The sequence below is a fragment of the Bacillus sp. OV166 genome, assembly GCF_900177675.1.
Taxonomy (GTDB): Bacteria; Bacillota; Bacilli; order Bacillales; family Cytobacillaceae; genus Neobacillus.
This window is the reverse complement of the sequence record NZ_FXWM01000001.1, coordinates 2,408,159-2,465,829: the sequence shown is the minus strand read 5'-3', so window position 1 is coordinate 2,465,829 and position 57,671 is coordinate 2,408,159. Positions and strand designations below refer to the sequence as shown.

The following is a 57,671-nucleotide window of genomic DNA, read 5'->3' as shown; positions in this document are numbered from 1 at the left end:
ACATTAATCTCCATCCATAATCCTCTAAAAGAAACATTGAAAATAATGCACCAAGGACTCCTCCAATTGGATAACCAGTATACATAATGGCATAAAGTTTTGATCGATGTTGTACTGGAGAATACTCGATTGTTAAAGCGGACGCTGTAGGTATTACTCCCCCTAGTCCAAGACCACCTAATAAACGAAACAATCCAAACATTTCAGGAGAAGTAGATAATGCCACAAGACACATCGATATCGAAAATACAGCTATACAAAAGATCAATGTCAATTTTCGGCCAATCATATCGGTAATTGTCCCTACACAAATGGCACCGATCAGCATTCCCATTAAAGCATAGCTTCCGATCGCTCCTGCCTGTGCAGGAGTCATACTCCAGTCTTTGTATTCCATTAATGATGGTAAAACAGCCCCATAAATCCCCAAATCATAACCATCTGCTAACATCGCAAACCAGCACAACACAACAACAAGTAATGTTGCTTTCGGCATACTCTTTAATGAAAGATTAGTAGTATTTTGCTCAATCATTCTCTTTTTCGATAAATCTTGAGCTGCTACTGATTGTACTTCCTGGTTCATCCAATCATCCCCTTTTAGAATTTGCTCCAATAGTCACTATTGTTATTTCTTTACGTGTACAATCTCTGCCCCTCCTTTCTTTTGGCTGAATATTTCGAATTCATGACCCAATATTGATTTTATATCCTGAATCTTTTACACTGTTGTTAAGTTGTTAACATAAATAACCTATTTTTACGTTGAAATGTAAGCGTTGCCAAAAAATTACCTCTAGAGTCACCAATTAAGAACAAAGCATTTTGATTAATTTACATATTTCCTAGATTTACAGTTTTATTGTTTTTTTCATCCATTTCACTTAGGAGTTGATTAGTTGGCAATCTTGTTTGACAGTGATATTAATTGGGAATCATGTTTGCAGTTTGGTACTAGACAATTCTTCAAGGAGAAATCATCTATTTACCAGCAAGGGACGCTCGGGGATGGATTTTATTATATCCAAAAGGGATTAATTAAAGTAACGACTACCACTTCGATTGGAAAAGATCGAATGTTAAACATCGCTATTCCAGGGCAGCTATTAGGAGTTCAAGCGATGGACCGACAGCCACATTTTACTACCGCTACGGCAGTAAATGACTCTATTCTCTATTTTTTCTCATGTGAAAATTTTCAAAAATTAATTAAAGCCCAACCTTCTATCCTTAACATTTTTATCAAAACCGTTATTCATAAAATGCACATATTAGCTGATAAAATTTATTTGGACTCTCTCACACCAGAACAGCAACTGTCGGTGATACTACTAAATATTTGTTACGAATTTAAAAATTATGAAGTTCCTCTCACACAACAAGACCTTACAAAATGCACAGGCTTAACGAGAATCACCTTATATAAGATTATAAAACAATGGAAAGCTGAAGAAATTATTGAGATTCGTGGTAAGAAGTTTTTAATAAAGAAACCTGATGAATTAAAAAAGCTTCTTGGTAAGGTGAAAATATGAAAAATCTTCGATATTCGTGGAGCCCATTTTTAAAATATGGAAAAAAACTAGAGATTGAGGAAAATTCAGTTGTATACCATCAGGGAAGTGAAGGCAAGGGTTTTTTCTACTTATCTAAGGGTGGGATAAAGATAACCCTTCTCTCACAAGAAGGTGTGGAACGGACGGTGAATTATGTACCAGAAGGAATGCTATTTGGGGAGCACGGTGTGAAAAATGAACCCTATTTAACCTCAGCCACCTCGAGTAGTTCATCTGAGATCTATTTTTTTTCTGATGAGGCTTTATTCATGATTTGTGAGGAACAACCTGAGGCAGCGTGTATTTTCACCAACTCACTAATCTATAAATTTAGGATTCTTGCAGAAATTATTTCCTTTCTTAATTCGCCTATTGAGCAGCAAATGGCCCACTTCCTTTTAAAGTTAGTAAGCGAAAATGGTAATTTTTCAATCGACCAATCTTCTTTTGCCCGTTACATAGGGACCTCTAGGATTACGGTAAATAAAATACTGAATAAATGGAAAAGCCAACAATGGATCCAAATATCAACCCGTACAATTGACATCTTAGATATTTATCAATTAAAAGCAATCCGAGACTCTGGTGCAATCGACATTTCGAACTTGGATGTATTAATGTTATCTCTATAGATGAAAGAAGCAGGCGCCATAAAGGTTTCCTGCTTCTGTTCCACTAATCTACACAGTATTAAAATAAAATAGTCGACAAATATACAACCGTAGTCACAGTAATCATGCTTAGTAATGTAGACAATAAGACCACTTGTGCTGCATATTCTGGGTGATTTCCGTATTCTAAAGCGAAAAGAGCACTGTTTCTTGAAGTTGGGAACGAGCTTGCTATAAATAAAGCCTGTGCCGTCGTTCCATCCAATTTTAAAAGTAATATAATGATCATCGCGATGGAGGGAGAAAGTATTAAACGGCCAAAGAGACTTAGAATAAGTGAGATGGAGAATCGATTTATTTTTAAAAAAGCACTTTGTGCACCGAGCGTAACCAGTGCCACAGCCACAAAGGCATTTGAAATATTTTCAATCGGAGTCCACAAGTATTTTGGTATTTTGATAGAAAGTGAATTAAAAACCAAGCCTAACAAAAAGGCATAAACAACTGGATTTTTCATAAATACTTTCATTGCTAGTAAACCTTTGTAATTTACTCTTATTGAATTAAACAACCCATATGTATTGGTAAGAAGATTTTGATAAATCATAACCACCACTTGGATGGATAAACCAAGTGGATTATGCTGAAATACAAGTTGACTTACAGGTAACCCAAAATTCCCAGAATTGTTTAGTATCACACTGTTTTTGAAGGTCGAAGATAGTCTATTATCAAATTTGGCTAATCGAGATATGATGGTACTGAAGAAAATAAGACAAAGACTTTGGATTACTAAAAAAGTAAGAATATTTAAGACTGTTTCTCCCTCCATTTTAGTCTGATAAATGTTGACAAAACTTACAGCAGGCATGAGCAAATAGTTATTTAATTTTGATAATGTATTCATATCAAATGTAATTTTTCGATGTAAAAACGCACCAATTCCAATAAGACAAAAAACAGGTAAAATGACATTTAATATGATAAGAAGTAAAACACTCAAAAATTTCCCTCCAATTAAAACCTAATGCAGCGGGACTGCTATACTGCAGCATATTGATACATAAGAAACCTCCTTGCTTAGTTGGAGTTTCCCACAAAGCAAAGAGGTTACACAGTTTGTTTAATAGTACCTATATACTTGAAAGTTTAAGATATTTTAGTATCGTTATAATAAATAACCTCTGAGAGAATCTTACAACCTTTTACTTTATTAAAAGCTTCTAAAGCTTCTTTTTCTGTATTATATTCAAACAACGCAGGGATTTTTCCTTCTGAATAGACAGTGAGTATCCACATAATCATTCATCTCCAGTCAAATTATTAAATGATTTTCATGAGAATTCAGCAAATTTTAATTAAAAGGGAAAAATGGACAAAATTATAGCAACAAAAATCATAGCCGCTGTGGATCCACAGGCCCATTTTAAGAATGCTCTCTGCAGGTCTCCGAAATCTTCTCCAACCATACCGACTAATAAGTAAGTCGAAGGTACGAGTGGACTTAATAAATGTACAGGCATCCCCATGAGTGACGCTCGTCCAATTGCAGCCGGATCAATTCCATATACACTTCCTGCCTTGGCAAGTAATGGCAAAACTCCGTAGTAAAATGCATCGTTGGACATAAAAAATGTTAAAGGTGCACTGATAATCGCAGTAATCATAGCAAAATGGGAGCCCAAAGCATCTGGAATATGAGAGATCATCGTAGTTGCCATTGCATCAACCATTTTCGTTCCAGAAAGAATACCTGTAAAAATACCTGCAGCAAAAACCATTGACACAACTGATAGTGCATTATCAGCATAGTGCATAATCCGTTCTTTTTGTTCATTTAGATTTGGATAATTGATGGTGATCGCAATTGCAAATCCAATCATAAATAATACCGTTGTAGGCAGCATTTCTTGGATTAGTGCAACTAAAAGCAGAATAGTTAGCAGATAGTTTACAAGAATTAATTTGGGACGTTTAAGGAAAGCAGCCTCAGATGTAGCTGCCATCAAAGACAATGTGCTATAATCAATTTCCATAACACCTATCCGTTTACGCTCTTTTCTACCAAGACAGTAGGCCATAAATAATACAAACAACACTCCCCCCACCATACTAGGAATTACGGGAGTAAAAATATCTCCCATCTCTAGATGTAATGCTGTCATTGCTCTAGCTGTTGGTCCTCCCCAAGGAAGAAGGTTCATAACACCTGAAGATGATACAGCGATTCCTGCAAGTACCAATGGTTTCATGCCAATACGTTTATACAAAGGAAGCATGGCAGAAATGGTGATCATATATGTAGTTGTTCCGTCACCATCAAGGGAGATTATTAACGCAAGAACTGCTGTTCCAATCGCTATTTTTACGGGATCCCCTTTAACTACCTTCAAAATCGTTGAAATGATAGGATCAAAAACCCCTGCATCTATCATGATTCCAAAGAAGAGAATCGCAAATAGAATCATGATTCCTGTTGGTGCCACGCTTTTTATACCTTCAAGCGCCATTGGTCCCATTTCTTTTCCGAATCCGCCTATCAATGCAAATACAGCAGGTATCACCATTAGAGCAATCATTGCGGATAAGCGTTTTGTCATAATTAATACCATAAAAATAATAATCATTAAAAATCCTAAAGTTGCCAGCATCTCTTCCACCCCTTTTGTTAGTAAATTAATAATAATCTAAATATTCTAAGGTGAAAACGTTTCCAAAATAAAGTTATTATCGTACATTAATCTATATTTTGTTCATATTGTTCACGGTAGAATCCTATCTGACTACTGGAGTTTCCTTAAATGGTTTGTACATAAAAAAAGGATGCCTTTAGGCACCCTTACTAAACAGGATAATATTTTCTTTCCGGCCTCCCGACAATACCATAAACCACTTCCGCTTTTGCTTCCTTAATGGAGGATAGATATTCTAAATATCGACGTGCAGTAATTCGGGATGCTCCAATTTCCTTTCCCACTTCTTCAGCTGAAAGGCCTTGGTTATTAATCAGAAGCGCATTTTTCACCTTTCCAAGTGTGATTTCATCAATTCCTTTAGGTAATCCCGTGCCCCTTCCCACCTTTTCAATCTTTTTATTTCCGAACAGGAGGTCTACATAATTCTGGTCTACATCTTGTTGGGAAGTTAGGAGGGAGTGCTTTTTTATATATTCTAAAATGACTTCGTCAAATCTTTCTCTATTTACAGGTTTAATCAAATAATTTTCTACTCCGTAGCTTAATGCTTTTTCTAGAAAAACTTTATCTGTCGCTGCTGTGATCATAATAATACTAACCCTTGGAAAACGATCTCGGATAATTGGAAGGAGATCGGATCCCAGCATATCAGGCATATACACATCCAGAATCAATAAATCAGGGGTTTTATCCATTAGAATTTGAAGTGTCTGATCACCATTCAATGATTTACCAACAACATCTATTTCATTAAACTTTGTTAAAAATTTTTCATGTATATCGGCAACTCGAAAATCATCTTCAGCAATGGCTACTTTTATCCTACTCAAGTGTTTGTCTCCTCTCGTATTCCTTTGGAAGGTAAACTGTAAAGACAGTCCCACTTTCCGGGGTACTTTGCACCTCAATCATCCCATTCATTTCTAACACTGCCTCCTCAGCATTCGATAGGCCAAATCCCCTTGGCTCATCTCCTTTTTTAGAAGTATAGCCCCTGTCAAATAGAAGCGGAATTTCTTTTTCAGTAAGTCCCTTCCCATTATCAGCAATCTCAAAAATGATATCGCTGCCTATATCAGTAACGAAAAATTTCACTGTCGGAGAATCGAAACCATAGACAGCTTCGAAGGCATTGTCTATTAAGTTTCCAAGAATCACTATTAGATTGGATAGCTTAAAATGGGATGGAAGTGCCTCTAATTGACTGTCCGATACAACCTCAAACTTTACTTTCTTTTCTGAGGCTTTTCCCAGTTTCCCTAAAAGGATGGCCTGTACTTTTGTATCTTTAATATGGTTAAAAACAATAGAATTCTGAAATTGCAATACCTGTGTTTCCGTTTGAATCATATCTATAGCTTGTTCATATTCCCCGAGCTGTAACAGGCCTGATAAGACATATAATTTATTTGTAAACTCATGTGTTTGTGCACGAAGATCTTCCGAATATCTTTTTACTTCCGATATGGTGTTGACCATTTGCTCTATTTCTGTTTTATCACGAAAAGAAGCAACCACTCTACTTACCCCATTCTCATCAAAGAGTGGCGTACAATTGACGATAACTGTTTTATCTTTCCAGACCATTTCTTTATCTGCTTGTGGATTTCCAGACTTTAAAACTTCATATAAATAGTCAGAAGGAAACAGCCCATCTACTTTTAAATTACGGACTGTGCCATTAATATGTAAAAGTCTCTTTGCAGGTTGGTTCATCATCGTGATAAATCCATGTTTATCTATGGCTAATATCCCTTCTTTCACTCCATGAAGCACTGCATTTTTTTCTTTATATAATGCAGCAATTTCATAGGGTTCGAGACCCATCGTGTCTTTGCGGATATTCCGCCCGAGCAGAATACTGCCTAAAAGAGAAATCAAAAGCGCGAACAGGGAAACAAGAAGTACCTTGGTAACATTATTCATAATTTGTTGATGGACATCTTCAAGAAGAAATCCAACCGAAACGATTCCAATCACTTCTCCCTCTTTATTCATAATAGGAGATTTTCCTCTTATAGATGGCCCGAGTGAACCCTTTGCCTTGGATACATAATATTCTCCATTTTTAAGTGCTCTTTGGTTATCTCCCCCCTTCATCTTCTTCCCAATCAAAGATGTTTGAGGATGCGAATATCTTGTACCCTCTTTGTTTCCTATGACAACAAATTCTGCACCAGTTTCTTTGCGAATCTTTTCAGCTAGCGGTTGAATGGTTTTAGAAGGATCACTTGTTTGAAACGCAGCGATAATGTTCGGTATGAATGATACCGTTTTTGAAATTTCCAATGCCAACCTGCCCTTGTTTTCCTCTATTTCTTTACTTTCCATATAGCTGAAAAATGTTGTCAGCAGCAGGATCAACAATAATCCCAGTAATAGAACCAGCCCAAATATTTTTGTATGTAGGGATATTTTTTTATTTTTCAGGCAGCATACCTCCTGTTAAACTCAATGGGATAAATACAAGACCATTATATCTTTTATATTAGAAGATTTCTTTATGGAAGCCCTGCCATTTAAAAAAAAAGAAACTATCACACGATAGTTTCAGAAATATTATTATGTTAAGGTTTTTATTTCTTCTTTTTCAGGTTGTCCTCAGCTCGCTTCATATTTTCTGCAACTCTAAATTTGACAATCTCGCTTATTAATATATAAGGAAGCGGCTTTTCTATCGGAAATTGCACTGAACCTTTAGCACCTTTGTATTGCGATAATTCATCCTTAAATGCAGCAATTCCACTCGAAGTTGGGTAAAAACCGATATGATTTTTATACGCTGCGAAATGCACCAGATTTCCACGTAAAGCAAACGTAGGCATTTGATAACTAATCTTTTCTTCTGCATCCGGGGCCGATTCTTTTATTACTTTTCTTAACGTATTAAGTTTTTCCTGAACATCCGGGGGAAATTGTTGGATGTATTCATCAATTGAATTAAAAGTTAATTTGTTTCCTTCCATGATATCTCCTTAATGTTTCTTTCTTATTTTAAAATGTGATTACGAAGCGGCACTAGCATAGATTCCTCTATGCCTTCAAGTACAAGACTGGCAGTCTTCTCAGCACCAGCCTCCTGAAAATGAGTGTTATCATGAACACCATTCGGATAATTCTTGTTCTCTTCAGCATCCAGCCAGAGGAAAACATCCTTTGTTCTTTCTGGTCCAAGCTCTTGGAACAATGCCTTGCTTTTGGCAGTAAGGTCAATGACAGGTACATTTTCTTCCATTCCAAGCTCCTTCATGGCAATAGGATACTCCCCGTGTGTATCACGCGCTCTTCCTTCTTCAGAAAAACTCCGGCGTTCAACAGGTGTCACTAGAACAGGAATGGCTTGTTTAGCGCGGGCACCGTCAATATATTGTTTTAAATAGCTTTTATAGGTAGAATAGGGCTCCGTATAACGGGTTGGATCCTCTTTTTTTTCATCATTATGACCAAATTGAATAAACAGGTAATCACCCTTCTCAATCTGATCTAAGATTGATTTGAGTCTCCCTTCATCAATAAAACTTTTTGAACTCCTGCCAGATGAGGCCTCATTTTTTACGACAATCTTATCATCGAAATACCGATTTAAGACCTGTCCCCAGCCTGCCCTGGGTGCTAACGAGCAGGAATAGTCAGAAACGGTTGAATCTCCGGCCAGATAAACGGTTATTCGGTTTTTGTGGTTTTTTTCGTTTTTTGCAGCTGTACCAAAATAATTTCCAAAAATCAAGGTGAGAACTAATAGGAACAAGGATACCCGTAGCATTTTTCCCTTAAGCTTTCGCCGCATGATGTTCCTCCTAGATGCTATTTACTTTAGAGTTTAATAATATTAGTTAGAATTTACTTTATGAGAAAAAAGTCCTCTTATCATTCTTCCTTCTTTATTAATTATTATTTAATTTTTCTTCTTTATAATACTTTTAGCAAGGACAAAAAAAGTCGCCAATAGGGTAATTGACGACAAAAGATATGAAAAAAAGATCGGTAAGGGGTTAAATCCTTCGAGTCTATTTCAATTTGATACTATTTCTAAAATAATCATAATCGGTTTTAATGAAATGAAAGGCTGTTGCATTACCGCCGTGATCTGGGTGAGTTATTTTTAATAATTGTTTATATCTGGTTAAAACTTCTTTATCGCTCGCCATTTTTGAAAGACCTAATTTTTGCCGATAATCATTCGTGTTAGGTGAAGAAGGGGGAACGTCATGTGTCTTATCAGTATCTCTTTTGTTTCCTTTAAAAAGTTCTTCTTTAAATTTTAACAATTCATTAGTTAAATCAATATTTTCTTTAAGTAATTTCTTGGTTTCCTTTTGTAATTCACTTTTCTCATTCTTTAGGTTGGCAATTTCTTTATGTAAAATATCTCTTTGCTTAATTAAATTGGTTATGGACGTCTTATGTAGATGTTCAATTCCTTTTATATGTTCATCCTGTGCTTTTATTCTTATTTTCAATTGGTGGACGACCTTATCCTGATCTGACGGATTAATAATTAATCCCTTTGAATCTGTTTCATTTTGCTGGTTTTTTGTTTTATGATTTCCAGTCCCCACGGTTTGAATCTTACCTTCACGCAGCAAGCGACGAACAATTTGAAATGCGATGCTATCTGTTACACCTGCATCCTTTAACATGTTAAAAACTTGATCTGTATTATCAATTATGTATCCTCTATCCCGTTGTCCTGTTCCCTCGTAGTTAATCTTTCTTTCACGGAGCCACCGTCTAACCGTTTGAATACTAGTATCTTCTGTGACGCCTGCTTCCATTAACAAATCAAAAGCTTGATCCGTGTTCACGATCTTCCTTCTTTCCTTGCATTTATTATTTATACTATAGGAGTAAATATATAAAGTGAATGGATAAAAAAGACTATAATAGAAGTCCTCTAGAGAATTGAATTTGAGTGAGCAAGGACGCTTTCAGTACCAATTTCCTAGTTGAATTTTGGAGATGTTTATTCTAATAAAGGAAGTAATTGATCCATACAAACAGCCATTCGTAGCAACGAGACCGTTTAAATAATTAAACGGTCTTCATTCTACTTTTTCGTTATCAGTTGTTAAATCCCAGGAAATGGGGGTTTCGATGATCTTCTTTACTTCTTTACAATCATTTGTTTTTCCAAGTGCCCACATAAGCTTAGAAACAATAGCTTCGGTGTTCATATCACCTGATAGTGTGACATTATATTGTGCTGCCTTCCTTCCAACCTCATAGAGATAAAGGTCTTCCCCTTCCTCTAAGCATTGAGTAGTAATGATAACGGTTATACCAGCTTCAGTTAATTCTTTAATCTTAGGTAATAAGTTACGGTCCTCAAATGGCAGTCCCCCATTACCAAAACTTTCAATAATGACGCCTCGATAGCAAGCTTTCACAAAGTCAAATACTTCAGGCTTTGTTCCTGGAAACAATTTCAAAACAAATACATCAGGAGAAATACGTGTATCTACACTTAATTCTTGATGCATCTTCTCCGGTTTGAAATAGTATTTAACAATGTCCCCAGTTATATAAGCAACATAAGGATGGTTAATACTTTCAAAAGCGTCATAACTTTTCGTTCTAATTTTGACTGCACGGGTTCCAATTATAACTCGTCCATCAAAGACAACAAAAACCCCACCAATATCTTCACAAGCAAATCGAATCGAATCCGCAACATTTTTTACGGCATCAGTTCGACTAAAGCTAATTGGAACTTGGGATCCAGTTACAACAACCGGTTTTTGTAACCCTTGCAGCATATAGGATAAAGCTGAGGAAGTATAAGCTAGTGAATCAGTACCATGAGTAATGACAAATCCATCATACATAGTGTAATTATCGGCAATTGCATTTGCCATCATTACCCAATGTTCTGGTTGCATATTTGTACTATCTCTATTCATAAGAATTTTGCACGTTACCTCTATTGATTCAGATACATTCAGACAATATCGGAGTAATTCATCAGGAGACATTCCAGGAACTAGACCTTCATTGCCCTCCACCGATGCGATTGTTCCCCCTGTTGCAAGTAATAATATTTTTTTCATCCTTTCCCCCCCTTTTACTTTATATCTAAACGTACGCGTTTTGCGAATGAATATAACTGATTATAAAGCTATTAATGTATTAAAATCAATCATTGTTTTCATATCGCGTATATATTTCTTTTTAAACGATTTTTTCTATGATATAATCAAGCAAAAAAACATGGGGGAAGGGAACGAGAGTGTTAAAACGATTAGTAGACCTTAGAAAACATAAAAAGTGGTCAATGCAGGAAACAGCCGATCAGCTGGGCATTGCCAAAAGTACCTATGCAGGCTATGAATCCGGGTATAGAGAGCCTTCTTTACATGCTTTATCTCTTATGGCCGAATTATTTGATACAACAGTTGATTTTCTCTTAAATCGAGTTGACGAAGAAAAAATAAAGTTTGAATTAAACTGCGTATTACAGTCGGGTAACAGTTCAATTTATCTCGATGGTACTCCATTAACTGAAGAAGAACTTTGTGATTTTATTGCCTTTACCAGGACAAAACGTCAAGTAAAACAAACAATGGTTTAAACATCTTCTAAAAATAACAATATGACAAACTATTAATGATTACGGTTAACTATATAATTTAATAAATGCTTCAGAAAAGTGATATTGCGTGGCATCTCTTGCAACGCTTCCATTGCTAGACAGTATTGTTCCCACATCTCTTTTCTAGCACCATCCTGACCTAGAATTGACACAAAAGTAGAACTGTTGTTTTCAGCATCTTTGCCAATCGGTTTTCCGAGTAAGATCAGATCTCCTTCCACATCAAGCAAGTCATCTTTTATCTGAAACGCAATACCAGCATGTTGGGCGAATTTTTTCAAAGCTTCAATTTCGATTTCATTTGCATGGGCGAGGATTGCAGGCATGATTAGGGAAGCTTCAAATGCTATTCCAGTTTTATAAAAACACATCAAATTCAATTGTTCCAGTGTTAATTGTTTCCCTTTAGAATCCAAATCCATCGCCTGTCCCTTACACATAACAGCTGTCATTTGAGCTGAGTATTTAATCAGGTTAAGCACCGATTTCGAATCGAATTGATCAAGAGATGCTTGTTCTTCAATTGCCTTTTGGGTCAGAAACAGTCCAGTTAATTCTGCTATGGCAATGTTATAAACCGAATGTATTGCTTGACGCCCCCGACGGGTAGAGGAATTATCCTGTGATGGCAGATCATCGAAGATTAAGGATGCCGTATGCATGTATTCTAATGATCGCAGAAGTGGTACGATGTCCGAACTATTTAATCCATATTCGTTAACGCCCATGACCCAGGTCATTATTGGCCTCAATCGCTTCCCGTCACCTTCCAGACTGTAATTTGCAGCATCAATTATTGGCTCAACTTCTTCAATTTTAGGGATATTTAAGACGTTGTTGATCTGATTACGGACAGTTTTAGTCGTTTCTAAAAAGTCTTCCTGCTCCTTCCGTTCATTTTTCAAAATGGTAATCATATGATCCCGAAGTAGTTTATCAAAGAAATCTACATCATCTGCTTTACGAACCATATTTTGAATCACACGATTAAACTTTGGAACTCCTGAAAAAAATAATTTCATAACTTCGTTGTATTTTTCAGTTCCCATTCGTTCTTTAAATCTCTTAAGACCATTTATAGCACGATCAAGAATCACCTCGCAGGCCTTGTGATCTGAGTGATATACCTTATGGATCAAATTAGAAATGACCGTCCAGTATAATTCAAAAGGATTGATAAGATCGAATCGCTTTTCATGATACTTCAGATAATAGGTATAGGGGGTTACCCGGTCTTCTTTCAAGTCTTCATACATATCTGCAAAATCATCCGCAAGCTGGTTGTATATGCCATAATAGAATGTTCGGGTGTCAAAGCCTTCATCCTCCGGAGCACTGATAACTGAACGGACAATCAATCGGGAAGAAGAGGATTTTAAAATGACCGGAATGTATAACTCTTCATTCGTGTAATTTGCGTTGGATAGATCCTTTACACGGTCCACTTCCTGTGAATTAAAAAACACATAGGCCTGCTCGAAAAATTTTTTGTTAGTCTCTGGACGCAAATGAGATTTAATATACTCAAAGGCATCGCGGAGTTCTGAATGAATAAATCGGATCAGGTTTACGTTATTCCCCGTCCACTCACCCAATTCCGGCACAGTTCCTGTGATAAGGGTGGTACGAATTAAATCGGAATATTGTTTTTCCTCATTGGCAGATAAGACTTTGGCATCGAGAAGATCGTCAATAAATGGATAGGTCAAACCATAGCAATAGCCTAGCCTAATAGCATCATCAAGGTTCTGCCTTCGTTCTTCAGGCGAAACCTCATCGCCCATCTCTTCCACCTCATGCATAATTACACCAGCAATAATTTTAATGAGCTTTCGCTGAGCATTCTCAGCATCCATTCCCATTGGAATATTGGAGGATACAGTCTTTAATTTGTTTAGTAACCAGATCATCGTGGATTCGATGCCTTCCTTCTGGGCGATTCGATACAACCCGGCCATGCTAAACGTCTCAGAATTGGCACTTAGGTTTGTTTCGGTAGACTGAATTAGGTGATTTTTTAAACTGTCAACAACACGCCGTACCCTATTCTGTGTCTCAGCTGAGTCCAAGGCTTTGCCTAGGTCCCGCATGAAAATATAGGAGATACTACGATCCAAGTAATTATCAAGTTTGCCGGTGTAATCGAGCCATTGGATATACTTGTGATACCCTTGAGTATTAGGTTTTCCTTTTCCACGCGAAAAAAAAGATAGGATTGAATGCTGATGAATATGGTTGTGTTTCCAGGATTGGATATCTTTTGTTAGGACAGGAACAAAGGTCTTTTGCATGACCTGTTTATTAAGTGATTTAAAATAATGAGCAGCCTTCTGCTCAGCTAGCTGATAACATGCATTGGCATTTTTTATTAACTCCTCATCCATACTGTACATTACCTCTTCTTAAGGTTGTCTTATACATGTTTTGCAATATAATTCAAATTCTTTTTTTATTTTTACCAATCCAACTATTCCCATTATATTTAAAGTTGAATGGTTTAACAATGCAGTATGTAAATATATTAAAAACGTATATCCTTTTATGAATGAATTTTCATTTAGGAAGCAAAGCGCAATTCTCTAAACTATTAATCCTTCTTGTGGCTTTAACATTTTACCCTGCATTTTTAATCAAAAAAATAGGTTCCTAAGCATATTAGGAACCCCACTCTTCTTTCTAATAATTATTTTTTATTAGGTTAACTTGCTGTAATGATAATCCCATACCTTCTGAATGTTTCTAGGCTGCCAAATGAATTGTGCCATACTGCTTATTTCCCCTTCTTCTAATGAGTGAGAATACCCTATTTGGCTGGCCATGTATTGACGGTATGCATTTTCTTCCAAAAACACGCTGCGAGTAAATGTTTCAACGATTGTTTCACCCGTAATTACAGCCCCATGCGCCTTTAACAGCGCTACATGATGATTCCCCAGTTTGCCGGCTAGCTCGTTCGCAATGTCAAAATTGCTAATGGAGAACGATTTAGGAAAGATTGGGATCGTCCCTAACACGGCACCCTGGATTATGACTGGCCTCAATGGGATTTTAGCGATTGTAAACAGTGTGGACCACTGTGGGTGGGTATGTGCAATCGCCTTTACATCTTTTCTATACTTATAAATCTGGGTATGTAGGGGATATTCATTTGGTGGCCTCTCGACTCCTTCAACAACTTCCCCATGCAAATCAATCGTAATGATGTCTTCGTCGGTGAGAGAACTCCTGCTTGCAGTAGCCGAATTGATTAAAATGTAGTCCGTTTCGGGAAGTCGGACACTGAAATGGCCATTAAAATCCATATGCTTTGCCTTTTCCATCATCCGGATGGTATCAGCCAACTGTCGCTTTAATGAATAAATAGAATGATCCACCAAAGTTTCTTCCTCCTATCTTCCTATATTATTAACTGATAGCAATAATGCCTGCCCCCGTCATCGCGAGAACTGACGCTAAAACGACAGTCCTTGTAATTCCCTCGTTGGTCTTGAATATTAGAGATGACAAAAGCAAAGTGAAAATAACGTCAGTTGATCCGATTACAGCAACCTGAGAAACCCCGCTGAACGTTAAAGCGAAAAAATATAGGATTTGGCCCAGAGAGGTTGCAATTCCTGCACCAAAAAGCCAAGGCCGGAAAGTTGTAAAAGTCAATTTAATAGATTGTCTGTTTCTTTTTTTAAACAAGGATAAAAAAAGGAATATTAGGATACCGACAGCTGCTCCGATCATCGTCCCCATAAAAGGGTCTGGAATCTCCGCCAGACCTTCTTTTCTGACCACATATCCAATAGAATAAGCTAACGCGGATATCACTCCATACATATATCCTAAACTAGCAACTAGTTGAATCCCCTTTACCCATATATTTCTCTTGTCTTCTCCTTCAATAAGGGAGCCTACTTTTTTATTCGTTTGCGTTGTTGCCGCAATCTCCTTTTTTGCTCTAGTATAATCAGTAAAAGATTCAAACATCAAAACAGTCGAAGCGCCAAAGATAAATACCATCCCGATTACCGTTAATAAATTTATTGGCTCATGAAGAAACAGTACGCCTATCAGGACGGTAAAGAGTGGATTTAATCGTTTTATCGCGGAAGCCCTTACTGAACCTAAGTGCTGGATAGATGTAAACAACAACATCCGCCCGATAAATGCTGTTAGTATTCCGGCTAAGACAAACCACCAGAATCCCTTAGTGGTTAAAGGGACCCACCCCTGGAACAGTCCACTTCCAACAGTGAAGATTCCTGCAAGGACGAAGGTAATAAGGACCGATAAAAAAGTCCCGTTGTCCACAGATTGGGGAGTTGACCCTTTCTTGACCATCACGTTTGCGCACCCAAAAAACACAGCAGCCAACAAGGCTAATACTACTCCGATCATTCCCCCTACCAAACTTGAATGATATTTGCAGATTCCACTGCTGCCCACAGTGTCTTGACGTCAAAACCATCGCGCTCGGCGTCTGCCCATTGATCATCGACAGGTCGCAAGCCAATGACTACTGGAATTTCTTTTTCGCGAAGCAGCCTTGCATATTCCTGTCCCTCGCTACTGAATCCAAGAATGGCAATCGTTTTCCCGTAAAAATAATCTGGTATTTTAATTTGACTAGATGATTGCATTTAAAATTACCTCCCTGTTAAGATATTTTACATTTGATCCAATGGTTGTGAGCTTTACTTATTGACTAAAATCAGCGATTCGGAAGTAAACATAAGCTTTACTCAGGATAAAAGCTTTCATCTACTAAATCTTCTAAACTCACTTCTTTTTTAGACATACCAGTTTCTTTTACCGTGTTGATTGCCCAGTCCACTCCATCAAGATTTATCCTTCCTTGGTCCGCCAAAGCTGGCAAGACAAAATCAAAAGATTTTTCTGCATCGGATTGGGTCATCTCTAATTCTTCTATAATTATTTTTATCACTTCATCCCTATTAGCAGGATCTTTTACATACTTCAACGCTTCATTATTTGCAGCCATGTATGCATGGAGAACCTCGGGCTGTTTTTTTATAAGGTCACCGTTCGCAACAATCATATTATGGTTGTATGTTGTCAATTCATCTCGCATCCGGTATTGTTTAAGTCCCATTTCATCCGCTCTTATATCAGTAGGTGGACTTAATATCGTCAAAGCAGCTTGACCTTGCTGAACTGCTTGCAGTCGTTCGGCGTTATCTCCGGCATTGATGATTCTTACGTCCTTGTTTGGCTCGAGCCCATGATTCCTAAGCCAGTATTCTAGTTGAATATTTGTCCCGTTACCGGTCACCATACCTGCGGCCGATTTCCCTTTTAACTCCTTTAGGTCTCTGATACTCTTATCTACATAGATTGTATACATCGATTGGTTATCAAATGTCCCGATTATTTTCGTGTTGGCTCCTGCAGCTACACCGGTAATAACCGACTCAGGTAAAGAGGAAATGATTTGGAAGTCTCCTGTCTGCAAACCTCTTAGGGCCAAGACTCCCCCTTGAACATACGTTAACTTGACATCCAAATTGTGTTTTTGATAATAACCCTTTTTTAAAGCTACATAAATGGATATATAGCTCATATTCCTCTTTGAAGGTAATCCCATCTTTACTTCGGTCATTTTTTTCGGCATTTTCTTGACCACTGAAGTGCTTCCCTTCGTTTGAGCTTGTTTAGCTTTTGGTTCCTGGGTACAGCCTACCAGACTTAAGACGAAAACAATTAAAACTAGAGCTTTCAATAGTAGTCGACCTTTTATAAGTTCCATGAGTATACCCCCGTTAATTTAACTTTTCCATGCTTATTCATTCTTTAAGTGTATGTTGATTACTTAGGCTGTCAAAGGAGAGGCACCCTTAATCCTTTAGAACTAGCTTCATAGAATAGAGGAACTATTAGTGCACAAGGTTAATCCGGTCTTTCGTCATTGGATGGTTTACACGTGAACCGATGAAACGTTTTCTTCCATCCAACGAGTCACTTGTGCCAGTTGAAGAACGTCACCATATTTCATTTGAATGTCCATCAAGCTGACCTTATGAGAGATCTGACTCCGATCTCCCACACACTCTTCAGGAACAATGACTTTATAATTGTAGGAAAAGGCATCCACCACACTGGCTCTTACACATCCACTGGTAGTCAAGCCGGTAATGAATAAGGAATCTACACCGTGGAAGATGAGCATATCAACCAAGCTTGTTCCAAAAAAAGCGCTTGGTCTTCTTTTCTGAAGAACTACCTCGTTTTTGAGAGGTGTGAGGTCTTCCACAATGGTATTCTCTTTTTCAGATTTTTCCTCGCCGCCTTTCCATAGCCCGATTCCTGCCTTATGCGGTTCTGAGAAAGGTTTTGTGAAAAAGATGGGTATTTCTTTCTTTCTAGCTTTCTTCAACAGAAGTGACGTAGCCTTTACTGCAGGATATCCTGTTGCTGAGTTCCCTAGTCGGAAACTGCTGTCGGTGAATCCATAAGTCATATCCACGATTAAGAGAGCAGGCTTTTTACCAAATCCCCTTGTTTTCCCCATATTTGATTTCAAAAACCTCTTCTTGTCTTCCTCATTTAATACATCATCCCAAACCGCCACAGAATTCACCTCTATTTAAAAAATTTGATTTTCACATACCTGCTATTAATAATTGCGTTCTTTAGGTGTTTCTAAAAGATAGGACCCTGCGAATCTAATATTCGCAAAGGCCCTAAATCCTCCTGTTGTTTTATTTTCACAAACATGCAAGTAAAATTTTAAGGAGTCCTAACGTCAAAAGAGACTCTCATTTTAATATTTAGCAGTCATGTTTTCGTTTAAGCCCTCTCTCCAATCGACGCCTTTTGGAAGGAATGCATCACAAGCCCTTGCTGCACGATAGGTTTCTGGATCAGTTCCTTTAAGCCGTTTCCCATTTTCAATAAATCTTGTTGCTTCCAGCAGCATGTGCCTCGCAGCAATAATCGCTAAATCTGCCGTTCCCAACCGTTCCTTGGTTCGATCAGGGAACGGTTTTTCCATCGTTTCCTGGAGTGCATAATCCTGTGTGTTAATCCCGGAAATCCCTGTAAAGGTCTTTGTGCGTTGTACCTCACGATCGATTAAGAAATCATTCGAAGGATTGCGCTTTAAGCGATACCCTGGAAGGACATCATCAGGTCCCCTGCCGAATAGGATCTCTTGTTGTAATGAAAATTCTGGATCTAATGGAATTGATGGCTCAGACGTATATTTAAAGTTCCAGACACAGACATTCTCATCATCTACTGGTACCCAAATATGCCCTCTAATTGTCGGATATTCTTCCTGGCTTCCATCATGCCATTTCATCATTTGCCCTCGCATCTGTTGGGCCGGCATGATGAACTGATAGGCACGAATATAATTGCCATCCTCTTTAAGGTCGCGAATGCCGACATACCTGAATCCATAATCTGTTTTATCTACTTCTAACTTAGGATTGGTCGCACGGCTGCGCATAGACGTTTTATCCTGAATATTATTGTTGTGAGCAAAGGATGAATGGGATGTATCAATTCCTCCCTCAAGAGCCTGCAGCCAATTACAGCTTTCAAATGTTTTCGATACCTGGAAATGAGTTTCAGGAGCTCTTAGCCATTCGTAATCCGGTAGTCTTGGCAGTTCTGACTTCGGTCCCATATAGGTCCAGATAATCCCCGATTTCTCCCATGTCGGGTAGGCTGTTAACTCTACCTTATGCTTGAATTTACTTTCTTCCGGTTCATTCGGCATATCAACACAATTACCATCACGGTCGAACTTCCAACCGTGATAGACACAGCGGAGTCCACATTCTTCATTTCGTCCCCAGAATAAATGGGCCCGCCGGTGAGGACAGTAAGCATCTAAAATGGCAACATTACCTTCTGAATCACGGAAAGCGACTAGTTCTTCACCTAGTAGTTTCAGTTTTACTGGCGGACAGTCCGCTTCAGGCACTTCTTCTGTTAACATCGCAGGAATCCAGTAACGCCTAAATACTTCCCCCATTGGAGTTCCCGCATCAGTCCGACAAAGTTTTTCATTATCATCTTTTTTTAACATGACCCTCGCTCCTTCTTTTCCAATATTAATTGAATAGTTTCATAGCCTTATTATAAAACGCTAAATAATCTATAAACATCAACAGTTCCTTCATACGGAACATTGTTTCGAAAAAATTTATTCATAATAAAGGGACAGTGTTGGTGTACTGCCCCTACATATTAAGAATGCCGCCAGGGAGCCAATTTCTTTTCAAAAAGCTTTAAAAGAGCTGTCAAAATAACTGATAGAACCATTAAAAGAACCACATATGCTAGGTATTGAGCAGTTTGGAATAATTCGGATGCGTGCCGGATTGCAAAACCAATACCGATATTTCCCGAGAGCATTTCAGCAACAACGACCGCGATTAATGCACGCCCAATAGCTAATCGAATACCTGTGATGATAAACGGAAAAGCAGAAGGAAAAATAACTTCTTTAAACATTTGAGCTTCATTTGCTCCATAGGAACGAGCTGCTTTAACCAAGGACTGGTCCGTCATTTTGACTCCTGCCATCGTGTTAATCAAAATAGGAAAAACAGACAATGCAAAAACCATCATAACCTTTGAAAGGGTATCCAAACCGAACCATAAAACAAACAATGGAGTCAACGCAATCATTGGAGTAGTGTACAGTGCAGTAACAAATGGATCAAATGCAAGCTCCATTTTTTCCCAGTAACCCATTGCCAGACCAATCGGTATTCCTATTAGCGCCATCGCAAATCCTAATCCAACTTCCATACCGCTTACAGCAAGATGCTTAAACACCTCACCGCTAATAAAAAATTCATTCGCTTCGACAAGAATTTTGCTCGGCCAACTAAACATGAACGGATCGATTAATTTCAATCTTCCAAATATCTCCCAGACCACCAAAATAATTAGCAATGTTACAGATGGATATAGAATGTTCCTAGGAATCCGCCATGAAGTCTTTTTAATAGAAGATACAGTAATATTTTCTGAGATTTCTACTTTTTGCATCATGCTTCCCCCTTCTTATACTGTCTTCTGACTTCCCCTTTAAGGTGGTCCCAAATAATCTGTTTGTATTCCTGGTATTTAGGTAAAGCTTTCGTTTCAAGTGTCCTCGGATAAGGGATATCAATCTTGACCTCCTCGACAATTTGTCCAGGGCGGACTGACATTAAGAAAATACGACTGGACAAAAATACAGCTTCGTCGATGGAGTGTGTTATAAAGACGACCGTTTTCTTCTCATGAACCATGATTTTCAAAACTTCTTCCTGCATGATTTCCCTTGTTTGTTCATCTATTGCAGAAAAAGGTTCATCCATAAGTAATACTTTGGGTTCAATAGCAAAGCCGCGAGCTATCCCCACTCTCTGTTTCATTCCTCCTGACAGTTGATGAGGATATTTTTTTTCAAAACCATCCAATCCTACCATCTTTATATAATGCATGACTTTCTCACGGATTTCCCGGTCTTTTTTCCCTGCCATTCGCAGCCCAAATGCAACATTATTATAGACCGTTTGCCATGGCATCAGTGCGAAATCCTGAAACACCATAGCTCGGTCTTTATCTGGGCCATGTACAAGGGAACCGTTTACAAAAATCGTACCAGAGGTAGGCTTTAACAAACCATCCAATGTATGAAGTAATGTACTTTTCCCACATCCACTTGGTCCAATAATTGAAATGAACTCCCCTTCATCAATCTGCCCTGATACATTCTTTAAAGCATGGACTTGATTTGGTTGTCCTTCGTTATAAATCACATTTAGTGAATCAAATTTCAGGATTGGAGTTTTTGTTTTTATCAACGTTTCAGTCATGGAATTCACCTCTTGTCATTTTTTACGTGCCTTTTATTACTTAACAATATAAGATTCATCTATCAATTGTTTAAGCGTTACATCAGCCTTTAACGCCCCTGTTTCTTTCGTTGTTTCGATTGCCCATTTTACCCCATTCTTATTGAATTTCCCTTTATCCGCAAGCGCTGGCAGAACAAAATCAAATGACTTTTGAGCATCTTCCTTTTTCATTTCCAATTTTTCCATGATTAACTGAATCATTTCATCTTTATTTTCCGGCTTTTTGGCATACTCTGTTGCTTCAGCGATAGCAGCCATGAAACCTTTGGCATCTTTTGGATTTCCTTTTAAAAAGTCACCATTTGCCATCAACATGTTGTGATTGTAGCTTTTTAAATCATCTCTTATTAGGGCTAATTTCTGCATCCCTGCAGCCTCAGCTTTCAAATCAGTCGGCTGACTGAGAATGGTCATTTTTGCCTGGCCTGTAACTAATGACTGAAGACGAGTAGAATTTTCTCCCGCTTCAATAATTCGGACATCCTTATCAGGTTTTAGACCATTTTTTTTCAACCACCAGCGAAGTTGGATATCTGTTCCGTTACCTGTACGGTTTGTTGCTACGACTTGTCCTTTTAAGTCCTTCGGGCTCTTTATATCTGAAGTAGTATAAATAGTGTACATAGACTGATCATCCAGCGTACCGATTATCTTTATATTTGCTCCTTGTGCCACACCGGTAATAGCTGACTCTGGTAAACTTGAAATAATTTGGTACTCATTTGTCTGAAGGCCACGAAGTGCAATAACTCCACCCTGTACTCTCGTAAATGAAACATTGACATTGTTCTTTTCAAACAACTTATTTTTTTCAGCTACGAATAAGGGAAGATAACTTGCATTTAATGAAGGAAGTGCCATTTTGATGCTAGTCACTTGATTCTTCTTAGTAGCACCGCTTTCTTTACCTTCTGATTTTGTACTTGCTGCACTACCACATGCACTAAGCAGCACAACCACTATAAGGAGTAAAACCGTAATATTTGAAGCAGAAAATAATTTTAATAGTTTCTTCACGTTTGAGTCCCCCTCGAAATCTTTACTTTAATAGTTGACTATTGGGTTCTACCGATTTGAAATAATAAATCTACTTCAAAAAATCCTACCTCCCTTCCCCTTAACTAGAAACCGTTTTCATTTTATGATTTGACTTGCAAATCGAATTTCTAAACAATCTCTGGTCAAGTATTTAATCTAAAAATTCATAATTGTCTTATTTATATATTCGCATAAAAAACAATCAAAGTGGTAACTGCGTTTCTGTATATGGAACATAAATAAAAAAAATAATGTATTCACTGTGAAAATGATGAAAACATTAATATACTAGTCATTTTAGAATAAAAAAAGGAACGATCATATAGGGATCGTTCCTACAAATGAATTATTCAATTATTTTTTGGTGATCTCATGCTAGACAAAATAATCCATCCCCATACGGTCAGTAATTTGGCGACTGCAAGTTCGCAACTCGCGCACATACTGATCAATTTGGCTAGCATAAAAATGGGATTTAACTCCCGTTACACTAATAGCACCTACTACTTTCCCCATATCATTGTATACAGGTACTGCAACAGAAGAGATTCCTTCCCTCACTTCTTCCATTGTAACCGCATACCCCTTTTTCCTGATTTCGAGGATTTCCTTTTTTAACTCATGAGGAGATACTATGGTTTTATTTGTATATTTGGTTAATGGATCCGTAACTACCCGTTCTATTTCTTTTTCACTTTGATGAGCTAAGAGCATTTTACCAATAGCAGTGCAATGAACCGGAACTCGGTCACCAATCTTGGAAATAGTTCCATAATCTTCGTCGGGATACTGTTTAGAAAGATAGACAATTCCCCCTTTATCATATACGCCAAGCCTTACGACACGGCGTATGGATTTAGCCATCTTCTCAAGGATAGGAGCCGAAACACGGCGAAGTTCCATAGAATGATAGACAATGAACCCTAGTTCAAAAGCAGCGATGCCCAGTTGATATTTCTGGGTTTCAAGGTTTTTCTCTACTAAATTAGCTTCATTTAATGTTTTCATAAGTCGAAAAACAGTACTCTTAGCCAATCCTAAGCGGACACTCATTTCACTGATTCCTAATTCCCTCTCTGAAGTCGAGAATGTTTGTAAAATACGAATGGCATTATGAACTGAAGACAATACTTCTGCTTTCTCTCCCATAAGGGCCCCCTGCTTTTTTAGAATAGTATAATTATTACTAATTTAGCAAAAACATATAAGATTTTCAACAGAAACAAAATAATAGAAACCCTCTAATACAAAGAAACCATATTAAAATATTTGAAATAGCGTTCCGTATAGAGGAACTGTTGGTTTCATCTACTCCATTAACAAGAGATAATGTATTTGAAGATTCTAACTAATTTGCTAATAAGAGATTAAGAGAAGGAGTGAGTTTGTAATGTCAAAACTAAACTTAAGCTTTGCTTGCTGGGATTATGATCGGATTCACGCACTGACAAACGGAACTGTCCAAGCAGATGGCATTAGCTTAAATTGGCTGAATATGCCAGTTGAAGAAACTTTCTGGAGAATGATGCGTCATCAGGAATTCGATGTATCGGAATTATCGCTTTCTTCTTATTTAATTGCGAAAGATCGCGGACTTCCCAATTTTACAGCCATTCCCGTATTTATGTCCCGCTGCTTTCGGCATTCCGGAATTTATATCAATAAAAATTCTGGAATTAAAGAACCTGCGGACCTACGTGGGAAACGAGTGGGGATTCCAGAATATCAGTTGACGGCATGTCTTTGGATCCGGGGAATACTGCAGCATGATTATAATGTTCACCCTGAGGACATTATTTGGTATACAGGCGGACAGGAAACTTCCGGTCGAATTGAAAAAATTAAACTTGTGCTGCCCCCTGAAATCAACATTATCCCAATTAATGAGGAGCAAACATTGAATGAAATGCTTGATTCAGGGGAAATTGATGCACTTATCGCCCCACGAGCCCCATCTTGCTTCCTTAAAGGGTCTCCAAACGTGCAACGTCTGTTCTCTGATTATGTGACAGTCGAAAAGGATTATTACCAACGCACAGGAATCTTTCCTATTATGCATGTAGTTGTAGTCAAGGATGAGGTCTTAAAAGAGCACCCATGGGTAGCAACAAATTTATACAAGGCATTAGAAGAAGCAAAACAAAAGGTATATGAAGGCTTCAAGCAAACTGCAGCATTGAAAGTTACGCTACCTTGGTTCACTTCGGAATGGGAGAACACTACCGAATTGATGGGAGAAGATTTTTGGCCATACGGATTAGAGAAAAACCGTAAAACTTTAGAGGCAGCTGTCACATATTCTTATGAACAAGGCCTCATAAAAAATAAATTAAATATAGAAGATCTGTTTTCGAAGGCCACATTAGAAAAATATACGCTCTAGCAGACTCATAAAGGAGGCAATGAAATGGCGCGGAAAGTAATAGCAGCTGTAGCTGTAGGTGAAAAACAGACAGAGCTTCAGGAATTTGAAATGCCTCAGCTGTCACCAGAAGAAGCGATACTCCGAGTAGAAATTGTCGGTGTCTGCGGAACAGATGTCTCTTATTACAGTAAAAACCAGGAACCTCGTATTTTAGGCCACCATGTTGTCGGTTATATTGAAAAAATCGGCGATGTAGCCTCTAAAAAATGGGGATTTATCGAAGGCGACAGGGTTGCAATGGAAGAATATATTCCATGCGGGCAATGCGAGGCATGCCGGACAGGAGTCTATCGCTCGTGTATTTTTACTGATCCCCGGTCGGGCGGAATCCGCTATGGCACCATCCCAATTTCCCTGAAGCCTTCCTTGTGGGGAGGATTTAGTCAATATATGTTTCTTCACCCAAACACAGTCCTTCATAAAATGGCCCAGCATGTTCCAGCAGTTGAAGCAGCCTTGACCCTTCCTTTAGCTAACGGTTTTGAATGGATGAGTATAGAGGGTGGTGTAAAACCAGGCAAGGTTGTAGCTATCCATGGGCCCGGACAGCAAGGTTTAGCATGTGGTTTGGCCGCAAAAGCAGCTGGGGCAGAGGTGATCATGATTGGGCGCAGCTCCAGTATTCGCCGCTTAGAGTTGGCCAGAGAACTGGGAATGGATTATACCATCAATATTAGTAATGAAGATCTGCTTTCCCGCGTAAATGATATCACAGGTGGTAGAATGGTTGATATCGTATTGGATGTTACATCAGGAGGAACTGCTCCAGTGACCTCCTCGCTCGAAATTGCCAAAAAAGGGGGAACTGTTCTACTTGGGGCCTATAAATACGAAACGATTCCGGAATTCAATAGTGATTTAATCATCAAGAATACATTAACCGTTAAGGGTGTTCGCGGACATAGTTACCAATCTGTAAAAATGGCGACAGAGTTCATTGCTTCCAGACAGTTCCCGCTTAGTAAACTGAATTCCCATAACTACAGATTGGATCAGGTCGACCTGGCATTAAAGACAGCAGGAGGTGAAGGAGAGCCTTCCCCGCTATTGGTGACAGTAACTCCTTAAATAAATTGATTATGGCGAGTTCTATTTAGAGCTGAAGGCTAATACCTCAAAAGACATCTCTCTGGAAATTGGCAAATTGAAGCCCCCTATACGGGCTTCTTTTTTGTTTTCCATTGTAATATAATCCTTTATAGGAAATTACATACTATTTGTATAGTAGAAAAGATGAACCGGCTTATCGATCTTTATTTAACAAAAAAACGCCCCGAAAGGCGTTTTTTTAATAAATGTAAGTGTTTTGCAGTACCTTAATAGAGGTTCTTTAAGCAATCTAACCTATTTTAAAGTAGTAGCCACTGTACTTTCAGGTGATGTTACCTTGTCATAAAAATCTACGAATTGATCACGTTCAGCACTATCACGGTATGCCATGGCAACTCGTGGATGTTCATTAAGAACACCTGAAATCATATAAGGAATGATAAAGCCCCACTCCCACTTTTCACGCATTTCGAGCATGTGCTTCTCGATGACTCCAAGAACTGGCTTAATCTCATAGCTTGATTTTTGGATGTAGCTAACAAGAAGTTCTGTGTTACAGTTACCTGCTGCCCGACCCATGCCATATACAGACGAATCGAGATATGTAACCCCATTTCGCATCGCAGTTAACGTATTGGCAAAAGCTAACTGCATATTGTTATGTGTGTGAATTCCAAGCTGTTTGTTAGGGATCAACGCTTTGAACTTTTTCACTTGGTGCTCAATATCTACAGGGTCTAAGCTTCCAAAGGAATCAACGATATAGACCACATCTACAGGGCTTTCCTTCACCAATTCAAAAGCTTTGATCAGCTGTTGTTCAGGAACACTTGATAATGCCATAATGTTCAGTGACGTCTCATATCCCAAATCATGGAACATTTGGACAAGTTCTAAGCCTTTATCTACTTCACGGATATAGCACGCTACTCGAATCATATCTAAAACACTTTGTTCACGAGGTAGAATATCATTGGGATCTACACGCCCAATATCGACTAAAGCCGATAGCTTCGTGAACTTTTTGACAGGGATAATTTCTTTCAGGAAGTTATCATCAAGAAATCGCCATGGATTGGGCTCTGTCGCTTTAAGAAGCTTTGGAGAATTTTTATAGCCAATCTCCATGTATTCAACACCCGCTTCACTTAGGCCGTTATACAAGTCTTGAACAAATTCGACACTGAAATCCCAATTGTTAACTAATCCTCCATCACGAATGGTACAGTCTAAAATTTTGCTACGAGTTTCCATGATCGTCATTTCCCCCTGTTTATTCCACATTTCTAATATTATTTCATACTTTTATGCTTTTAATTACTAAAATTTTCTTATTGTGTTTATAACACGTATTGTCCGGAGGTGTCAACCTATTTTCCGAAAATTCACTTTATCAAAAGTAACCAATTATATTCTTCCCCATGTCATTAATTCATTAGTCCTCTTTGTATTAAAACAAGGTATTGCTGATAATCATTTGATAATATTTCTTGCTGCTGTAAGTTCTCACATGTGCTTATCTCCCTTAAATAAAAATAAAAAAGAGTCTACTCATCCCATAACAAGGGACGAAGAGACTCTCCGCGATACCACCCTATTTGATAGGCTAGAATTGCCCATCCACTCAATAAATAAGCTCATGAAACTGCATCTGTAATTCATACTCTTGTACACCTGGATTTGCACCATCCATCCAGTCTCTATTTGCTGTGTAGTAGGTACTACTAAGAATGCTGAGCTTTGAATCTATTTTCTTTTACACCAAAAGGATTAAACACTTAAACGCTTAAACGCTTTTAAGTATTAAAGTAATATTAACAAAATACTACTAATTTAGCATTCTGTCAATGTTAATGTAAATTTTTAAATTAAGCTCTTTCTAAGTAAACCCGTCGAACAAGTTACACCAAAATGATGTTTTTAGGTAGTTTAACTGATGTTAGAATTTCTAGCTCTGTTAATCTCTGATAAGTATAAGAAGACCCGTTTAATAGGTTATTATCTAAGTATGCAGGGTGACACATAACTTCAACTGTTATGCCATCTTTAATACGATCTTTCAACTTTGAAAAATAGTCCGGTGTAACACCTTCACCATAGAAATCAAACAATGATACGTCAGAGAAAGAGTCCACACCAGAAATGGAGATGTATCCATTTTTCCTTACTGGCAGCCCGAATTTAACTGATAATTTCTTAACCACAGGATACACTTCTTTCAAGGTATGAACATGGTGATGGCTATCGAGATGGGTTGGTTTAAGTCCCGAATCGATAAATCGGTCGATTTGAGCGGTCCACTCAGCTTCCAGTTCATCTAAAGAAATATCTTTAGGATTGAAAGAGGACAAGGGTTTAAAAAGTCCATTAACATCAACCAATGAGGGCGCCTTGTCTACTAATGGTTTGCCACATGTTAGCACAAGGTGAATTCCTACCTGCAATCCTGGATTTTTTTTAGCCAATTGAATGGCATGCTCTGTCCCTGCCATATTCATCATCATTGTAGTTGATTTTACAATTCCATATAAATAGCTGTCGATTATTCCATGATTTACGCCTCGACTAAACCCGAAGTCGTCCGCGTTAACGATTAATTTTATCATGATTTATTCATCCTTAAGGTTTTGGACTAAACATAGAGATATCCTAATTATCCATGAATGATGGGCAATTTAGAGAAGGTTTTACATTTTAGGTCCTATCATTTGATTCTTTGGTACAGTTCAACCATTTCTACAGCCAAATCCTTTACTGTCATCGCATTCATTAAATGATCTTGTGCATGAACCATTAAAAGTGAGATTTCCGTTTTTTCTCCTCTTATCTCTCCTTGAATGAGCGATGTCTGGATATGATGTGCCTCATTCATGGCATTGTCTGCTTCCATCAATTTTTGTCTTGCTCCTTCAAAATCCCCTTTCTTTGCTGCCTGCATCGCTTCCATCGCAGCGCTCCTGCCGTTGCCGCCATGGAGTATAATTTGAAAGATTACTGCCTCTAAATTTTCCATTTTACTTCCCTCTTTTTCTTGATAATTAATGAAACTGGGGTAGGTATTCTTTATGTGCCTCGAGCATTTCGTCCAAAATGACTTTTGCCACGCGATCGCTTGGTACAAGTGGGTTGATTGTCATAGCCAGTAACGCCATTGCATAATCCCCGCTTATTGCCGCTTCAATCGCTACCCTTTCAAATGATTTCATTTGCTGAACAAGCCCACGAACTTGTATAGGCAAATCACCCACGGCAATCGGTTTCGGTCCGTCCTTTGTAATGATACAGCTGATTTCGACAGCAGCATCAAAAGGGAGACCTGCAATAGCCCCGTTATTGATTGTGTTAACAGCCTGAATGTCACGTTTATCCGTATACATTGAGTGGATAAGTCTTACAGCTGCATCACTATAATAGGCGCCGCCTCTCATCTCTAATTGAGGCGGCTTAATTGCTAAATGAGGGTCTTTATACAACTCAAATAGCTCTTCTTCCAGCTTTTTAACAACCTCTGCACGTGTTCCGCCCTCTTTATAGTTTTTCAATTCTTTTTCCAGCATATCTCCAGATTTATAATAGTAATTGTGATAAGGACATGGTAAAATATCTAATGCCCTCAAGAACTCAGGCTCCCACCCCATTGCATGAATGTTTTTCATCGTTATACTTTTCTCGGGATCATTAATTAAAGAAATCACCTTATCCTTTACGGATACCCCATCGACAAAAACATCCAATCCGTATACCATGTGGTTTAATCCAGCAAAATCGATTCTTACTCTGTTATGGTCTACTTCTAATAGTCTTGCAACGCCCATTTCCATACCAATCGGCACATTACACAATCCTACCACTCTATCAATATTACTGTAACGAAGGACTGCCTCTGTGACCATCCCGGCAGGATTTGTAAAGTTTATGAGCCAGGCTTTCGGACAAAACTCCTCCATTTCCCGGCAAATATCAAGAATAACAGGAATAGTTCTTAATGCTTTAAATAAACCTCCTGGGCCATTTGTTTCCTGACCAAGTACACCGTGCTTTAACGGAATACTCTCATCCTTCTTGCGTGCATCAAGCAACCCTACTCGAAATTGAGTAGTTACGAAATCAGCAGACTTTAAAGCTTCTTTTCGATCAAACGTCAAATAGATCTTTATCGGAACCCCTGCTTTTTCTACCATTCTTTTGGCAAGATTACCGACAATTTCAAGCTTATCCTTTCCATTTTCAACATCTACCAACCATAATTCACGCACAGGCAGTTCGTTATAATATTTAATAAATCCTTCAATAAGTTCAGGGGTATAGCTCGAGCCCCCGCCTATCGTTACGATTTTTAAACCGTCTTTCATTTTTTAACACCTCTGCTTGAATTTTATCTACATATTTAAGGTATCAGTAGTTTTGGATGTTTCACCCATTTCTCTCCTTGCATCAATGCGTCCCTGAGCAATGACAAAAGGCAGATAAATAACGATTGAAATGCATAAATTCACTGCCGCCAAAATAGCACCGGAAACATGCCCGCCAGTTGCTAATAATCCTCCTATAATTGCAGGTGTTACCCAAGGGATATCAGCAACTACTGGATGAACCAAACCTAAACTAATGGATGTATAGGCTACGATTGTCATGATGATTGGTCCTAGTATAAACGGAATGAACCAGATGGGATTTAATACAATGGGCAATCCAAAAAGAATGGGTTCATTGATTTGGAAAATCCCAGGAGGTGTTCCTAATGCGAGTAATTGTTTATTACGTTTCCTCCCTGCAATAAACATTGCTACAATTAAACCTAAAGTTGCACCTGAACCTCCCAGATAAACAAATGCATCCAAGAATGAACCAGAAAGAATATGGTATTCACTTAAATCTTTAACACCTTTTGCATACATATTCACATTTTCTTGCCCTAACTTGGTCATTAAAGGAGTTGTAATTCCCCCAAGTATGTTTGGACCGTGAAGACCAAGAATCCAAAATCCATGTACCAAGGATACGATTAAAATAGCAAACCACATAGAATCTACCGCACCAGTAAGCGGTGATACGAGTACTTTATTGATCCAGTCATTTAAATAAGCACCATCGCTAATAAACTTTCGTAAAACAAGGCCAAATAAACTAATGGTAAAAATGGTTGCCATTCCTGGAAGGAGCTTAGCAAATGAACGTGAAACCGCTGGCGGAACTCCATCAGGCAATTTAATCACCAAAAACTTGACTTTAGCTAAACGAACAAAAATTTCAGTGGCTACAATGGCTACAATAATACCGGTGAATAAGGCAGTTGCATTAAAATAATTCCAGCCAATGAACCCCCACGCACCCCCTGTTACAGCTTCACCGCCCTCAGGAGTTATCGACACGTTAGCAACTTGAGGAATCAGGACAAAGAAAGAAGCACCAGCTACTAGCATTGCTTCGAAACCATCGTCCCCATAAGATCTTGCCAGCTTATAAGCTATTCCAAACACCGCAAATATCGTCATGAAGGCAAGGGTACCCCACCAGATATCTGAGCCTAAAGTTTTCCACGTTTCACCGAAAATAGATATCATTAATTTTTCATAATATTTACCAATGCCAGGTACAGATCCTAGGTTGTTTAATAACACGGCTAAAGAACCAATCATGGTAATCGCGATCATTCCTACCAAAGCGTCACGAATAGCAAGAAGGTGCCTGTTGTTCCCTAGCTTATTTGCGAAAGGCATAATAAATTTATCGATAAAATTCATCATGTTACCTACTCCCCTTTTATTAGATTAATTGCTTGCTTCAAAACTTCCTCTCCATTACAAAGGCCGTAATGCTTCGGATTAATAGAATCTACCGGAATACCAATCTTTTCTCCTGCCTTTTTAAGCTGGGTAAGCATATAGCGAACTTGTGGACCAAGAAGCAATACGTCTGCCTTGTTTATCTGGTCATTTATTTCAGTGGATCCTACTGCCCAAATTTTACAATCGATCCCTTGTGATTTGGCGCTTGCTTCCATTTTGGAAACCAATAGACTCGTAGACATACCAGCGGAACAGCATAATAAAATGTTCATCAATATCCCCCTTAAAGAAAGCGATTACATAAATTAATAAAATTGCAAATGAGTTCGATTTTTCGAAAAAGATGCTTAACATTAATAATGCTTATAACTAATCTTCCTCCCCCTATAGAAGTAAACATGTAGCTTATTTCAAAAAGTAGTAAAAGGTTTTTATAATCTTATTGTAATGACAATTCTGAATATTTACAATACATTTCTCGCTAATTTGTTATTATTTTTAAAATTTGTTATTACAAATATAAATAATTGTACTTTTATAGTACCTTTAAGAGCTATTTTTTGTTAATCTATAGGTATTGAGGGGGAAGTCCACTATGATAGAAGATACAAAAGACGGAAGTGCTCTGCACCTTAAGGTAAAAGATGCAATCATTCAATTGATTAACGACGGGGAATATAAACCAGACTCACAACTTCCGACGGAGGCTGAATTTTGCGAAAAATATGGTGTAAGCAGGACAACTGTACGAACTGCCCTACAACAATTAACGATGGAGGGTTATGTTTATCGTAAACGAGGAAGCGGAACTTTTGTTTCCGCAAACAAGGTAAAACAAATTTTAACAACGACGGTTGACCACTTTTCGAGTCAAATTTCCATGCAGGGAAAAAAACCATTAATCAAAGTAGGACAATTAGAAGTAATACCAGCAGATGAGTATCTTAGTGAACAATTAAAGATCCAGGAGGGAGAACCAGTTAATGTGCTAGAGCGGATACGTTATGTAAATGAAGAACCGATACAGTTTGAAACTGCCTTTTTACCCTGGTATAAAACCCCAGCTTTAAATAAACAGGGTTGTGAAAATTCATTATATAAACTTTTGGAAACACAATTTGGTTTAAAAATAAACAAGACAATTGAAAGCCTCGAATTGTTTATTGCAGATCAAGAGGCAGCAGAAAAGCTACATATCTGTGTTGGTGACCCCTGCTTTGCGCTCGATACCTTGGCCTATCTTCAAGATGGTTCAATCATTGAATATTCAAAAACAATCTATCGTGGAGATTTGGCCCATTTTGTCATTGAAAGAAATTACTAACGATTTATATATAAAACAGTAGATTAACGTGAAAAAAGGATTGGTCATTTCGAAAATCGCCTCCAATAATTGGCATTGGCATTATTAATACCAATGCCTTAGTTAAAAAAAGGAGGCCTTAGGACCAATGATACAGTTTTCCTTGCCTGCTAAATGATTGACTGAGATCCTTTAATGTGTAAATTCTAGCCGTTAAGAGAAATAAATCATTGTAGTTATTATGGATGTATTCATCAATAATCTCGATTCCTTCTATAAATTGATCAACTAAATAATACGTGTACTTTTCATCCCAGGAAAACTTATTGATTCTTAAAAGTTCATCTGCTAGTATTTGAAACTTAAACTCCTCAATCAGGAGTTTTATTTGAAACAATTTATCCGGATTAAACCTAAAACTGTTTTTATTTTCATGGCTTTTCTGAACATATTTTATAAAACCATTGATATTTTCAGCCAACATATTCGCTTTTTGCATCTCGAAGTTCAATTTGTCCTCTCCTCAATTTCTAATTTCCAACCCATCTTTAAAAAGAGTGTATGTCTTGGGAAGGAATAATGACACCAACAAAACCAAATGTCTCGAAAAAATTCCTTATTAATGAAAGAATCAGGAAAAATAAGTGAAAAATCTTCATAAAAAAGAGGCACAAATCCAATTTGATTTGCAGCCTCAATTTAGTTTAGAATTTATTATTTTATGAAGATGCTATAAGAGTCAATTCACACTGCTTTAGATAAAGTAATGTTTTGATCTTGATTATCTTTTCTTTTTTTCAAACTAACCATTGCTATAAAGGAGATACAGTAGAGTACAGCAAGATATCCCATTGCGATCGTCACATTAGCATGCTGCAGGATATATCCTACTAAAATAGGAGATAATCCCCCTAATGCTCTACCGAAGTTAAAGATAGTATTGGTTGCTGTGCTGCGAATTTCTACTGGATAATAATTGCTTATTAATGCACCGTAACCAGCAAACATTCCATTCGAGAAGAATCCTACAATCGCACCGCCGATTAAAAGACCCGCACTTCCTGAAGCAAAGGAGTATAAAAAGACTGCGATTGCGGAAGCGAATAAGAAGATTCCGAATGACCGCTTCATTCCAAGTCGATCCATAAACTGTCCAAAAGTTAACATACCTGCAATCATTCCCGCAGCTGTACTAATCGTCCAAAGAGCCGAGTTTGAAACTGATAATCCCTGGGATTGTTGAAGCATGGATGGCAGCCAAATCATCAAGCCATTATAACCTGCAATTTGGACCGTTGCCATGATAGCTAAAGCAATCGTCGTAACTGAAGTTCTTGGAGTAGCAAACAATTGCTTTAAATTCCCTTGCTTTGGCACAAGTTGTTTTTTCTTTTGTGATGCCAGCCACACGGGTGATTCGTCTAATTTTTTTCGGACGATAAAGGCGAATATAACCGGAACCAATCCGATGAAAAACAATCCTCTCCATCCCCAAGCAGGCAGGATCATGGCACTAAGAAGTGCAGCCAGAATCACACCGTATTGTGCACCGATGCTAACATAAGAAGAAGCGCGTCCTTGTTTATTCTTTGGCCATGCTTCAGCCACAAGCGCCATACCAATTCCGTATTCCCCACCTGCGCCTAAGCCGGCAATAAACCTAAAGATGTACACTTGTTCAATATTTACGGCTAAACCAGTTAATGCCGTTCCGATAGCAAATAGTAGAATCGTATAGGTAAATATTTTAACTCTCCCAAATTTATCTGCTAAGATACCGAAAATGATTCCTCCAGCGAGCATACCTAAATTGGTAATCGAAGAAATAAGACCTCCAGCAACCATGTCAATATGAAACTCTGCAATAATCATCGACATCGCAAAGGAGATAAACATGATATCCATGCCCTCTAAAGTTAAACCTGCTACTGATGCAACTACTGTTTTTTTACGATAATCCATTTTTGTCGTTCTCCTTTCAAGCCTCACAGGACTTTGATTAAAAGATTATGGGCAAAAATAAAATGCCCTTTCATCCAAAGGACAAAAGGGCATTCATATACATAATTAGTATGATGAAGTTTACTTTTGCCTTTTTGACCTCTCTGGACCAAATTAAAGGAATATAATTTCATCTAATAGTAACACGATACATTTCATGTGACAATATTTTTATTATATTGCAAGAATTCTACTTTACGCAGATATTCTAATATTTTTTCCCTTTGTCCTTTTAAATGAATACACTATGAATAAAAGAATGAACCATAATGGTGTCATTAATAAAGCGACACGAGTTGATTCTGCAAATAGCATAATAATGAGAATAAATGCAAATAACGTGAGAACAAGATAATTAATAAATGGGGTAAATGGTGCTTTAAAAATCGACTTTTCATGTAAATCTGGGCGTGATTTCTTATATCGCAGATGACAAATTAAGATAATGCTCCAAACCCAAATAAAACAAATCGCACTAATCGTTGTCACGATACCAAAGGCTTGTTCTGGAATCAGCTTACTTAAAAGAGCTCCGACGGATAGAACAAGTGCAGATATAAATAATGCGTTACTCGGTACATGATTTTTATTTAATTTAGCAAAATTCGCGGGTCCCTGTTGATGATTACTTAAATTAAATAATATGCGGCTCGTTGAAAACAATCCACTGTTACAGGCAGACGCAGCAGATGTTAAGACGACAAAATTAATAATTCCTGCAGCAATCGGAATACCAACTAAACTGAACGTTTTTACAAAAGGACTGTTTGCTGCATTCAGTTGCGTCCATGGATTGATGCATAAAAGGATAATAAGGGCTCCCACATAGAAAAACAGTATTCTTAAAGGTATTTTATTTATTGCAGATGGGATATTTTTTTGTGGATTGGATGTTTCGGCTGCTGATACACCTACTAATTCAACACCTACAAATGCAAAGACAACCATTTGAAAAGAAAGTAAGAAACCTGATAATCCATTTGGGAAAAGACCACCATGGCTCCATAGATTTTTTACTGTAACCGTTCCTGAATCTGTTTGAAATCCAATAATTAACAAAATGACCCCTATGATGATTAAAGCAAGAATGGTGATCACTTTGATTAAAGCAAACCAAAACTCTAATTCTCCAAATAGCTTTACTGTTAATAAATTTAGTCCCAATAATAGAATTAAACAGACAATAGCAGGCATCCATTGTGGGATATCGAACCAATATTGCACGTATACACCAACAGCAATAATATCAGCCATTGCTGTCATAATCCAACAAAACCAATAGGTCCATCCAGTTACATAACCAGCCCACGGTCCAATATAATCCTCGGCGAAGTCCGTAAATGATTGATAGCCCTTATTTGATAAAAGAAGTTCTCCTAATGCCCTCATTACAAAAAAACATGCGATACCCACAATTAAGTAGGCAAAAATGATAGATGGACCTGCTAACTGAATGGCTTTCCCTGAACCTAGGAATAAACCTGTACCAATCGTACCTCCAATCGCAATCAGTTGTACGTGCCGATTTTTTAAATCTCTTTTTAATTCTTGTTGCGCCACTTCTTTTGCCCCCTCATTTAGTAATAATTTCCTTTGTCCACTATGTGAAGATATGAACAATGGGTTAAACACCATAAAAAAAGAGATTGGAATTTCTCCAATCTCATCGGTCATAAGAATAACAAATAATATCCATTACTCTTTTGTCAGAATAACAAATAAAACTCGTACTCTTCTGTCCTTTTGCCTGAGATTGTGAACCCTTCGGCGCCGCATATTTCCTGCGGTCTCTCCAGAAGCTGCTCCTGCTATAGTTTGACCCATAGCAATCATAGCTTGCTTAGTATTTAATTTATGTAGAAGAACAAATGGTTCAAAATCCCCCGCTAAAAAAAGTTATGCATTATTACATCTTATCTCATAAACTAAATTATTGTTAAATAATTTCTAATTTTAGTAGTATTCAATCACTTTGTCAATAATTAATTTCAGAGAATCTAGATTCATGGAGAAACAAAAAATGAACCCACTGCAAAGGATTGGGTTCATTTATATCTCAATCGTTGATTCTGCATCCTTAATCTCCTAGTACCAAAAAATATTGAATATGATTTGCTGAGATGGGCGTAATCGCGATTATACGATAGCCGATACTTAGTAATTGCGACAAAGTTTCAGCACAATTGTGACGTGGAGGCTCAATCGGAGCATGGAAACTTTTATAAAGATTAATAAATTGATTATTATTTGTACAGTGAAGCAAGATCACATGTCTACCGGTCCATGCTTGACCAATCATGGTTTGTGGTTGGGTTTGTATTTCCCTTTTGATTCTCATAATGAACACCCTCAAGTATTGATACAATAGAATATGGAAATAACCCTGTCCAATGTTCTTGGAAAATTAGGAAGTTTTTTTATATTATCCAAATATCTCCATAACAGCAAAATGGGGTGTTTGCTTAAACTCCCCCTCACCTTTTATTAGTTATTATATTTGGCAGATTTGTGAACTCACTCCATACGTCGAGGTTTTGCAGGATCACAATTGGGTGAGTCAAGATTTGCCGATTCTGCTAATTTCATAAGATAATAACATTCTTCACGGTACATATGATCCGCCATTAGGGGGGCGAATGTTCCTAATGCATGCTTACTTAGTCTGAGTTCTTCTATTTCATGTAGAAAATTTTGAAATAATTTTATTTCTAACTGGCTGTCTGAATTCAATTTTAACAAAGCAGGGAACGAGTTCAAATTAGTTCTTAAATATCCTGCTAGTTCAACTGATTTCAGGTAAAAATCTTCAAAGTTCTTCCTAAATGTATTACTTTTCTCAATGAGTTTCTTTTCAACACTATCTAAATTAGAGGAAATTGCCTCTGAATGACCCGCAGCATCTAATAACCATAAAAGATGATGATGTAGTTCATGGTAAACAGGAGGAACTTCCCCTGCTTTTAGGTGTATTAAAATTCTTAAGTATTCCTCTAATTCATTGACCATATGATTGATGAAGGTTGGCGAAAGGTGAATTTTTATTTTCCCAATCAGATGTTTTCTTAATAAGTCCATTTTAAATTCCCGTAATCTTATAACCTCTGTTTCAGCTTCGATTGTTAATGTCACTAAATCTGAGGAATTTGCACGATCCAGAAGCTTGTCAAAAACTCGAATAAAAGATGATGCCTTTTCAATTTCCTCTTTTTGAACGGGTGCAAGAGCTTCATAAATAAACCGCGAATGATCACCTAATATTTGTAACCAAAAACGATGTTCAAATCTTGCTGTTCTTTCAAGGACATCATTCATGTTTATTCCTCCCCAATAAGAAATCCCCACACTATTTTGATGTTTATTCTTCTTATTTGCTTCTTATGACCAATGACATGCTGTTTGAAATTCCAACAATTTCAATTAAATCTATTAATCTCCTTTCTTCATCACTTTTATAGCCATTTCCTTCCATATAGTGCATTACCTATACTTCATTCAGAAAAAATTCTAATAAAAAAAGGAATTCTCAGCGTTTTATAGAAGTGTTAAATTGGAGGTGTAGTGTTATGACGATAATATATTCACCTAGTAACGTACAGGAATTGCTTGGAATTGATGGCAATACATTACGGAAGTATGCCACTCTCTTGGAAGGACATGGGTATCAAGTTCAGCGTAATAACAGAGGACATAGAACCTATTTTGAAAAAGATGTTCTCACATTCCGTAAATTAATCGAATTCAGTATGCAAGAAGGTATGACGATGGACCATTCAGCCGAAGCTGTGATGACATGGATCTCTGAAGAAAATAAAACGGTAACACTTTTGGAAGAAGTGCCGTTACAGACAACTAATGATGGCGATACTGAGCAGAATACTAACACTAATGAGTTATTGGATCGTATAGAACATTTGGAGCAAGTAAACTTAGATTTAATCAAACATTTGAAGGAGAAGGCAGTACGAGAAGCTCAGCTAGAAGAAAAGATTAATCTAATTTTGAAGTATGTTGAACGTATGGAGCAATTGGAAAAGGAACGAAGTAAAATGATTGAGGAAGAAACCAGAAAGCAAATCGCAGTCGCTGAGCAAAGGAAATGGTGGAAATGGTGGAAATGAGAAAAGCCGTGCTTAGAATAGCATGGCTTTTTTTACAAACATAAGTCAAACAATGAAAATTTTTTTCTTTTATTAAAAGAAGTTAACAGTTCATTTAAAATGAGGAATATCGACAACTTTTTCAATATACCTTGTTTATAATGACTTAAGTATTGAAGTGTAAAAAATTGAGGAGGAAACTAATGGACCTTCTACTCTATATCGGTACGAATCTATTAGGTGCTCTTGCTATTGTGCACCTGATTACATTCACTTTTAATCTATTTTCTAAATAAAGTTCGAGAAAAGGCCTTTTCAGCTACTTATTCTTTAATCTTTGCATTCTTTTAACCTTATATTGTTCAAAATCCCACTTCGATAAAAATTCTTTTGTAGAAGAATAGCCTGACATATAGAGAAAATCGATTTCAGCCGTATCCAATTCAAAATCAGTAGCGTTGATGTCACCAGTTGGAATTTGAATGGTACGTTCAATCGTCTCTTTGTTCAAATATCGTAGATCATGGGCCTGAATCATCGTTTTAAATATATTTTTAAAAAGGTGGAGGGGCGTTGGTATTACGGGATCTATGTTAACTTTATCTTTCACAAAACGGAAGCCGAACGTTGGAAACCGAGGATTGTCCGTATCAAATATCCATATTGGAAAGTTACTTAGTAACCCACCGTCTAAAATGTAGGACTTTTTACGGTCTTTTGATTTCCAAATAACCGGACGGAAGAAAAATGGGAGAGAGGCACTCATCATAACTGCGGTTGAAACCTTAAAATCAGCAGGAGTCATCCCATACCGATCCAAATCATCTGGCAAAACAAGCATTTGGCCATTCGTAACATCAGAAGCGATTATTTTCAATTTTTCCGCTGGTAGATCCGCAAATGTCTTAATTCCTTTTTCTATAAGAAGTGAATCCATCCAGATTTCCAAGTAATCGTTTTTATAAATTCCAAGATGAATCATTAGTTCTAATAAGGTACCAAAAATCGGAATTCGATTCAAGTACGTTCTACCTCGTAGCTTTGAAAAATCTAGTTTGCTCAAATGATCTCTAATTTCATAGCTTTTGTAGCCGCTTGCCAAAAGAGCAGCGATTACAGCTCCTGCTGATGTTCCAGCTAATCTTTGCCATTCTACTTTTTCCTCTTCCATTGCTTGAATCGCTCCAATAAAAGCAATTCCCCTAGCCCCACCACCTTCAAAAACTGCATCCGCCTTCATTTTTTTCCACCTCACGAGTTATATATTTTAAACTGCTAAGATAGTTGATTAACGACGAAAATTAAGTTTTCCTGACAAAACCCCATAAGTAAAAATGATGATTACATATTGGTTAATTGGCCCTTTATTAAAGTTTTATCTAATTCACGTACTTTATCATATGACTGTAACAGTTGTTCCGGTACCAATGTTCTCCCGTATTCCCAAGCATTCGTTTCAATTTCAGATTTAAGCTTCTCTATTTCTTCATCTTCACCATACATTAGAATCCTAAGATCATGTTTGTTTTTTTTAAAATCCAAGTAATACCCAATCACATGATAAAGAATAATTCTAACAAAGTTTTCATCTATCTCTTTAATTCTAATTTTGTTGATATAACCGTTAACTTGTAGATAATTAAATTTTATAGTATTTGTCGATACGTTATAACTCATCGGTACAGTGAGATTATTGTTAAATTCATAGTCAATATTTAAATTATGCTTATCTAATGTATCATTTATGATCTTTTCAATGTTCCTTATATAAAGCATTTTACTATCACTCCCTTTTAAGAACTTACTTCATCCAGTGGTATCAATATTTTCTTTTACATCCTACCTTTATATTGATAAATAGTATTCATTTGGACATTAATATGCTGTAATTATATCTTTATAGTATCCCGATTACGAAAAAACTTCGAAAGCCATATTTACCATTTCTTTCTACTTCAGCTACTATTTTAATAGTAATATAGGACCTTTGTTAAAATAATTTTAATATATAGGATTTTCAACTTGTCTGTTGATTTGCGCTCCAGGCCAGTTAGCAGGGATAATCAATAAAAAAATCGGGATTTTGGATCAGACAAAATGAAAAATTGCCGAGAAAATGAACCTTTCTCGACAATCTGAGCAGATCCATTGGATCTGCTTTTTTATATGTCTTACTTTCTGTAGGGAAAATTCATTCATAGATCATTATTTTTTTACTTTTATTGTCTCGGGTATGGCCTTCCAGTACATAGGGTCTTCTAAGCCGAGTCGCCAAATGCCGATTCCTTGTAAGTTATATTTTTCTACAAGGTTTAGTTTAGACCGCAGACTGTCACTATTCTCAAACCAAGCCTCGTGGATATGGTTTTTTTCATCTACATAATTGTAATGAGGTGTTTGCGTACGAGGGTCCCACAAAATTTCAGCTTTATATTTTGTTTTATGCTCCATTAACAGTGCATAGGAGCTATATAAAGCTTTTTTAGCTGTTTTGTCCCAGTCCCATCCATAACCAGCGATACCGAGTAAAATTTTTGATTTTGGGACTCCTTTCTTCAAAGCATAACGAATCGTTGCTTCTGTCCAATCAGCCGACGCCGTTGACCCGGGTGTTGTGTTTGCGTTGTGTTCATCGTAGGTCATAATCATTACCCGATCTGCAAATAGACCAAGTTTTGGGTAATCAAACCACGGTGACCAGGGATTAGCACGCGAATCACCTGTGTTTGCCGGGACGGAAACCGTCACTACTTTTCCATCACGATGCAGTGTATCAGACAATTTTTTAATCATTAGACTAAAAGAATCTCGGTCTGTCAAATACAAATTTTCCATGTCTATATTAATTCCGTCATAACTGAACTGTTTTATTTCATTTCGTAAATTTTGAATGAAAACACTTCGGTTTTTATCGTTATCGAGTACATTACTCGCTACTTGCTTGCCCTTCTCCGTGGTTTCATAAAAGAGGTTGTGAACAACAAGATATACCTTCACCTGTTTTTCATGAGCGCTTAGAATAACCTTTTTCTTATGAGCTGCTGTAACGGAATCTATCAGACTGCCTGGACGTTTATCATCAAGCTTGTACCAAAAGGGTGCAATGATGCTTATATTGTTGAATTGCGAGTTAAATGTAGGCTGAGAACCGGGAAAACTGCCTTCCTGTTCTGTGTAAAAGCCTAAAACTTCACGAGGAATTTTATTAATATTATGTACCTGAACTCTCCGGTCGTCCGTTTCTGAATAACCTAGATGAAAATCCTGCATTTTCTCTGGCGATGGCTTTTCGATACTGTTCGTATTTTCTCGAACACTATTTGGACTACCACTTTTTCTTTGTGAATGACTGCATGATGACATCATTAGTAAAAAAACCATGCCTAAAGAAATTATGGTGAAGCACTGATAGAAGTTCCGCGACACCTATTACACCTACTTCTCTAATTTGTTTATTTCTTAAGTTGATGATAAAAGTTATAATTTATTCACGGCAAATTTTTAAGTCCTTCCTTCATTAAAATGCTGGGCGGGCTGGCCATGATTAATGTCCTAACTGACTCTTTGAAGATGAGCTTTTCAGCGCGTTATAAAACATTTGAGTTAGCTAATGAGTATGTGTCATTTTGGTATATTCGGTCCTATGACAAGCCGTTTTCAGAAAAATCTAAATTTTACTTGGAATGTTTACAAATTTATTGTTGATATTCGGGGATGTAATATATAGGTTAACGGGAGATACGAACCTGCTCCTCTTCTCCTAAACAAACTTGAGCATGTTTGGGAAAGAGTTCTTCCAATTAACTACGAAAATTCAAATCCTAGATAACGAAAAATACCCATCCAAGTTTAAATTGATGGGTCTGTTATAACCTAATATTGCTTCATTTCAATTGTAAGGTTAATAGTCTCGCTTGCTCAATTTCTATTCTTGATTTGGCCATCTGTCATCTTTTTTTTGATTCTATAACATTAACAAGTTCTTCTATAATATCGTTTAAACTCATAGTGCTTGTATCTTTTCTTAAAATGATAGAAGTTTTAAATAGTAAAGTTTTTTCTTGTTCACTCATAAATATAGTTTTTTCTTGTTCATTCATATAACTTCCTCCACTTTAATAGAATGCTGAATTTTAATTCTAAACGGTAAAACCCAACTTATTCTTGGAAGATCTCTGAATAAAGAATAAATAAATTTATCTGTAAGTCTAAAGATTCTTCATAGGGTGCAAGTAATCTATGATTAAAAAACATTACTCTTATCTACGAAAAAAAATATTTTACTATATTCAAATTCTAATCTGATTTAATATACTGATTTAAAATTTTTCTATAATCATTTATGGGTGATTCATTAATAAATCGTGTGTTTAACTCATTAGCCAATAGCAGAATAAAGTCTTTGCAAAGATTTAACTTAATAGCAGAATTAAATGCTTCTAGCAATTGTTCAGTGCTAAGGTTATGCATACTTGTCTCACTCCACTTTACTCAAATACCTTCTTTCAAGTAAGAATATGAAGAGGGAATACTCAGTTGTAACAAAATTAAAAAAGCAGCGTGCCGTGAAGGTAAGGCTGCTTTTTTTGTACGATATAGGATATTTATTAACAAAGAAGGGCTCATCCGATTAAGAATGTGTTTTCCTTTAAATATGTACATTATTTACTTGGAGCAACAAGTACACGCACGCTATCTTCCAATCGATGGGCAATATTTTGATGAGTTTTTCTAGCCTGTTTTAAATAGTTGTCTGTGACAGCTTCCCAAGCATTCAGTGCTTCATTTGTATAGTCAATAAATGCCTCGCTATTTTGTTCAAAAAGTTTCTCAGTTCTTTCAATTAAATCAAAGGCTGAGTTAATTGGAGTTAAAGAAAGCTCCTCTAATTTACTAGCTGCTTCACTAACATGACTTTTTAAAGATTCAGTCACTTCATGAGTCGATTCATTTGTTTTAAAAATGTTGTTTTGGAATAATCCTTTACGCAAATCGCCATTTAATTTTGTTGTTTGCTCAAAAAGACCCTTTAACGTTTTGAGGTATACTCCATTGAACTTTGTAGTTTCTTTTATAGCCTGTAAGTAAAGTTCTTGGCGTTGTTCTCTATAATCTCTTGTACGAGATACGGCACCTTCAATTTGATCCCAAAATGTTTCAATAAATGAATCCGTAACATAGCTTGGTTCATTTTGCTCCTCTACTTTTTGAATCTCAGCTTTCGGAACCTCCACTTTTTTAACTTCCTTTTTTAGGACTTCTTCTTTTTGATGAATCATCTTTTGGACCATCTTCGTTCCTCCTCATTTACTTTGTAAATTTCTCTATTTTATCCTCCCTATAAAACGGAGGTATGTAGAGCTCAAGAAAACTAAAATACATTTTAAAAAATTGATCGAGCATGGATTGGTATAGCTCGAGTTGTCTAGCATGACTCTTTAAGTACGCTTTACCAACATCAGTTATTGAATAACATCTTTTGGCAGGACCGCTTCCATTTGTATGCCACTCAGATTACACAAGATTGTCATTCTCTAGTTGTCTCAATAAACGATACAAATTTCCTTGGTCAAGCGTGTGAAAACCAAAAGCTTGAAGCTTTTGAGTTTAGTTCATAGCCATGAAGTGACATCCTACTAAGAAGCAATTATATAAATGGAAGGATAAAGTTCTTAGATGGAGTAACATTATTTTCATTTTTAGAGTTCGTCATGACTATACCTCAACAAAATTACTATATATGTATTTTACACATATAGATTACATTTCGTCAATTACATATAAACAATAAAATGAATAAAATTTAATAATGCATCTATTTTTTGACTATTAAAGGTGCTTAAGGTACTTTTCTCCAGTAATATCAATATCGAGATGAGCTCTTTTTTATCGAACGCTAACGCCCGTCATATAAAAAATAGTGGCCTGGAATTATTTCCAACGCCACCATTCTCTTATTGACAATATTTTTACTTAAAGACACGTCACATCAACGTAATTAGTTTGCTTATGAGACACCCCTATGGCACATAGATGGATGTGTGGTACTCCTAATAAAAATTTGGAAGTTCCTCCTATGAAACAACAATAATTTAATATTTTTACTCTCTATTAAAAAGAACTGCTCCTGCAATGCCGGGGTGTGTCATTTCATAAGGATCTAATATTAGGTCTAATTCTTCTTCTGTTAATACATCATTTTGCAGGCAAAGCTCACGTACTGATTTTCCATTTAAAATGGCTTCTCGTGCTATACGTGCTGCCACCTCGTATCCAATATGCGGATTTACAGCTGTAATAATCCCTGCGCTTTTTTCTACATATTCTTTTAAACGGTCTTCATTTGCTTCAATGCCTGCAAGACAGTAGTCGGTGAATGCGCGGAAGGCATTATTCATGATGCTGATGGATTGAAGTAAGTTGAACACAAGCACAGGCTCCATCACGTTCAATTCAAGCTGGCCCGCTTCAGATGCCAGGCAGATCGTATGGTCATTGCCGATAACTTGGAACGCTACTTGGTTAATCATTTCGGGCATAACCGGATTGACTTTTCCCGGCATAATGGATGAGCCGGGCTGACGGGACGGCAAGCTAATTTCCGCAAGTCCCGCACGAGGGCCTGAGGCCATTAATCGTAAATCATTGGCGATTTTCGACATGTTCATCATGCATACTTTCAAGGCAGCAGATACTTCTGTATACGCATCCGTATTTTGTGTTGCATCAACAAGATGCTCAGCGCCTATAAGTGGAAGGCCGCTAATGTCTGCCAAATGTTTGACCACGTTTTCAATATAGCGAGGGTCTGCATTTAAGCCTGTGCCAACGGCTGTCGCACCCATATTGACTTCATATAAATGCTGGCGTGATTGTTGAATACGTTTAATATCACGCTCCAACACTCGGCTATATGCTTCAAACTCTTGCCCAAGACGGATCGGTACCGCGTCTTGAAGATGTGTACGCCCCATTTTAATGACATGATCAAATTGCTGTGCTTTTTTCTTAAACACTTCCAGCATATATTGCATCGTGTCTAACAATTTTCCAACCAAATGAAGGGTTGCGATATGAATGGCGGTTGGAAACACATCATTCGTTGATTGTGACATATTGACATGACTATTTGGACTTAACTCAAAATAGGAGCCTTTTTCTTTACCAAGCAGCTCAAGGGCGCGGTTCGCAATGACTTCGTTGGCATTCATATTCATGGATGTACCAGCACCGCCCTGAATCGGGTCCACCATAAATTGGTCATGCCATTTTCCTTCGATGATTTCATCTGTTGCTTGAACAATCACTTGTCCAAGTCCCTCATATAAACATTTCACATCCATATTTGCAAGTGCTGCTGCTTTTTTAACGATGGCCAACGCTTTAATCAATTCTTCATGAATGCGATAGCCCGTAATCGGGAAATTTTCCATAGCCCTTACTGTTTGAACACCGTAATACGCATTAATAGGCAGTTCTCTTTCACCTAAAAAGTCTTTTTCAATTCGTACATTTGATTGAATGGTATTAATCATTGACAAAACAAGCACCTTCCTCTTTGTTAAGAAATTCTATGATGCTTGAATTAAACTTTTCAGGATTTTCTTGATAACACAAATGACCGCCTTCTGGAATAATAACGAGCTGGGAGTTTATCAATTCTTCATGAATCGCTTTCGATTCCTTTACAGGAGTAACAGAATCCAACTCACCACAAATAACAAGAACAGGAACATCTAACTGAGATAACACCTTCATTTGATTTTGATAATAAAGTGAATATGCTACTGAACGATATCCTGCCGGTCTAACCTGTGTCATAATCTCTTTTACCCGCTGATATACTTCTTTTGAAGCATAGGGAGATAGCAAGGCATTGATCCTTTTTTCCGCTATCTCCTCAGGAGACAGATTTTCAATAGAAAATAATCGATTTTTTAATTTCAGCTCGTTCTCTTCTGGATCCAGAGCAGCAGCTCCTCTTGTTGGATCAGCTATTATAAGCTTTTGAACCTTATGAGCGTAAAGTCTACAAAACTCTATTGCAATTGCTGCTCCCATTGAATGCCCGAGAAGATAGATCTTTTCCAACTTCAGCTGATCCAGCATGCCTTTTAGAATATGTGCAAACTCTTTAAAATATCTAAATTCTTCAGTTGGATCTGAACTTTTCCCATAACCCGGTGCATCCCAGGCAATAACTGTGTAATGCTTTTTTAAGTCCTGTATTTGTTCCTTCCACGACTGTGAATTATTGCTCATACCATGCAGCAATACTAATGGTTCTCCATTTCCTTCTATTTCATAATGGATACTCAAGTCTTCTACTTGTACGTAAGGCATACTACCAGTCCTCCGACTTCCCATGAAAAAGTTGATATTTCACCGATTTTACTTCTCATAAGTAGGGTCCATTTGTTCAGACAATGCCACATGAACGGACCCCATTATTGCTGATGCATAAATGACAAATTTTAGAACCTTCTTTCTAAAGGTCTATTTATTTCATTTTTTTATTTAGCCAAGTCCTCGCACTGACAATCCGCCATCGCTGGAAATAACTTCACCGGTGATCGCGCGTGCTTGGTCGGATGCTAAAAGTACATACGCCGCAACATGATCTTCTGGCATCTGGGCGAGTTGAAGTACATTTCGTTTTTTAATTCTGCTTGCTTTCGTATCATTATCCACGATTTTAACAAATGGACGCAGCGGTGGGATAACCGAGAGTGCTGTCAGTGTGCCCCCTGGTGCTACCGCATTTACGCGAATAGACGGCGCGAGTTCGAACGCAAGCTGGCGCATCAGTCCTATTTGAGCGTGCTTGCTCGCTGTGTACCACACTCCACCGCCATCAGGATAGAAACTCGCACCAGAAACAGTAAAAATAATATTACCATTTGTTTTTTGCAGTTCTTCAAGAGCTGCTTTTGCGCCGAAAAAAGAACCTTTTACATTAATATTGAGAAGGTAATCATACGCTTCGGAAAGCGCATCAGGAGTCACATCGGCAAATTTAGCAAAACCATCGAATACTCCAGCATTAGCGATAAAAACATCTAACTTTCCAAATTTTTTGACAGTAGCTTGGACAGCTTGCTCATTGTCTTCGTATTTGCTTACATCTCCCTGATAAGTGAGGATATTTTCACCAAATTCTTCTTTCATTTTCTCTAACGTTTCTAAAGAGCGGCCGATAATGCTCACTTTTGCTCCTTCTTGTATAAAACGGCGTGTGACAGCTTCTCCTATCCCTGAAGCGCCACCTGTAATCAACACTACTTTATCTTTTAAGTCCATTACCATTGTCTCCACCTCTCTAGTTATCTTTCATATGTGATTATAGTTACACGAAGATGGCAAGATTTCTTGTATTTATTGTTGTTTGATCTACAATGAATACCCGTTTGGAAAGTTTCCATTTTCCATCTTCAAATAGAAATTCATCATTTCGTTCACCCGAAATTAAATCATGATGAATATCTGTGCTTCGGCTACGGTAAATCAGCAAATAGCTCTTTACAACTGCCTTTTCACCCTCAACAAAGTCTTTCACACGCACATTGCTGACAAAGCGGCGCGTTCTTGAAGGAGGAATTTCCGCCCATGCATAATCCGTTTTCAAACGCTCCACGCGAAGCTTTAACAACTCAATATCATCATTAAACGTAAACATATCAGTTGAATAGTCTGGACGTTCTACTCCTTCTTTATTAACACGTACAGGCATTTGATAACGCAAGCTCGAGTGCATTAAATGAAACCAATCATCAAATTCAATGTCATCAAGTAATTGTGCTTCATCATACAACCACTGTTCAAACTCACATTTTGTCAGCATTTTTTCTACGTTCATTTTTCTTCCCCCTACTGCTCATCACTTCGTCATTAATTCCAGCCAATATTTGTAGAAATTACGCTGAGCCGCTTCTGTAAATTTATCATTGAAGGCAACACCTGGTCCGATAAACTCAACAGGTTCGCGATGAAGACCCATTGTATAGTTATAATTTAACTTATTTTGGAAAGGCATTGGGCCTTGGGCTGCTTCCGTAATGTCCGTAAATACCTCCGTATCATCTTGTTCAAAAATACCAGATGGGCTAAACGTCAAGATAAACGAATCTCTCGAACGATCCTTCCAATCTTGAGGGGCGTTTTTTTCAACGAGCATCCAAGCGATTACTTCCATCTTATTAAGACCAATTGGCCGCCACATTCTTATGGAAGTGTTAGAGATTAACTGGTCTTTTATTTTTGTATGGGAAATTAAAAATGATAGGTTCGGAAAAACGTTACCAATCATATTTTTCAAGTTTGATAACACTTCAAATTGTTCTTCAGACAAATTATTTTTATATTCATCTTTCAATTCTTCCGGGAAAGCAAAGTCAGGGTTAGGTGTTCCGAGATTTAGCCCATGTCCGTTTTCTGTGTAAATTTGAAAACCGCGCTTTGAATACGTTGCATTTGGCACCATTCCTAGTTTTGCAATTGAACCATGTGTTACCATCGTATGATAGGAATCACCAACAAAGTTATCAGAACCGACTTTCCAGTTAGAGTTCACGATAAATCGTTGAGGAGCCCCAATCACTTCCATTTCTGCGCGTCCTACAACGATATCTAAATACCATTTGAAATCGCCGAGAAACTCTTCAAGCGGCTCCGCATCTTGATTCCATGTTCCAAATAAAAGACCTTTATAAGATTGAAGCTTCACTTGGTGAAGACCCATTTCTGAACGGTTAAGCGTCTCGCCATAAATATCTTTTTGAAGCGGAACACCAACAAGCTCACCTGTATTTTTAAAGTTAAATCCGTGATATGGACACGTAAATAAAGACTTATTCCCTTTGTCAGCCCGACATAGTTTCATTCCACGATGGGTACACATATTATAAAAAGCACGAATTTCTCCTTCTTTATCACGTGTAATTATGAGTGAATATCCGGAAAGTTCACGTGTCATGAAGTCCCCTGTGTTCGGGATTTCAGATTCATGGCCGACAAAAACCCACGTTTTCAAAAATACTTTTTCATGCTCTAAATCGTAAACAGTTTGATCGCCTAAAAGGTAAGCAGGGATTACCCCATCCTCTGGTTTGACCGTTTCGTTCAAATAATTAACCACTTGCTCTTTCGACATTTCTTTTAATGATTGATCAGTTTTAAGCATACTTGTACTCCTCCCTCTACGGGCTTCACTTAATTCATTATCCAACTAGAATAGTCTTGTCTTTGTTTTGAAGCGTAGCCAGTACACTTAACGCAGCTAAATAACTCGTTTTCGGATTGTTTGGCATCGGATCATTTTCTACTTCAAGCTTAAGTTTTCCGAACGAACCTGACGCTTCAATAAGATGGCTATTCTTCAACACATCTGGATCGGCAATAATTTTTACTTTCGTCTTTTCAGAACCAAGACCAGCTAAAGATAACACAATCGCAACATTAATATTTCTCGGGAACTGCTTAATTGCTTCAGCTGCAAAGCCTTCAAATAAAACCGTTTCTTTTTCTAATGAAGCACCTGCTGGCAATGCGCTTGTCGGTTTTCTCGTTGTAATGGACACTGATTCAAGTCCATTCACGGCTTTTGCAGATTTTAGTACATCGAGTCCTCCAATCGCACCAGATGGAAGAAAAACGTTTACATTATTTTTTCGGCAAATTTCGCGTACGCTTTTTTCAAAAGCAGCATCGGCCATTACTCCTATGCTACTTAATAATAAATCTTTTCCACCTTCAAGCACTTTCAATGAGTACTCTTCAGCAGCTTCAATGGTCGCTGCTTCAATGACTAGATCCACATCAGAATGAAGGAGTGAGCCAACATCTCGATACGACTGTGTCCCAAATTCCTCTGCTAGTTGAGCTGCGATTTCTTCTCGGCGTGCATAAATCGAAACGATTTTTCCACCTGGAAGAAGTCCGTCCTTATTTATTGCCTGAAGCAGAAATGTACCGATATTACCGCACCCAATTAGCCCTAGTTTCATGCCATTCACCCTTTCTCAATCAGCAAACCCGTATGAATCTGCATAGAATTCCAGTCCACAATATCTCGTTTCGCGGGAAACACCACTTTCTTTTAAACCCGGAAAGTCGAGAGCCAAATCACTGAAAACGGTATGATTATTATGGAAAACAGCTCCTGCCTCGAGGCGATCGGCCAGCTCAATAGCTAATTCTTCATTCTCAGTCCAAACAGACGCCCGTAAACCAAATTCACTATCATTCGCTAACTTTACCGCTTCATCAACATCAGAGAAAGGCAAAATAGGGATGACTGGTCCAAATTGCTCGACGCGAACTACTTCGCTTTGCTGATCGATTCCTGTAACAATCGAAGGAAGCATATAATAACCTTGATCCCACGATTCAGGATTAAGTTGAATGCCGGCAGTGATTACTTCTGCACCTGACTTAACTGTACGTTTGATCAACTCATTCACATAATCAAACTGCACTTTATTATTTAACGGCCCCATTGTTACAGCAGGCTGAATGCCATCACCAACAACAACCCGTTCAAACTCTTTCGTTAATTTTTTCACAACTTCTTCATAACGTGATTCATGGACATACACTCGTTTAATAGTTGAGCACACTTGGCCTGCTGCTCGTAAAATACCCATTTTAAGACGATTGATCGCTGCTTCATCCATGTTTGCATCGTCCAAAATAATTGCCGGATCATTGCCGCCGAGTTCCATATATACTTTTTGGAGATTTCCTGCAGACTTCTTCATAATATCTTTTCCTGTTTCAGTACTGCCGACAAATGCGACGGTACGCACGCGGGAATCAGAGCAAAGTATGTCACCGATTACTTTTCCTGAACCTGTCACAATATTAATGACGCCTGGTGGAAAATGTTCAGCGACTACTTTTAAACAAGTCATAATTGTTAACGGACAATTTGTAGCAGGTTTTACAACGACGGTATTGCCTGCTAAAACGGCTGGGATGACTCGTTTAAATGTTAAAATCATGGGTGAATTCCATGGTGTGATCACTGCTGTGACGCCCCTTGCTCTTCTTCTAACATGGACTTTTTGATTTCCTGGAAGCACTTCTGGTTTCCACCAGTTAAGCAGCTCTGCTGCGCAGCCCTTCATGACCTCAACACAGCGTAGTAAATCTTTTTTAGCTTCTACAAGTGTTTTTCCATTTTCCCGTACAAATAGTGTGACATTTTCCTCGATGATAGTCGCCAGTTCTTCTGCCGCTGTGTTCATGAGGGCTGCTCGGTCTCCTATATCAGAACGAGACCAGGTTTCATAAGCTTTATCTGCCACTTCTATCACTTCATTTACAATGTCCTCAGAACATATTGCCACTTGGCCTACTACTTCTGAAGTGTTTGCAGGATTAATCACATCGGCTGTTTCTTTTATTTCTTTCCATTCTCCATTAACGAGGTATCTTCCTGAAACAACTGGATAGGTCGAAATCATTTTCAATCCTCCTTTATATTTTTTTTGGTTTAAATGCTTCCGCTGCCCCTGGAGGTCCGCCGAACGGTTTTGCCATTGGCCCAACAGCTTCCATATCGACAACGATCATTGACGGTTTACGTCTTTCTTTTGCTTTTTTTAGTTCGCTAACAAATTCATCTCCAGAACCAATCCGTACAGCAGCATAGTGCATTGACTCAGCAAGCTTTACAAAATCAGGACTCAATAAATCCACAGCTACTTGGCGTCCATATGCAGCGTCTTGGATATTGCGAAGAACCCCGTAGCCTGAGTCATCAAACAATACAATGATGATAGGTAAATTTTCTTCAGCTGCCGTAACCATTTCCCCGACATTGACCATAAACCCGCCGTCTCCAGCCATCAGCACAACTGTTTTATCTTGACAGCCCATTTGTGCACCAATTGCTGTTGGAAGGCCTTGACCAATTCCGCCCCCTGACGCATGAATGGATGTTCTCGGTTCATAAATTTCAAATAAACGGCTTCCCCAAACGTTAGCCTGAACAGTTACGTCACGAACTAAAATGGTATCGCGCGGCAATATTTCTCTCATTCCATCTACAAATTGCTCATATGGTCCGAGCGTTTCACGGAGTTGAGCGCGCACTTCATCTCTGAGGGAACGTACTTCTTCTATATAAGAAGGTACTGCAGAAACTGATTTTTCTTCGAGCTTTTGCACGAGAGCTTCTAACAAATCTTTTGCATCGCCAACTAAACCGAATGTCGCTTTATAGTTACGGTTGATTGCCTGCCAATCCGCATCAATTGCAATATGCTCTTCTGGTACAGGTACTTTCCAGTTGGACGTTTCATTCCCTCTAAAACGGACACCTACGCTGATCAATAAATCCGCATTTCGCAAAAACTCTTTTGTGGACTCATATGCCGCAAAATGTCCGATGCATTGTTCGTGGTCTTCTGGAATCGAACCTTTTCCTGTTTGACTTGTAATAACTGCTGCGCCAAGAATTTCCGCCAATTGTTGCAGCTCATGTGAAGCATTAGCAGTGATGACACCGCCTCCTGCCCAGATTACTGGACGGCGTGCTTCAATAATTTTTGTCACTGCTTGTTCAGGAATAAATGCCGTTGATTGTTGTTTAGACTCTGCAACTTGTACACCATCAAGTGAAAGATCCTCTATAATCGCCGATTGAAAGTCAATCGGAATTTCCAGTGATACCGGTCCAGTCGGCGCAGTTAACGCTTCTTGAATCGCCTTTCTTACTACTGCAGCTGTTTGTTCCGGCCTTCTAAGCCGTACAGCATGTTTACATGCACCGCTCATCATCGAGAGCTGATCTTTGCATTCATGTATGTATCCTCTACCTGTTCCAAGATATGGAGATGCGACTTCACCGGTAAGATGAAGAAGTGGAACGCCGGCAGCCCAAGCTTCAACTAATGAACCAGCTGCATTTCCTGCTCCTGTTCCCGTACTTGTAATAACTACACCTAATTTTCCAGTCGCACGCGCATAACCATCTGCCATATTGACTGCACCGCTCTCACCACGCGAACAGATAAGCTTAATGCTTCCCTCTCTAAGAATGGCATCATAGATAGGCATATTATGAATACTGACAATACCGAAAGCGGTTTCTACGCCTGCACGTACTAGCTCTTTTACAATGGCATCAGCTGTTGTAAACTCTATCTCTTCTTGTTTTTTCATTGTGATATCCACCTTTGTTTAGTAATATAATTAAAGCGCTTTACCTATCGCTCCTGCAGTTTCAATCGTCGAGCCAGCTACATAACTCGCTTTGTCTGAAGCTAGAAATACAATAACACTAGCAACTTCTTCCACTTCACCTACACGGCCAAGTGGAATATTCCGTTTTTTCGCAAGATCTCTATAATATTCTTCCGGATCCATATCAGGGGCATTTTTCAATCTTCTGCGCTCCCACTGATCAGTCCGAATCAACCCGAGGCTAACTGAATTCACTAATATATTGTCTAAGGCCAGTTCTTGAGACAAAGTTTTGCTTAAATTTAAAAGACCAGCCCGTGTAGCTGCAGTCGCTACCATGTGACGCTCAGGCTCTTTAGCAAGCGTTGCATTAATATTAATAATCCGCCCGCCACCTCTTTTAACAAGGTGTGGATGAGCAGAACGAACCGCATAAATGATAGCAAAATACTTTAATTGAATTTGTTCTTGCCACTGTTCATCTGTAATGTCAAAAAAATAACCCATCACGCTTTGTCCAGCAGCATTTACTAATATATCAATTCCGCCTAACTTTTCTGATGTGCTATTAATAAACGATTCAACATCTGATTTCGAGGTAACGTCACAAGTTGATGCAAAAATATCTTCTTTGTTCCCAAATGATTGCAATTGATGTTGGGCATTTTCCATGCGCTCTTCGCTTCTTCCACATATAGCTACTTTTGCGCCTTCACCTAAAAACATTTCTGCTGTTTTTAATCCGACACCTGATGTGCCTCCCATAATAACAGCAACTTTTCCTTTCAAACCTAAGTCCATCTCGTCACTCCTTTAAATATGTAGCTTCTCGATTCGCCGCATTAACGAACGTTAACTGCTCCATCTACCCAGCCTGGACTTGTTCTTCAAAATTCGACGTTATCAAACTAATATGTCGTAAATGAGTAATTCCAAGCACTTTTTATACCTCCCATTAAACAGATATCCCTCTCATCAGAAAGCGGTTTCACTTGGCGACCCTCTAGAAAAGGCAACTGCATTACTTTTCATAATGCAGCTGTGACTTTTCTATTTTATTAATCAACCTTTAATGATTGCTTCTCTTTCTTTAGCACGTTGTTTACGTAGTTCTTCAAGTGCGCTACCTTCTGGATAGGTTGGCAAATTAGGCTTAACTGCTCCAAGCATAACGAGCATACGCGCCTCTTCTTTCCCATCATTTCTGATCCCGCGATATACTCCTGGAGGGCTGCTGATGCAGTCTCTCGCATTCAGTTTAATTTCATGAACTTCACTGTTGCTGTCTTCCTGAATTAACGCTGTAACTTCTCCCTCAAGAATAAAAAATACTTCTTCTACATCATCGTGGAGGTGCAACGGCCCGATACATCCTGGAGGAAGCACCATTGTACTTAATGTAAAATGTTCCGCTGCAATTACATTTGAATCATTATTCGCAGTAGCACCTCGTCCAATATACCGCAATTGTGCACGTCTATAAGCTGGGGCAATTTCCTCCTGGAACTTTAAGACATTCCAATCAAGTGTACGGTCTTCCAAGCGAGCCACATATTTTTTTTCAAATTCTTTAACCGAAAAAGTTTCTTTTGTCATTTTATAAATCCTCCCTTTATTCATTGTTCTTTACTTGCATTTTGTTTTATATATAAAACAATGTTTTATTTATAAACTAATTCTAAAATGGAATCATTATATTGTCAAGATTAGTTTTTAGAAAATTTAAAAGTGTTTTTATTTTAAAACCCCCTTTTTTTTGAACAATCCAAGGCTTTATCTAAAACTATGAACAAAAGCGGAAGGAACATATAAAACTTGGAACTTTATGTCGAAACGCTTACCCGCAGTTTATAAATTTATTTTCTAAACGACAAAAAAGTGTGGTTACCCTTAAAGATCGGGTATCCACACTTTTGAAAAAAGATGATTCTTTTTATAGTTAAGATCAATTGTTTTTACAGATATCCTTTTGATTAAGCGCTTTTGGAATTCCTCCACTGTATCCCATATAATTCGATAGTAAATGGGAAACTTCCAGTACTTTTGGCAAGGAAATTTTATCCATAAAATCTTCCTGGTAAGCCGATTCTGTTGCTACGACATTCAAAGCCGCCAAAATTTCTCCAGTTCTACCAAAAATCGGCGCTGCAACAGAACGAATACCCGGATGGAATTCTCCACTAGTCATTGAATATCCTTTTTGCCGTATTGTTTCTAATTGCTGTTGAAACTCACTCGGTGTTATGAGTGTCTTATCTGTATAAGGAGTTAGGTTTGAGACATGAAACATTTGCCTCAGACTTTCTTTTGACTGATAAGCAAGCAATAATTTTCCATTGGCTGTTGCATGGGCTGGGAGCCTCATGCCAATGTTCACATTGATGGCGGATACACCCCTGACCGGAGCACTTCCTACGTATACCACTTCCTGTCCATCCAAAATAGACAAATGACAAGAAGCACCGATTTCATCACGCAGCTTTTCCATATAAGGTTGGGCAATTTCCGGGAATTTCAAGCTGTTTAAATAACTAAAACCCAATTCAAGCACTTTTGGAGATAATTTATAATGTTTTGTATTTTCATCCTGAGACAGGTAACCCATATTTTGAAGTGTAAATAATAAACGATATGGTACCGTTCTGCTAACGCCCAGCTGTTTCGCTATTTCTGAAAGTGACAAGCTCGGCTGTTCTTCATTAAAAAGCTTTATTATTTCCAATCCTCTTACTAATGAATTGGCACTATACTTTTCTTTTTCTTCGCTTACCATTCGAGTATTCCTCCCGTTGTTTACTCTTTCAGAGCCCCTTAATATATAGGAGAAACTGATCATTATCTAATAATTTATTATTTCATATATAAAACATCGTTAATAAATAAATTATATATTTGTCTGAAATTAAATTCAATATGTTAAAATATTAAATTGACAAACAATTGTACTTATTTTATCGTATATATATTAAAAATGTTTTATCAACAAAACATATTTTTCAATTGTAAACGCTTTAATTATTGATTAAGTTTTAACAAGGAGAAGATATTATGCTTCAAGGACAAAAAAGATGGTTATATATTGCCGTACCGATTTTTTTCTTTTGGTTCTTTGGACAAATTGATAAGGTGGGTATTTCCATCATTCAAACAGATCCGGATTTCTTGAATACGTTCGGGATAACAGGTGAAGACAAAAATACAAAAATTGGTCTTCTTTCGTTTGTTTTTACTATTGCTTATGGGGTTTCAAATCTTTTTTGGGGCTTCATTATTGACAAATTTGGTGCGCGAAAAACAGCTATTGCTGGATTATCCATTTGGACGCTTACCATGTTTTCGTCAGGTCTCACTACTTCATATGAAATATTTTTAGTAAGCCGAATTATTCTCGGTTTTGGCGAAGGGATGATGATTCCTGTATCCGGTAAATTTATTTCTTCCTGGTTTAATAATCGCGA

The 57,671-nt window shown here is 37.8% G+C and carries 57 protein-coding genes and 1 riboswitch (2 of these 58 running past the window's edge); of the genes, 8 read left to right on the top strand and 49 right to left on the bottom strand.

What is annotated here, in order from left to right; translation table 11 throughout:
• Positions 1–535: the beginning of an aromatic acid/H+ symport family MFS transporter gene (locus tag CCK98_RS11745; RefSeq protein WP_256942546.1), read on the bottom strand. Its footprint begins 779 nt before the window's first position; the window shows 535 of its 1,314 coding nt (coding positions 1–535); its start codon is at positions 533–535; the stop codon falls past the left edge of the window.
• 364 nt (positions 536–899) lie between these two features.
• Here CCK98_RS11745 and CCK98_RS11740 point away from each other — a divergent pair, with 364 nt between their 5' ends.
• On the top strand, positions 900–1,535 hold the full coding sequence (locus CCK98_RS11740; protein ID WP_088086749.1) for a Crp/Fnr family transcriptional regulator: 636 nt from the start codon (positions 900–902) through the stop codon (positions 1,533–1,535).
• On the top strand, positions 1,532–2,188 hold the full coding sequence (locus CCK98_RS11735; protein ID WP_088086748.1) for a Crp/Fnr family transcriptional regulator: 657 nt from the start codon (positions 1,532–1,534) through the stop codon (positions 2,186–2,188). The genes CCK98_RS11740 and CCK98_RS11735 overlap by 4 nt, the downstream gene beginning before the upstream one ends.
• A gap of 58 nt (positions 2,189–2,246) precedes the next feature.
• On the opposite strand, the gene CCK98_RS11730 is transcribed toward CCK98_RS11735, so the two are convergent.
• The 9 genes from CCK98_RS11730 to CCK98_RS11695 all read right to left on the bottom strand — a co-directional run bounded on the left by CCK98_RS11730 (position 2,247) and on the right by CCK98_RS11695 (position 10,910).
• Positions 2,247–3,170 carry an AEC family transporter gene (locus CCK98_RS11730; protein WP_088086747.1) on the bottom strand — a complete coding sequence of 308 codons (924 nt, stop codon included), beginning with the start codon at positions 3,168–3,170 and terminating at the stop codon, positions 2,247–2,249.
• Between the two features lie 146 nt (positions 3,171–3,316).
• A complete protein-coding gene (locus CCK98_RS35265) occupies positions 3,317–3,466 on the bottom strand; it encodes a hypothetical protein (protein WP_179195770.1) in 150 nt (49 codons plus the stop codon).
• A gap of 59 nt (positions 3,467–3,525) precedes the next feature.
• Positions 3,526–4,818 (bottom strand): CitMHS family transporter, encoded by a 1,293-nt coding sequence (locus CCK98_RS11725; protein ID WP_088086746.1) that lies wholly within the window; start codon positions 4,816–4,818, stop codon positions 3,526–3,528.
• A 191-nt stretch (positions 4,819–5,009) separates the two neighbouring features.
• Positions 5,010–5,693, bottom strand: coding sequence for a response regulator (locus CCK98_RS11720; protein ID WP_088086745.1), 684 nt, complete (start codon positions 5,691–5,693; stop codon positions 5,010–5,012).
• On the bottom strand, positions 5,686–7,293 hold the full coding sequence (locus CCK98_RS11715; RefSeq protein ID WP_088086744.1) for a sensor histidine kinase: 1,608 nt from the start codon (positions 7,291–7,293) through the stop codon (positions 5,686–5,688). The genes CCK98_RS11720 and CCK98_RS11715 overlap by 8 nt, the downstream gene beginning before the upstream one ends.
• A 146-nt stretch (positions 7,294–7,439) precedes the next feature.
• The gene (locus CCK98_RS11710) at positions 7,440–7,829 is read right to left on the bottom strand and encodes an iron chaperone (protein ID WP_088086743.1); all 390 of its coding nucleotides are present in this window, start codon (positions 7,827–7,829) and stop codon (positions 7,440–7,442) included.
• Between the two features lie 23 nt (positions 7,830–7,852).
• On the bottom strand, positions 7,853–8,650 hold the full coding sequence (locus tag CCK98_RS11705) for a rhamnogalacturonan acetylesterase (RefSeq protein ID WP_256942323.1): 798 nt from the start codon (positions 8,648–8,650) through the stop codon (positions 7,853–7,855).
• Between the two features lie 220 nt (positions 8,651–8,870).
• Positions 8,871–9,668 (bottom strand): hypothetical protein, encoded by a 798-nt coding sequence (locus CCK98_RS11700; RefSeq protein ID WP_088086742.1) that lies wholly within the window; start codon positions 9,666–9,668, stop codon positions 8,871–8,873.
• Between the two features lie 237 nt (positions 9,669–9,905).
• Positions 9,906–10,910, bottom strand: coding sequence for an asparaginase (locus CCK98_RS11695; protein WP_088086741.1), 1,005 nt, complete (start codon positions 10,908–10,910; stop codon positions 9,906–9,908).
• 179 nt (positions 10,911–11,089) lie between these two features.
• On the opposite strand from CCK98_RS11695, the gene CCK98_RS11690 reads away from it, so the two are divergent.
• Entirely contained in the window at positions 11,090–11,431 is a 342-nt protein-coding gene (locus tag CCK98_RS11690; protein ID WP_088086740.1) for a helix-turn-helix domain-containing protein, read from the top strand.
• Positions 11,432–11,463: 32 nt separating this feature from the next.
• Here CCK98_RS11690 and CCK98_RS11685 read toward each other — a convergent pair whose 3' ends face one another.
• The 11 genes from CCK98_RS11685 to CCK98_RS11635 all read right to left on the bottom strand — a co-directional run bounded on the left by CCK98_RS11685 (position 11,464) and on the right by CCK98_RS11635 (position 23,511).
• A complete protein-coding gene (locus tag CCK98_RS11685) occupies positions 11,464–13,836 on the bottom strand; it encodes a polyprenyl synthetase family protein (protein WP_088086739.1) in 2,373 nt (790 codons plus the stop codon).
• A gap of 309 nt (positions 13,837–14,145) precedes the next feature.
• Positions 14,146–14,826, bottom strand: coding sequence for a class II aldolase/adducin family protein (locus tag CCK98_RS11680; protein WP_256942545.1), 681 nt, complete (start codon positions 14,824–14,826; stop codon positions 14,146–14,148).
• Positions 14,827–14,857: 31 nt separating this feature from the next.
• On the bottom strand, positions 14,858–15,838 hold the full coding sequence (locus CCK98_RS11675; RefSeq protein ID WP_088086738.1) for a DMT family transporter: 981 nt from the start codon (positions 15,836–15,838) through the stop codon (positions 14,858–14,860).
• A 5-nt stretch (positions 15,839–15,843) separates the two neighbouring features.
• Positions 15,844–16,080, bottom strand: a complete 237-nt coding sequence (locus CCK98_RS11670; RefSeq protein WP_088086737.1) for a hypothetical protein — start codon at positions 16,078–16,080, stop codon at positions 15,844–15,846.
• 98 nt (positions 16,081–16,178) lie between these two features.
• Complete coding sequence (locus CCK98_RS11665) at positions 16,179–17,207, bottom strand: ABC transporter substrate-binding protein (RefSeq protein WP_088086736.1); 1,029 nt, start codon at positions 17,205–17,207, stop codon at positions 16,179–16,181.
• Positions 17,208–17,375: 168 nt separating this feature from the next.
• Entirely contained in the window at positions 17,376–18,029 is a 654-nt protein-coding gene (locus CCK98_RS11660; protein ID WP_218780151.1) for an isochorismatase family protein, read from the bottom strand.
• A 192-nt stretch (positions 18,030–18,221) separates the two neighbouring features.
• A complete protein-coding gene (locus tag CCK98_RS11655) occupies positions 18,222–19,496 on the bottom strand; it encodes a Rieske 2Fe-2S domain-containing protein (RefSeq protein WP_088086735.1) in 1,275 nt (424 codons plus the stop codon).
• A gap of 161 nt (positions 19,497–19,657) precedes the next feature.
• Complete coding sequence (locus CCK98_RS11650; RefSeq protein WP_088086734.1) at positions 19,658–20,470, bottom strand: ABC transporter permease; 813 nt, start codon at positions 20,468–20,470, stop codon at positions 19,658–19,660.
• On the bottom strand, positions 20,467–21,282 hold the full coding sequence (locus CCK98_RS11645; RefSeq protein WP_088086733.1) for an ABC transporter ATP-binding protein: 816 nt from the start codon (positions 21,280–21,282) through the stop codon (positions 20,467–20,469). Before CCK98_RS11645 ends, CCK98_RS11650 begins: the two co-directional genes overlap by 4 nt.
• A 36-nt stretch (positions 21,283–21,318) precedes the next feature.
• The gene (locus CCK98_RS11640) at positions 21,319–22,341 is read right to left on the bottom strand and encodes an ABC transporter substrate-binding protein (RefSeq protein ID WP_088086732.1); all 1,023 of its coding nucleotides are present in this window, start codon (positions 22,339–22,341) and stop codon (positions 21,319–21,321) included.
• 396 nt (positions 22,342–22,737) lie between these two features.
• Positions 22,738–23,511 (bottom strand): IclR family transcriptional regulator, encoded by a 774-nt coding sequence (locus tag CCK98_RS11635; RefSeq protein ID WP_088086731.1) that lies wholly within the window; start codon positions 23,509–23,511, stop codon positions 22,738–22,740.
• Positions 23,512–23,752: 241 nt separating this feature from the next.
• On the opposite strand from CCK98_RS11635, the gene CCK98_RS11630 reads away from it, so the two are divergent.
• Positions 23,753–24,745 carry an ABC transporter substrate-binding protein gene (locus tag CCK98_RS11630; RefSeq protein WP_088086730.1) on the top strand — a complete coding sequence of 331 codons (993 nt, stop codon included), beginning with the start codon at positions 23,753–23,755 and terminating at the stop codon, positions 24,743–24,745.
• 24 nt (positions 24,746–24,769) lie between these two features.
• The gene (locus tag CCK98_RS11625) at positions 24,770–25,855 is read left to right on the top strand and encodes a zinc-binding dehydrogenase (RefSeq protein WP_088086729.1); all 1,086 of its coding nucleotides are present in this window, start codon (positions 24,770–24,772) and stop codon (positions 25,853–25,855) included.
• Positions 25,856–26,131: 276 nt separating this feature from the next.
• Here CCK98_RS11625 and CCK98_RS11620 read toward each other — a convergent pair whose 3' ends face one another.
• The 6 genes from CCK98_RS11620 to CCK98_RS11595 form a co-directional block, all read right to left on the bottom strand.
• Complete coding sequence (locus CCK98_RS11620) at positions 26,132–27,091, bottom strand: aldolase catalytic domain-containing protein (RefSeq protein WP_088086728.1); 960 nt, start codon at positions 27,089–27,091, stop codon at positions 26,132–26,134.
• Positions 27,092–27,738: 647 nt separating this feature from the next.
• A complete protein-coding gene (gene chbG / locus CCK98_RS11615; protein WP_088086727.1) occupies positions 27,739–28,443 on the bottom strand; it encodes a chitin disaccharide deacetylase in 705 nt (234 codons plus the stop codon).
• A 98-nt stretch (positions 28,444–28,541) separates the two neighbouring features.
• Positions 28,542–28,850, bottom strand: coding sequence for a PTS lactose/cellobiose transporter subunit IIA (locus CCK98_RS11610; protein WP_088086726.1), 309 nt, complete (start codon positions 28,848–28,850; stop codon positions 28,542–28,544).
• A gap of 25 nt (positions 28,851–28,875) precedes the next feature.
• Positions 28,876–30,189, bottom strand: coding sequence for a 6-phospho-beta-glucosidase (locus CCK98_RS11605; protein WP_088086725.1), 1,314 nt, complete (start codon positions 30,187–30,189; stop codon positions 28,876–28,878).
• A gap of 27 nt (positions 30,190–30,216) precedes the next feature.
• On the bottom strand, positions 30,217–31,584 hold the full coding sequence (locus tag CCK98_RS11600) for a PTS sugar transporter subunit IIC (protein ID WP_088086724.1): 1,368 nt from the start codon (positions 31,582–31,584) through the stop codon (positions 30,217–30,219).
• Positions 31,585–31,589: 5 nt separating this feature from the next.
• Positions 31,590–31,898, bottom strand: coding sequence for a PTS sugar transporter subunit IIB (locus CCK98_RS11595; protein WP_088086723.1), 309 nt, complete (start codon positions 31,896–31,898; stop codon positions 31,590–31,592).
• A 323-nt stretch (positions 31,899–32,221) separates the two neighbouring features.
• Between CCK98_RS11595 and CCK98_RS11590 the strand changes: the two genes are divergently transcribed.
• A complete protein-coding gene (locus CCK98_RS11590) occupies positions 32,222–32,950 on the top strand; it encodes a GntR family transcriptional regulator (RefSeq protein ID WP_088086722.1) in 729 nt (242 codons plus the stop codon).
• Between the two features lie 118 nt (positions 32,951–33,068).
• Here the strand turns inward: CCK98_RS11590 and CCK98_RS11585 are convergent, their stop codons facing one another.
• The 5 genes from CCK98_RS11585 to CCK98_RS11565 all read right to left on the bottom strand — a co-directional run bounded on the left by CCK98_RS11585 (position 33,069) and on the right by CCK98_RS11565 (position 38,242).
• Positions 33,069–33,440 carry a hypothetical protein gene (locus CCK98_RS11585; protein ID WP_088086721.1) on the bottom strand — a complete coding sequence of 124 codons (372 nt, stop codon included), beginning with the start codon at positions 33,438–33,440 and terminating at the stop codon, positions 33,069–33,071.
• A 233-nt stretch (positions 33,441–33,673) separates the two neighbouring features.
• Entirely contained in the window at positions 33,674–34,891 is a 1,218-nt protein-coding gene (locus CCK98_RS11580) for an MFS transporter (RefSeq protein WP_088086720.1), read from the bottom strand.
• 234 nt (positions 34,892–35,125) lie between these two features.
• Positions 35,126–36,490: an amino acid permease gene (locus tag CCK98_RS11575; protein WP_088090373.1), complete on the bottom strand. Its 1,365-nt coding sequence runs from the start codon at positions 36,488–36,490 to the stop codon at positions 35,126–35,128.
• Positions 36,491–36,655: 165 nt separating this feature from the next.
• Positions 36,656–36,736: riboswitch (glycine riboswitch) on the bottom strand.
• A 271-nt stretch (positions 36,737–37,007) separates the two neighbouring features.
• Entirely contained in the window at positions 37,008–37,268 is a 261-nt protein-coding gene (locus CCK98_RS11570) for a hypothetical protein (RefSeq protein ID WP_088086719.1), read from the bottom strand.
• Between the two features lie 176 nt (positions 37,269–37,444).
• Positions 37,445–38,242 carry a DUF2935 domain-containing protein gene (locus tag CCK98_RS11565; RefSeq protein ID WP_088086718.1) on the bottom strand — a complete coding sequence of 266 codons (798 nt, stop codon included), beginning with the start codon at positions 38,240–38,242 and terminating at the stop codon, positions 37,445–37,447.
• A gap of 251 nt (positions 38,243–38,493) precedes the next feature.
• Between CCK98_RS11565 and CCK98_RS11560 the strand changes: the two genes are divergently transcribed.
• Positions 38,494–39,048: a MerR family transcriptional regulator gene (locus CCK98_RS11560; protein WP_088086717.1), complete on the top strand. Its 555-nt coding sequence runs from the start codon at positions 38,494–38,496 to the stop codon at positions 39,046–39,048.
• 298 nt (positions 39,049–39,346) lie between these two features.
• On the opposite strand, the gene CCK98_RS11555 is transcribed toward CCK98_RS11560, so the two are convergent.
• The 17 genes from CCK98_RS11555 to CCK98_RS11475 all read right to left on the bottom strand — a co-directional run bounded on the left by CCK98_RS11555 (position 39,347) and on the right by CCK98_RS11475 (position 56,986).
• Positions 39,347–40,267: a patatin-like phospholipase family protein gene (locus tag CCK98_RS11555; RefSeq protein WP_088086716.1), complete on the bottom strand. Its 921-nt coding sequence runs from the start codon at positions 40,265–40,267 to the stop codon at positions 39,347–39,349.
• Between the two features lie 101 nt (positions 40,268–40,368).
• Positions 40,369–40,803: a hypothetical protein gene (locus tag CCK98_RS11550; protein ID WP_088086715.1), complete on the bottom strand. Its 435-nt coding sequence runs from the start codon at positions 40,801–40,803 to the stop codon at positions 40,369–40,371.
• Between the two features lie 429 nt (positions 40,804–41,232).
• A complete protein-coding gene (locus CCK98_RS11545) occupies positions 41,233–42,393 on the bottom strand; it encodes a glycosyl hydrolase family 18 protein (protein ID WP_256942322.1) in 1,161 nt (386 codons plus the stop codon).
• A 581-nt stretch (positions 42,394–42,974) separates the two neighbouring features.
• The gene (locus CCK98_RS35260) at positions 42,975–43,127 is read right to left on the bottom strand and encodes a hypothetical protein (RefSeq protein WP_179195768.1); all 153 of its coding nucleotides are present in this window, start codon (positions 43,125–43,127) and stop codon (positions 42,975–42,977) included.
• 196 nt (positions 43,128–43,323) lie between these two features.
• Complete coding sequence (gene sda / locus CCK98_RS11540) at positions 43,324–43,497, bottom strand: sporulation histidine kinase inhibitor Sda (protein ID WP_088086714.1); 174 nt, start codon at positions 43,495–43,497, stop codon at positions 43,324–43,326.
• A 191-nt stretch (positions 43,498–43,688) separates the two neighbouring features.
• Positions 43,689–44,318: a hypothetical protein gene (locus CCK98_RS11535; RefSeq protein ID WP_088086713.1), complete on the bottom strand. Its 630-nt coding sequence runs from the start codon at positions 44,316–44,318 to the stop codon at positions 43,689–43,691.
• An 810-nt stretch (positions 44,319–45,128) separates the two neighbouring features.
• Positions 45,129–46,562, bottom strand: coding sequence for an aspartate ammonia-lyase (aspA, locus tag CCK98_RS11525; RefSeq protein ID WP_088090371.1), 1,434 nt, complete (start codon positions 46,560–46,562; stop codon positions 45,129–45,131).
• Complete coding sequence (locus CCK98_RS11520; RefSeq protein WP_088086712.1) at positions 46,555–47,370, bottom strand: alpha/beta fold hydrolase; 816 nt, start codon at positions 47,368–47,370, stop codon at positions 46,555–46,557. The genes aspA and CCK98_RS11520 overlap by 8 nt, the downstream gene beginning before the upstream one ends.
• Positions 47,371–47,544: 174 nt before the next feature.
• Positions 47,545–48,327 carry an SDR family NAD(P)-dependent oxidoreductase gene (locus CCK98_RS11515; RefSeq protein ID WP_256942321.1) on the bottom strand — a complete coding sequence of 261 codons (783 nt, stop codon included), beginning with the start codon at positions 48,325–48,327 and terminating at the stop codon, positions 47,545–47,547.
• A 46-nt stretch (positions 48,328–48,373) separates the two neighbouring features.
• Positions 48,374–48,883, bottom strand: a complete 510-nt coding sequence (locus tag CCK98_RS11510) for an aromatic-ring-hydroxylating dioxygenase subunit beta (protein WP_088086710.1) — start codon at positions 48,881–48,883, stop codon at positions 48,374–48,376.
• Between the two features lie 21 nt (positions 48,884–48,904).
• Complete coding sequence (locus tag CCK98_RS11505; protein WP_088086709.1) at positions 48,905–50,206, bottom strand: aromatic ring-hydroxylating dioxygenase subunit alpha; 1,302 nt, start codon at positions 50,204–50,206, stop codon at positions 48,905–48,907.
• 37 nt (positions 50,207–50,243) lie between these two features.
• Positions 50,244–51,029, bottom strand: coding sequence for an aspartate dehydrogenase (gene nadX, locus CCK98_RS11500; RefSeq protein ID WP_088086708.1), 786 nt, complete (start codon positions 51,027–51,029; stop codon positions 50,244–50,246).
• 15 nt (positions 51,030–51,044) lie between these two features.
• The gene (locus tag CCK98_RS11495) at positions 51,045–52,490 is read right to left on the bottom strand and encodes an aldehyde dehydrogenase (RefSeq protein ID WP_088086707.1); all 1,446 of its coding nucleotides are present in this window, start codon (positions 52,488–52,490) and stop codon (positions 51,045–51,047) included.
• Positions 52,491–52,503: 13 nt separating this feature from the next.
• Complete coding sequence (locus CCK98_RS11490; protein WP_088086706.1) at positions 52,504–54,192, bottom strand: thiamine pyrophosphate-binding protein; 1,689 nt, start codon at positions 54,190–54,192, stop codon at positions 52,504–52,506.
• Positions 54,193–54,222: 30 nt separating this feature from the next.
• Positions 54,223–55,014: an SDR family oxidoreductase gene (locus tag CCK98_RS11485; protein WP_088086705.1), complete on the bottom strand. Its 792-nt coding sequence runs from the start codon at positions 55,012–55,014 to the stop codon at positions 54,223–54,225.
• A 261-nt stretch (positions 55,015–55,275) separates the two neighbouring features.
• Positions 55,276–55,809, bottom strand: a complete 534-nt coding sequence (locus CCK98_RS11480; RefSeq protein WP_088086704.1) for a cupin domain-containing protein — start codon at positions 55,807–55,809, stop codon at positions 55,276–55,278.
• Between the two features lie 349 nt (positions 55,810–56,158).
• Positions 56,159–56,986 (bottom strand): IclR family transcriptional regulator, encoded by an 828-nt coding sequence (locus CCK98_RS11475; protein WP_088086703.1) that lies wholly within the window; start codon positions 56,984–56,986, stop codon positions 56,159–56,161.
• A gap of 275 nt (positions 56,987–57,261) precedes the next feature.
• Here CCK98_RS11475 and CCK98_RS11470 point away from each other — a divergent pair, with 275 nt between their 5' ends.
• Positions 57,262–57,671 carry the beginning of an MFS transporter gene (locus CCK98_RS11470; RefSeq protein ID WP_088086702.1) on the top strand. The gene runs 880 nt beyond the window's last position, so the window shows 410 of its 1,290 coding nt (coding positions 1–410); its start codon is at positions 57,262–57,264; its stop codon lies beyond the right edge, outside the window.

Excerpts from the sequence above, each read along its gene's own strand:
- CCK98_RS11605 (WP_088086725.1), bottom strand. The coding sequence starts at position 30,189 with ATGAAAGACGGTTTAAAAATCGTAACGATAGGCGGGGGCTCGAGCTAT.
- aspA (WP_088090371.1), bottom strand. The coding sequence starts at position 46,562 with ATGATTAATACCATTCAATCAAATGTACGAATTGAAAAAGACTTTTTA.
- CCK98_RS11480 (WP_088086704.1), bottom strand. The coding sequence starts at position 55,809 with ATGACAAAAGAAACTTTTTCGGTTAAAGAATTTGAAAAAAAATATGTG.
- CCK98_RS11670 (WP_088086737.1), bottom strand. The coding sequence starts at position 16,080 with ATGCAATCATCTAGTCAAATTAAAATACCAGATTATTTTTACGGGAAA.
- CCK98_RS11550 (WP_088086715.1), bottom strand. The coding sequence starts at position 40,803 with ATGCTTTATATAAGGAACATTGAAAAGATCATAAATGATACATTAGAT.
- sda (WP_088086714.1), bottom strand. The coding sequence starts at position 43,497 with ATGCATAACCTTAGCACTGAACAATTGCTAGAAGCATTTAATTCTGCT.
- CCK98_RS11515 (WP_256942321.1), bottom strand. The coding sequence starts at position 48,327 with ATGGACTTAAAAGATAAAGTAGTGTTGATTACAGGTGGCGCTTCAGGG.
- CCK98_RS11635 (WP_088086731.1), bottom strand. The coding sequence starts at position 23,511 with ATGGGAGAGAAAGCAGAAGTATTGTCTTCAGTTCATAATGCCATTCGT.
- CCK98_RS11560 (WP_088086717.1), top strand. The coding sequence starts at position 38,494 with ATGACGATAATATATTCACCTAGTAACGTACAGGAATTGCTTGGAATT.
- CCK98_RS11625 (WP_088086729.1), top strand. The coding sequence starts at position 24,770 with ATGGCGCGGAAAGTAATAGCAGCTGTAGCTGTAGGTGAAAAACAGACA.
- CCK98_RS11555 (WP_088086716.1), bottom strand. The coding sequence starts at position 40,267 with ATGAAGGCGGATGCAGTTTTTGAAGGTGGTGGGGCTAGGGGAATTGCT.
- CCK98_RS11600 (WP_088086724.1), bottom strand. The coding sequence starts at position 31,584 with ATGATGAATTTTATCGATAAATTTATTATGCCTTTCGCAAATAAGCTA.
- CCK98_RS11645 (WP_088086733.1), bottom strand. The coding sequence starts at position 21,282 with ATGACTGAAACGTTGATAAAAACAAAAACTCCAATCCTGAAATTTGAT.
- CCK98_RS11580 (WP_088086720.1), bottom strand. The coding sequence starts at position 34,891 with ATGGATTATCGTAAAAAAACAGTAGTTGCATCAGTAGCAGGTTTAACT.
- CCK98_RS11590 (WP_088086722.1), top strand. The coding sequence starts at position 32,222 with ATGATAGAAGATACAAAAGACGGAAGTGCTCTGCACCTTAAGGTAAAA.
- CCK98_RS11655 (WP_088086735.1), bottom strand. The coding sequence starts at position 19,496 with ATGTTAAAAAAAGATGATAATGAAAAACTTTGTCGGACTGATGCGGGA.
- CCK98_RS11490 (WP_088086706.1), bottom strand. The coding sequence starts at position 54,192 with ATGAAAAAACAAGAAGAGATAGAGTTTACAACAGCTGATGCCATTGTA.
- CCK98_RS11505 (WP_088086709.1), bottom strand. The coding sequence starts at position 50,206 with ATGCTTAAAACTGATCAATCATTAAAAGAAATGTCGAAAGAGCAAGTG.
- CCK98_RS35260 (WP_179195768.1), bottom strand. The coding sequence starts at position 43,127 with ATGAATGAACAAGAAAAAACTATATTTATGAGTGAACAAGAAAAAACT.
- nadX (WP_088086708.1), bottom strand. The coding sequence starts at position 51,029 with ATGAAACTAGGGCTAATTGGGTGCGGTAATATCGGTACATTTCTGCTT.
- CCK98_RS11630 (WP_088086730.1), top strand. The coding sequence starts at position 23,753 with ATGTCAAAACTAAACTTAAGCTTTGCTTGCTGGGATTATGATCGGATT.
- CCK98_RS11495 (WP_088086707.1), bottom strand. The coding sequence starts at position 52,490 with ATGATTTCGACCTATCCAGTTGTTTCAGGAAGATACCTCGTTAATGGA.
- CCK98_RS11475 (WP_088086703.1), bottom strand. The coding sequence starts at position 56,986 with ATGGTAAGCGAAGAAAAAGAAAAGTATAGTGCCAATTCATTAGTAAGA.
- CCK98_RS11685 (WP_088086739.1), bottom strand. The coding sequence starts at position 13,836 with ATGGATGAGGAGTTAATAAAAAATGCCAATGCATGTTATCAGCTAGCT.
- CCK98_RS11735 (WP_088086748.1), top strand. The coding sequence starts at position 1,532 with ATGAAAAATCTTCGATATTCGTGGAGCCCATTTTTAAAATATGGAAAA.
- CCK98_RS35265 (WP_179195770.1), bottom strand. The coding sequence starts at position 3,466 with ATGTGGATACTCACTGTCTATTCAGAAGGAAAAATCCCTGCGTTGTTT.
- CCK98_RS11725 (WP_088086746.1), bottom strand. The coding sequence starts at position 4,818 with ATGCTGGCAACTTTAGGATTTTTAATGATTATTATTTTTATGGTATTA.
- CCK98_RS11535 (WP_088086713.1), bottom strand. The coding sequence starts at position 44,318 with ATGGTCCAAAAGATGATTCATCAAAAAGAAGAAGTCCTAAAAAAGGAA.
- CCK98_RS11545 (WP_256942322.1), bottom strand. The coding sequence starts at position 42,393 with ATGATGTCATCATGCAGTCATTCACAAAGAAAAAGTGGTAGTCCAAAT.
- CCK98_RS11710 (WP_088086743.1), bottom strand. The coding sequence starts at position 7,829 with ATGGAAGGAAACAAATTAACTTTTAATTCAATTGATGAATACATCCAA.
- CCK98_RS11520 (WP_088086712.1), bottom strand. The coding sequence starts at position 47,370 with ATGCCTTACGTACAAGTAGAAGACTTGAGTATCCATTATGAAATAGAA.
- CCK98_RS11650 (WP_088086734.1), bottom strand. The coding sequence starts at position 20,470 with ATGATGCAAAAAGTAGAAATCTCAGAAAATATTACTGTATCTTCTATT.
- CCK98_RS11610 (WP_088086726.1), bottom strand. The coding sequence starts at position 28,850 with ATGGAAAATTTAGAGGCAGTAATCTTTCAAATTATACTCCATGGCGGC.
- CCK98_RS11570 (WP_088086719.1), bottom strand. The coding sequence starts at position 37,268 with ATGAGAATCAAAAGGGAAATACAAACCCAACCACAAACCATGATTGGT.
- CCK98_RS11595 (WP_088086723.1), bottom strand. The coding sequence starts at position 31,898 with ATGAACATTTTATTATGCTGTTCCGCTGGTATGTCTACGAGTCTATTG.
- chbG (WP_088086727.1), bottom strand. The coding sequence starts at position 28,443 with ATGATAAAATTAATCGTTAACGCGGACGACTTCGGGTTTAGTCGAGGC.
- CCK98_RS11510 (WP_088086710.1), bottom strand. The coding sequence starts at position 48,883 with ATGAACGTAGAAAAAATGCTGACAAAATGTGAGTTTGAACAGTGGTTG.
- CCK98_RS11485 (WP_088086705.1), bottom strand. The coding sequence starts at position 55,014 with ATGGACTTAGGTTTGAAAGGAAAAGTTGCTGTTATTATGGGAGGCACA.
- CCK98_RS11620 (WP_088086728.1), bottom strand. The coding sequence starts at position 27,091 with ATGGAAACTCGTAGCAAAATTTTAGACTGTACCATTCGTGATGGAGGA.
- CCK98_RS11675 (WP_088086738.1), bottom strand. The coding sequence starts at position 15,838 with ATGATCGGAGTAGTATTAGCCTTGTTGGCTGCTGTGTTTTTTGGGTGC.
- CCK98_RS11695 (WP_088086741.1), bottom strand. The coding sequence starts at position 10,910 with ATGAAAAAAATATTATTACTTGCAACAGGGGGAACAATCGCATCGGTG.
- CCK98_RS11705 (WP_256942323.1), bottom strand. The coding sequence starts at position 8,650 with ATGCGGCGAAAGCTTAAGGGAAAAATGCTACGGGTATCCTTGTTCCTA.
- CCK98_RS11665 (WP_088086736.1), bottom strand. The coding sequence starts at position 17,207 with ATGGAACTTATAAAAGGTCGACTACTATTGAAAGCTCTAGTTTTAATT.
- CCK98_RS11565 (WP_088086718.1), bottom strand. The coding sequence starts at position 38,242 with ATGAATGATGTCCTTGAAAGAACAGCAAGATTTGAACATCGTTTTTGG.